This window comes from Zestosphaera sp. (assembly GCA_038843015.1).
Lineage (GTDB): Archaea > Thermoproteota > Thermoprotei_A > Sulfolobales > NBVN01 > Zestomicrobium.
Genome location: JAWBSH010000010.1, coordinates 1 through 45,208, shown reverse-complemented (window position 1 = coordinate 45,208; position 45,208 = coordinate 1). Strand labels below are relative to the sequence as shown.

Here is a 45,208-nt window from a genome sequence, read left to right as displayed (position 1 = left end):
TTAGCTTAGGGTGCTGTAATGAATGGTTGGTTAAGTCTACGTGTTCTTTTTGTCTCTATAATTTTCTTACTGAGTTTCCTTAATGTTTGCTATACGTCTGTCTATGTTTTTTACCCTGTTCAAGCTGTTTTTTATCCTCAGTCCCCGCCCGTGGTTTTTAGTGGTCTTAACGATTTCTTTGTTTGTGTTGACGTAATACGTTCTAGGAGGTCTTCACTAGTCTTCAGTGATTTCGAGTCTCTGCCTAGCGGGTGGGGGCGGCTGGGTGGTTCTTGGGCTATTGCTTCTGGCTATAAGGGTAATGGCCTCTTAGGAGTAGATGATAATGGAGGTCCAGGCGGCTCCTCAGTTTATTACTGGGATTCCTCAATATCTTCTTATGAGTGGTTGAGTGCTTCTGTTAAGGTTCGCAGGTACTCTGGTACTACGATGTGGATGGGGGTCTCGCTTCTCCAGCAACCTACTACCTCGTCTAGACTTTACGAGATAAGTGTTTACGTGACTGGCAATACAGGATATCTAGATATCTGGTATTATAATGGTAGGAGTTGGACAAGTCTATATAGGAGTGCTACGTCTTTCCCTGCTCCTACTGACCGCTGGTTTATTCTCTACATTAACTACAGTAGGAGCGCGGCAACGTCGACTAACTACATCTCGGCGGTAGTGTATAGTGTCGATGGTAGTGTTCTTGCTTCAGGGAGTGTTAGTGTGAGTGGTGGCAGATACTTCATCCCGTCTCGTGTTGGCGTGGATGTTGATGGTGGGCAGGCGGTATTCGATGATTTCGTAGTCTCTGTTTCAGACTCGCGTTACGTCTATGTTGAGGGAGCGCCTCAAGGCTTTACTCTAAGTTTATATGATGACTTAGGCAATAAAGTAGCTGAAGCTACGTCATCTGGTAGCACAACTAACCTAAACGTCTTGAGTGACGCAGTCGTTGGTAGGGGTTGGGGAGGAGTCTTCAGAATTTACGACGCTAGCGGCAACTTATGCCTAGCCAAGAACTTCGTTGACTCTATAGTAGGGAGTGATACTTATGCGTTGGTAGTTCACAGGATAATCACTACCTTCTATGATGAGGACACGCGAGCCGAGATTCAAATACTTTTCTCTACTTACCAGCTAAAACTACCTAAGACAGTTGTTCTCAGCGCGGTATCAGTTGATGACACGACCCCTTATTATGCAGGGATCATCCTATACCCTGGGCACTCCTTAATTCAGCCAGACCTGGAGCTAGTAATAGAAGTCTCTAACGGCACGAGCAGCGACTCTCTGTTAATTAGTGGTGCCTCACCGCCTGCAGGGCCTGTTGAGACTAGCTTAATTAAGATTGACTCGAGTACTAGTCTTAAGGTGAGTATTGAGGCTAGTAAAGAATCAACTAATAACTCCTCAAGACTATACCTAGAACTCGTTTATTGTGTCGATCCACAACTCAAGAGTGTCTGTGTTTACTATCCAGTCACTCTGGGGGTGTGAGGGTGGGTCGCGGTTCTACACATCTTATTACCTTGATTGTCGTGTTGTTTTTGTTTGCTTTAATACTGCTTAGCAGGTTTGTTTACTTCCCAGTAAGCTTATCACTAGTTAGTGGTTACTCGATGTATCCTTCTCTGAAGCCTGGTGACCTGCTCGTGAGTCTTCATAAAGACATAGCTAGTTACGGCTTGGGCGACATAGTAGTCTGGTGTAGTAGCCTTACTCACTGCACTGTTCATAGAGTAGTTGAGTTTAGAGGATACTACGTAGTAACTAAAGGTGATAACAACCCTTCTGAAGATCCTCCAATACCTGAGTCTTATGTTAGGTATAAGGTAGTCTTAGTAGTACCCTCTATTGCCTGGCTGTCTATATGTCTAGTGTTCGTGGGTCTATACCTTATTAGAGAGAAAGAGAAGATACTAGCGCTCATGAGAGATTTCGGGGACGTAGAACTAATAGTTTTCTCAGCCTTTATGGTGATTAACTTGGCTCTAATAGCTCTAGTGCCTATATATCACTTCACGACAGAAACGGTAATTGTCAAGCCATCTATAAGTTTGAGGAGTGTTGAGATACTTGATCCAGGGTCACTAATACTAGTGAGATACAGTCCTCAACACCTGAATATAGTTAACGTCTCTGGATGCTTGATCAAGGTAATTAATCAATTGATTGAGTGTAGAGCGTACGTGCTGTCCTCAGACAGTGTTGTGGTTATAGTGCCTCCCGAGACTTACGTGAGGGCTTACGAAGTCGGGGTAACCAGCTTCGAGACTCTAGTTAACTTAACACTAGATAAGGGTTTCTTGATAGGTAGCTACCCGCTACACATATCTTGGAGTAAGCTGAGAGTCTCAGTCAATGGGAGTTCTCTAGTATTGAGTAACCCCAATTACGTACCAATCAACATCACTTACGCTAAAGTAACTTACATGAGTTATGACGAGAAAGCAAGAATTCATAAAGTGATTCAAGTAGAGGAGCTCCAGAGTTTCGTAATAGGTCCTAAAAACACGCACACGCTACTCGTGGATAGTAGGGGGGAATACGCTTACGTGATGATCAAGTACGTGCTCCTAGGTGAGGAAGTTGTTGAGCAGAGAAGAATTGATTTTAGTTAAGAGGTTACGTAAGCTCGTTGTCTTAGCTTCTGCTTACTCCGTCTTTTTAGGACTCTTCACGATCTACTTAGCTATAACCCCAGTCTACGTGGTTGAGGGTGTTATTGAGGGGTATGTCGCCTTAACACATCATGAGCTAATGTTTTACGGCACTCCAGTTAGGTGTGACTCACTCTTCAGCGTGAGCTTCTTGTCTTTACTAGTACTCATGTTGAGCACGTACCTGATATTCGCGGGGGCGTTAACACTCTACTTATTCTTTAGTGGTAGAAACTTCAACGTGGGTGTCAGGTGGTTGTTTAGTGGGGCTCTCTCAATACTGGCTTTCTCAGGACTCTTCTTAGCACTCATTATTAAGGTATTATCAGCGGTCGTGACACAGCTAAGCATAAATTTAAATCAAGTGACTTCAGCAGGGGTTCTATACTTAGGCGCTTCCAAGGTCTCTGCGGTGTATCCTGCAGGATACTTGCTATCTCCCCTGACTGTACTTGTGATGACTCAAACTTACGTTATTTTAGCTGTAGCGACATACATACACATGATAGTGGTAGATGAGAATAAGCTGGCGAGGAGCTCGTTCTACAGGGAAATCAAGTACAGGGTAGTAGGTTCCTAAACAAGAACTTTGAGTGTTTCGGAAACCAAGAAGATCCTAAGATTTTTATTAGTTAATGTGTTGAGTTTAATTAGGTGATAGTAACTGACTTCATTAAGTGAGGGATTACTGCCTGCGATTCTGGGACTACTAAATGCTTTCTTAATCCTCGCTATAGTAGTCATCATACTTTACTTCTATAGGTGGTTAGTTATAGAGAAGAGAGCAAAGGCTCCTGCGCCCGCCCCGACGCCAGGAGTCAGGGAAGTGTTAACTGATAGAGAGGGACCAGAAGAGAGAGAAGCACTAACTACTCAGGAAGTTGCCGCAGCAGTTGCGGCGGTTAAGCACCATATTAAGTCTATGTTGGGGCGTAGCACGGGACTCCCCGAAGTTTTAAAGCCTTCCTCACTATGGGTCTTAAACTGGTTAAACGAAGTAACACAAACACTAGATTACAACCCCTACGTAAACTTAAGGACTCGTGAGCAGTAATTAGGTACTGCTATGGTCGTGAAGTGTTTGTAGCTCGAAACCTTTCTTTAGGTCTTTACTCTAGAATCCGCAGAAGCTTTTCTACTACTTCAGTAGCATTTCTGCCTAATATCCTTATCATAGCTTCTTTACCTACGTCTCCAGTATCGTATATGAGGTCTGGAACTCTCCCACCACACGTTCTTAGAGCTTCACCCACAATCCACTGAAGACTACTGCCCTCAACTCTCTTAGAGTATTCAGGTTCTTTCGTCCTATCAACTCCGACAACTAAATAACCCAACTCAGTAGCTCTCTTCACGTACTTCTCGTCATACCTTACGTTGATCGCTGCCCTAATCTCATGACTTCTCTTCAAGACCTCAATAACTAGTCTGGCTAGATGTGATGACGCGCCAAACTTAACAGGGCCTACAGCCTTAACGCTACTCCCGTACCTTACTACCCTACCCACGACCCCCGCGACGTCCTCAGTCCCTCTAACATAGTGTGCTGGTATACTCTCCACTAAATTCATGCCCACTTCAGGAACTGCCTCACGAATTCTCTCAGAATTTCTGAGTAGTTTTTCTAGTGCTTCCTCAACTCTTAGTAGGGTCAAGTATTTGTGTGCGGGTATCTCAAGCCACGCTACCGGGTTGACTGGGCAGTGCCCCCTACCTACCGTCACCCCGAAGTCTATAGCCTTAGTCACGAATTCTTTGGCTTTAGCTACTGCGTCAAGAACGCTCAGCCCCTTAGCTAGGTAAGCAGTTATAGCGGCAGAGAAGACGCATCCAGTCCCGTGAGTACACGCGCCGCTAATTCTCGGGCTACTTAAGATGTGGTACTTACCGCCCCAGTAGAGGACGTCTACAGCTTCAGCGCCTCCCAGGTGGCCACCCTTAACTACTACAGCTTCACAAGAGTATTCTTCGTGGATCTTCTTAGCTGCTAGCTTAGAGTCTTCTAAGTCTTTTATCTCTATTCCCGAGAGGACTTCTGCCTCGGCCTTGTTTGGAGTAACTACCTTAGCTTGAGGAAGCAACTCCTTCTTCAGAGCTTCAACAGCGTCTTCTCTAAGCAGTCTAGCACCACTCTTAGCTATCATGACAGGATCTACTACTAGAGGAAAAGAAAACTCCCTAACTGCTTTAGCTACAGAACGTATTATGTCGCTATTGCTTAACATGCCTGTCTTTCCAGCATCGATACCCATGTCTTCAGCCACAACCTTAACCTGCTCGTAGACTACTTCAGGAGGTATGTCATGTATTGCAGTAACCTCGTAAGTGTTTTGTGCTGTCACACTCGTGATCGCGGCCGTCCCGTGAACTCCTAAAGAAGCAAAAGTCTTTAAGTCTGCTTCAATCCCTGCACCACCGCCTGAATCGCTACCAGCTATCGTGATAGCAACTCTCCACGAACGATTACTCAAGACGCTCACCAGTAAAACTTAATTATTAAGGTTTTTATTCTTTAGTGATAATTGAGTACTGGTGAGTAAAACGGAGCCTCTAGAGTCAAGAATTTCTAAAGCTATATGGAGAGCTACTGCGGACGACTGGCTAAAACTAGTAAACACAGACGTCGTGGTAGTTGGTGCGGGTCCCTCAGGCCTTACAGCCGCTAAATACCTAGCGAGCTCAGGTCTCAAGACTGTAGTGTTGGAGAGGAGGTTAAGCTTTGGCGGAGGCATAGGGGGTGGCGGGATGTTACTGCACAAGATAGTAGTTGACGCGAGAGCTCTGCCCATACTGAGAGAATTTAATATTAGATACGATTACATGAGTGATTACGACCTCTACGTGCTAGACTCTTCCGAACTCATGGCAAAACTAGCAACCGGAGCTATAGATGCTGGAGCTAAGATAATACACGGCGTCACAGTCGAAGACTTAATAGTTCGTGAGGAACCATTCAGGGTTGAGGGTGTAGTGATACAGTGGAGTGCTGTGTCTCTAGCAGGACTACACGTAGACCCTCTCTTCATCTACTCTAAGACCGTAGTAGACGCTACAGGGCATGACGCTGAAGTCCTCAAAATAATTGAGAAGAAAAACCCCTCTGTAGGTATTAGGTTACCTGGTGAGAGGTCTGCTTACTCGGAATTAAGTGAACTGAAAGTCGTTGAAATGACTGGCAAGGTTGTTGAAGGTCTTTACGTGGCTGGAATGGCTGTCGCCACGCTAAAACACCTCCACAGGATGGGACCCATATTTAGTGGCATGCTACTCTCGGGTAAGAAAGTAGCTGAAGAAATACTGAAAACATTAAGTAAGTAGGGTTGTTGGCCGTGAAAAAACCCTCGGAAATTCTGTGGGAGGAAGTAAGAGAGATTTTTAATGCGATAATTAATCACCCCTTCATAAGAGAGTTAAGTAGTGGCTCGCTAGACGAGGAAGTATTCAAGTATTACGTAATTCAAGACGCGCTATACTTAGACGAATACTCACGAGTTCTTGCAACGCTTGCGGGGAAAGCGCCTAAGGAGGAGTGGGTTAAGGTATTTGCTGAAGACTCGATAGCTATACTAGAGTTTGAGAAAACACTCCATAACTACTACTTCAGGGTCTGGGGCATTACGTCCGAGGACCTCAGAAAGACACCGCTAACACCGACTAATGCAGGGTACGTGAATCATTTATGGAGAACCGTCTTGTTGAGTGAGTTTCCCGTGGGTGTGGCTTCAGTTACTCCTTGTTACTGGATATATTTTGAGGTAGGTCGTTACCTAGAGGAGTTAGGGTCTCCACACGAGCTCTATAGTAAGTGGATATCACTTTATTCTTCTAAAGAGTATGCTAAGTATGTTGAGAGAGTCTTAGAAATACTTGATGATGTCTTGAGTCCTGCGAATACAGACCTCTGGTCTAGATCTCTAAGAGCTTTCAAGCTGAGCTCAATATATGAGTACATGTTTTGGGACTCAGCATACCGGAAAGAACGCTTCATATTCAATTACAACACTTAAGTTCCCTAGCCTCAGCACAAAGCAACATAAGGCGCCTATCCATGCTTAAACTTTAGGGTGAGTACTTAATAAAGAAGCTAGCTCAAGATTATCTTGGTGTAATAAATTGAGTCGTTTGCTGCCTACTTGCTTGGTCGTAGCAAGTCTTATTCTACTAGCGACTTTAGTTAGAGTTGGTGCAACCAATAACGTAAGTGGGAGTCCAGACACTCTTTCTGACATAATCTCAGAACTCATGTCAAACCCGAAATTCTACACTTCATCATTCATTCAGTTCTTGATGGGGTTCTTAGTCGGTTACTTCTCATTTAAAGTGATAAAGTACGTGATAGCACTACTAATCACGCTAGTTATAGGGTCGTTCCTCTCCGTGTGGAGTCTCGGAGACTCACTGACTACACTGTTAAGCAGACTCTTCCCCGAGGTAGTTAATGCCATGCCATACATACTCACAGCTCTTCAGACGTTAGGTATAATAATCGTGGGTCCCATCGCCGCAGGCTTCATAATCGGGGCTCTCGTAGGGCTTGTGAGGAGGTAAGTTAATTCACGTAAGAAAATGAAGACTTTTTCTCCTTAATCAGGTGAGAACACCCATACTACCTCATTCTTCTACTTCTAGTAAATCACCTAATATAGTATTAATGCTCGGTATCTCTATAGGTATTCTGCTAGCGTACCTATAGAGTTCTACCCTACTTAAGGATGGATTCACTCTATATTCTCTCAAACTATCTGCTACGACGTCTCTTGGTATACCTACTTGCAGAGCGTACCACTCAACCCACTTCTCGGGGGCTTTCACGTACTCTTCTAGCGATTCTCTATAAATTCTGCTTAATGCGCGCCTCATCTCTTTAGGTACAGTATTAGAGGCCGCCAGCGTGCAGCAATACGTCACACCAAGTTCCTCACTCCTCAGAACCTCTCTATACCCTATTTCTTCCAGCCTCCTGTATATCGGGTGCCATACAACGACATATTTAGCCGCGCCAGTATAAGCCGCCTTAAGGATTTCTTCAGGACTTCTGAAATACTTAGTTAACGTGTCTGTAGGTATTATCCCCTCTCTCGTAGTTAGTGATCTCACTAGGTCCATAGTAGATAACTCACTAGAGTACGTTGTGTGAGCGTTGACAGAGTCTTTCACTAACACTTTAGAACCCCCGTAAGCACCCCCACCAATCATTTTAAAGTCCTTGAAAACTGCGTAGAAGTATAATTGAGTTATTGCGGGTGTCAAAGCCAACTCAAGATCTCCGAGCACTAAAGCCTTAGTAGCCTGTACAGAACTCGCGAAAACAGATATCTTTATAACCGCGTTGAGCTTCTCCTTAACTTTCTTAGCAAAAAGAGATAAGAAAGGGTACTCACTAGACCACACAATACCTACGTGAAGAGTCTTTAGCCTACCGACAGGTTCACCGCTGAAATCAAGTAGCTTAACTAGATACTGACTACCAACCCTAACTCTAGTCACTAAGCCCTCGCGCTCGAGCTCGCTAAGAACTTCTGATACTCTGCTCCGAGAAGTTCTTAAAGACTTATGTAAGTAGCTCTGCGGTACTAGCTCGCCAGCCCTCGCCCTGAGAGCTTCTAACACTTTTTCCCGAACTCTAGGTCTGGGAGGCATTTTCTCTAATAAACAGTACTAGTAAAAGCTTATATTCTGTTATCGAACAATTGTTCGGGGAAAACTAATGAAGTCTCGCAGACTGAAGACCCCTTACGTCATATTAAGTGTTGCTGTTGTGATGCTTTTCTACTTAGTACCTTACTTAAGACTTAGTAAGGTCGGTAGTCTAGAACTAGCCGTGTTCTGGTCTATCACTACCCTGGCCTGGCTAATAGTAACTAACTTGTTGCTCATGAGGGACCTCATATGAATGACTTACTACAGATATTTGCTCTACTGCTAATAGCTTACGTTTCTTTAGGTTCATTGATAGCTTACTTTTCTAGGCGCTACGGTGTAAAGTCTAGTAAAGACTACTTTGTATCTGGTTATAAGCTCGGGTGGTTCTTAGCGTCTATGACTTACGCCGCAACAACTTACAGTGCTTTCATGATGGTAGGGCTCGTAGGGCTAACGTATTCTAGCGGAGTTGGTGCTTTAGGCTTCGAGTTGGCGTACTTGTTAGTGACAGTAATTCTATTAGCGGTTTTAGGACCTGCTGTATGGGCTATGGCTAGAGAGAGGAAGTGGGTCAGTCCGTCTGAGATGCTCTCAGACCTCTATGAATCTAAGTTGGTGGGGTACGCCACCGTAACGATATACCTGGTCGCGATGATACCTTACGTCGCGGCGCAAATAGTGGGTGTAGCAGCAATGTTTGAGAGTCTTGGTGTTGGGTATGAGGCAGGTATTCTCGTGATGAGCTTTTTGACGCTTGCTTGGGTAGTGCTGGCGGGTATGTGGAGTGTCGCAACTACCGACGCTTACCAGGGCTTGTGGATGTTGAGCGCCGCTATACTCTTAGTGTCTTTGCTGTTGAGTCAGGTAATACCTTCATCAGGAGTTACGTTGAATCAAGTTTTGGAAGTCTTAAGTGAGAGAGGACTCTTAGGAATAACAGAGTTCTGGACTCCACAAACGTTTCTAGCTTACACGATACCGTGGATATTCTTCGCCGCTACTAATCCGCAAGTAGTTGTGAGGTTATATGTGCATAAAGACATGCATTCTTTTAAGAAGTCAGTACTGCTATTCTCGGTTTTTGGTTTCTTATATACTATCGCGGTCGTCTGTGTAGGACTCTTAACTAGAGGTCTGACAGAATTAGGTCTTTTCGAAGTTGTTAGTAGGTCGGATTTAGTGACTCCAACACTAGTCTCAAGACTTCATCCAGTGTTGGCTTCCTTCATATACATATCAATATTAGCTGCCGCCGTAAGTACTGCTAACTCGATAATACTCACAGTAGCTTCCTCGTTTGTTAGAGATTTGATAGAGAGGAGAGGCGTGAGTAGCGTGAACGTACTTAAGTTATCTAACACCATAGTAGCACTACTAACTATCGCCTCAGCTTACCTAGCTTACACGAGACTAGGCTTCGTAGTAGACCTCTCGGTCCTCACATCCGTCTTGCTACTACCTCTAGCTCCCGTAACCATAGCTGCCTGGCTAGCACCACACAAGAGTAAGTGTGGTGCGCCAAAAAAGGCGGCGTTGCTGTCTTTATTGGTAGGAACACTCACGGCTTTCATCTCCGCACTAACACTAGGACCTAGAAAAACATTCCTGACATCATATTACGGTCTACCGATATCCGCTATAATACTGATCATGACGTCAATCATAGTATTCGTAGGCTACACGATACCTGAATTAAAGACAAGACTAAAGTAGGATAATAATTATTTTCTTGTATCTATACAATCTTACGAAGCTCTACGCTTAACAAGATAGAATACGAGGAGAGCCACACCGATTATAATGAGGGTCAATCCTGCCAGGTTAATGCTTTGTTGTGGTTGGTCAGGCTGAGTAAGAGCACTCTCTAACTCTGAGAGAAAACTAGTGAGTGAGCTGACAGGTATTTCAATACCTGATCTAGTTTCTTCAAGATATACTACGACCACGTCAGTTACGTTACTTGATATAAGTCTATCCCAGAACTCAGTATCTGCTACTCCTCCTATCACTACAGCTACCGGAGATCCGTTGACAAGAACCATCGTATGCGGTACCGCATTAGCGGATTTTTCACTTAGTCCGTACCTAATCTCTATCATAATTAACTTAGATAAGAGATTCGCCCCTTTGTTATCCTCAATCCAGAAGAAGTAGTATTTATCTTTGTAATTACTGTCAAAGAAGTCGTGTAAGGCTTTGCAGAAGGGACAGGTTTTAGAACCGAATGTTATTAAGCTATATCTCGTTAGGCTGTTGTTCTCGGCAATAGCTACGTTCACTAAAATGAGGTAGCAAACTAAAAGCGCTGTTAGTGAGTATGCGAACTTCTTATTAGTGTGATTGAGGTTGTTCAGGACTGCTCCCCATGTCTATCGTAGTATTAAAGTTTATTAATTATGTTCCGTACTCCCAGGAAGTCAAGTACGTTATTTGCTCTTCTGTCAGCTTATCTATTTCTATGTTCATTGAAGCTAGTTTGATCTCAGCTATTCTCTCGTCAATACTTCTTGGTAATACGTAAACCCGCTTCTCTAACTTTTCTCTACTACTAATTATGTACTTAACTGCTAGTGCTTGGTTGGCGAAGCTCATGTCCATTACTTCACTCGGGTGCCCCTCTGCCGCTACTAGGTTGACTAACCTGCCCTCACCTATTAAGTAGAGTCTCCTTCCGTCAGGGAGTAAGTACTCTTCTAGGTTAGGCCTCACGACCCTCTTACTAACTGAGATCTTCTCTAGGTCTTCAACACTTACCTCAACGTTAAAGTGTCCTGCGTTAGCTAGTATAGCTCCGTCTTTCATAATCTTAAAGTGCTCTTCTCTAATCACTCTCTTATTTCCTGTAGCTGTGACGAAGACATCTCCTATCATGCTGGCTTTACTCATCGGCATGACTTCGAAGCCGTCCATAACAGCCTCTAAAGCTCTCACAGGATCTACTTCAGTCACTACTACTCTAGCTCCCATGCCACGCGCTCTCATAGCTATTCCCCTACCAACCCACCCGTACCCAGCAACAACGAAGACCTTACCTGCTAGGAGGATGTTCGTAGCTCTGAGTATCCCGTCAATCGTTGACTGTCCCGTACCGTACCTATTATCAAACATGAATTTAGTTAGTGAGTCGTTGACTGCTATCACGGGATATAAGAGCCTCCCGCTCTTCTCGAGCGACCTTAACCTATTAACGCCTGTAGTAGTCTCTTCAGTACCTCCCCAAACTCTAGAACCTATGTCTCTGCGTTCGCTATGTAGGTACGCGTGCAGGTCCGCGCCGTCGTCAATAACTATTTCAGGTTCTGAAGAAGCTACCCTAGATATACATTCGTAGTACTCGCTAGGTGTCTGACCTCTCCACGCAAACACGTGAACGCCTTCAGTAGCTAGAGCTGCGGCGACAGAATCTTGCGTGGAGAGGGGATTACTCCCAGCCAGCCAAACCTCAGCACCACCACCAACTAAAGTCTTAATTAAGACTGCAGTCTCCTTAGTTACGTGAAGGACAGCAGCTACCCTAACACCACTTAAGGGCTTTTCTCTCAAGAACTCGCTTCTAATCCTCATCAAGACAGGCATGTGTTTCTCAGCCCACTCAATCTCTCTTACCCCGACCTCACTCAACCCTAAATCCGCGACTCTAAACATAATCGCCAGCCTAACACACTAACTATATAAGAGCTTATAACTTAGGATAAAATCGGTGATGACAACCTCCGACACGGACCTCAGTGGCGAAGCCCTGCGAAACTGAGTCTCTAAGTTCTCAGGCTTTATTTGGGCATCTCACACAACTTTATTAGTGGTTAGAGTGATGTCTTTAAGGTTAAGAGAACGGCAAGTCAAGATATTAGCGTTAGCGTTGATCGTCGCGTTACCACTGACTTACGCTTACCTGACATACAGCTACGCTGCCGGGATATCCGATTACATATCTGATGAGTGCTGGTATGCGAGTGCTGCGAGAAATACTCTCACGAAGTATCTGGGATTAAGACCTCCCTCAACGTCTGCTGGCAAGGTTGTCGTGACTGTAGAGCTTGTTAAGTCATCGATAGAGAGCGAGTACTTGAAGACTGTCGCTGACGTTAAGAAGTACATAGTATCAGACCTTAACGGGAGCTTAGTGAAAGACGAGTCATACTACAAGTTTAAATCAGACGGCAAGTTTCTCTCAGCGTTATGTGCGGAGATTAGCCCGGAACTACTCAGTAACCTGAGTTCACACCCTAGCGTCAGGAGAGTCGCGGTAGGTTACTGCTACCCGAACGCTGAAGGCATTCTCGACTACATGAACTTCGAGCACCCCCCGCTAGTCAAGTACTTCATAGCTCTTACTATGATTTCAGTCGGTGACTCCCCCTCGCTATGGAGAATACCGTCAGTGATTGCGGGCGCTTTAGTTTTAGTAGTTATATTCCTCATATTTAGGGAAGTAATAAAAGACAGTACTTGGCTACTTTTAGGCTTCACAGCCGCGCTAATAACAGCTTTCGACAAGACTTTCAGGTCTTTGAGTATGGTCGCTATGCTAGACATCTTCGTTTCGCTATTCACTATCTTAACCTTATACTTCACTCTGAGAGGTAAGCTGAGTCTTGCGTCAGTCTCTATAGGGTTGGGTTTCGTAAGCAAGTTTAGCGGGGCTTTCCCAGCACTACCGGCAACCCTCTACTGGGTAAGGAGAGACAAGCCTGCTAAAGTCTTCTTACTAATTATTTACGTGCCTATAGTGATGTTAATAATTTTAGGCACTCCATACATCTTGAGAGACGGCTTCCTCCAGTGGTGGTCTTCCTCTGTTGAGGGGGCCTTCAGGTGGCACTTAAGCGTTAAGACTACTAACGGGCCTCCTCAGGCAATGCCTTGGGACTGGCTGATAGGCAGGAATCCCTTCCCACTCCATTACGTGTGGGACCCGAGTAAGGGAGAATTCGTGGCAGACTTAATAGCTTCCGGCAACCCAATCTTATACTTGCTTACAGCGGCTCTCTCAATACTGGTTATCCCAGTAATAAAAGACTTACCAGACAGAGGTGTTAGCTACTCGTTTACCTGGCTCACCTACCTAACTTACGTAGCATTATGGTTGCTGGGCGGCAAAACACAGTACAGCTTCTACTCTGTGCAGGTAGTCCCCCTATTCTACGTGACTCTCGTGATGCTTATATACTACCTGATAACGCCGCACACGAAAATCCTTGATGTCTTGAGGAAGTGGAGAGAAATAATAAACACTATCAGCATGTGGCTAGCTGGTGAAGTCTCTATAAGTCTCAAGCTAGTCGTTAGTAAGAAGGAGTAGTGTTTCCAGTAGTACTAATAAATCATCTCAGCATAAACTAGTTTTAATTTAAAAGCTTGAGTAAGTAATTACACAAGAGTGATATGATATGAGTAACAAGTACGTTTATGGTTTTGAAGAAGCTGACTGGAAAGACAAGAAGCTATTAGGAGGTAAGGGAGCCTCACTAGCGCAGATGATTCAGTTAGGTCTTCCAGTACCTCCAGGCTTCATAATAACTACTCAAGCTTGTAGAGAGTTCTACGTGTGTAGGCGTGAAGAGATTGAGGCAATAGTTAAAGAGCTTGAGAAAAACCCGCCGCCGCAAGTAAGAGACCAGTTAATCAAGAGAATATGGGACATAATAAGAGGTATGGAGTTACCTAACGGCTTAATGGCGCAAGTAAGAGAATACATGAAGAAGCTGGAGGAAAAGACAGGTAAAGTTTTCGGCTCTCCTGAGAACCCCCTGCTAGTGTCTGTCAGGTCTGGTGCTGCTGTCTCCATGCCCGGCATGATGGACACAGTCCTTAACTTAGGAATAAACGATGAGGTAGTTAAGGGACTTGCGAAACTAACAGAGAATGAGTGGTTTGCTTATGACGCGTATAGGAGATTCTTAGCGATGTTTGGCAGGATAGTTCTCGAGATTAATGAGGAGCTATTTAATGAAGTCTTCGACAAGTATGAGGAAGAATTTAAAGAGCAGGCTGAGAAGCTCTACGCGAGTGAGTTAGAAGCTGTTAAGGCTAAGTATCCCAAATATACTTTAAGACTTGACGCTCAGCCACCTGCAGACGTGGCTCCCAGACTATGGAAGCTCTCAGTAGAGTACTTGAAGAAAGTTGTTGAGGAGTATAAGGAAGTCATTAAGAGTAACTGGGGTGAGTTTCCTCAAGACCCGTGGAAGCAACTAGAACTCGCGATAAAAGCTGTTTTCAGGTCTTGGATGAACCCGAGAGCTATATTCTACAGGATGGCTAATAACATAACCCCAGACATAGCTGACTGCACCGCCGTCAACGTCGTGACTATGGTCTTCGGCAACATGGGCTGGGACTCAGGCACTGGTGTTTACTTCACTAGAGACGTTGCTACGGGCGAGAACAGACCTTACGGCGAGTTCCTGCCTAACGCTCAAGGAGAAGACGTAGTAGCGGGTATTAGGACCCCGCTAAGCTTAGAAGAGCTCAGAGAAAGGATGCCGGAGATATATGATGAGCTAATAAGAGCTGGCAAACTACTTGAGAAGCTGAATAAGGATGTGATGGACATAGAGTTCACTATAGAGAGAGGTAAGTTATACTTCCTCCAGAATAGAGTAGCTAAGATGACTCCCGTAGCTAGAGTTAAGACTGCTGTTGAGCTAGCTGAGGAAGGCGTAATAACCAAGGAAGAAGCGATAATGAAGGTCTCTCCAGACATAGTACTGAAGCTACTCTACCCGAGAGTAGACCCTAAGACTAAAGCAGATCCTATAGCTAAGGGATTACCTGCCTCACCAGGAGCTGTAAGCGGTGAGGTAGTGTTCGACCCTGACACAGCAGTCCTTAAAGCCAGGGAAGGCAAGAAGGTCATTTTAGTTAGGGTTGAGACAAAGCCTGACGACGTACACGGCTTTTACGCAGCCGTAGGAATACTGACTTCTAAGGGAGGCATGACCTCACATGCTGCGGTGGTCGCTAGAGGTATTGGCAAGCCAGCAGTAGTTGGTGCTGAAGCAATTAAGATAGACTACGAGAGAAAGGTGTTTGAGGTCAACGGTAAGATAGTTAAGGAAGGAGACTGGATAACGATAGATGGAAACACAGGCAACGTGTATGTAGGCAAGATACCGACTGTAGAACCTGAAATAATACCTGAGCTTGATAAGTTGCTTAAGTGGGCTGACACCATCAGAAAGCTAGGCGTTAGAGCTAACGCTGACGTGCCTGAAGACGCGTTCATAGCTAGGAAGTTCGGGGCTGAAGGCATAGGATTACTGAGAATCGAGAGAATGTTTAGAAAGCCAGAGAGACTTGAAGCTCTCAGAAACGTGATCCTCTCTGAGACTAGGGAAGCTAGAGAAGAACACCTGAAGAAATTAGTCGAGCTGATTAAGCCAGACTTTAAAGAAATGCTTAAGATAATGGACGGACTCCCAGTAGTGATAAGGTTAATTGACCCGCCATTACATGAGTTCCTGCCAGCACCGGAAGAAGTACTGAAAGAACTTTACGAGGTTAAGACAGCATACCTGGAGTTAAATAACTCTCAAGTAGCTAAGGACTTAACCCCGAACGTAATTAAAGAGCTTGAAGATAGAGCAAAGAAGCTTGAGGCATTATACAAGAGAGTATCTACTCTCAAAGAGCATAACCCGATGATGGGTCACAGAGGTGTTAGGGTGGGCGTAACGTTCCCTGAAATCTACTACTACTTGTCGAGAGCCATGCTTGAGGCTGCTGCAGAGTTAAAGAAAGAAGGGTATAAGCCAGTCCTAGAGATAATGATACCTCAGGTAGCGCACGTTAACGAGGTTAGGTTCGTTAAGCAGAGAGCTATAATACCAGCAATAAAAGACGTAGAGAAGGAGTACGGTGTCGACTTAAGCGACGTCAAGATAGGCACTATGATTGAAACAGTCAGAGCTTGTTTGACTGCTGGCGAGATAGCTAAGGAAGTAGACTTCTTCAGCTTCGGCACTAACGACTTAACGCAAGCTACGTTCAGCTTCAGCAGAGACGATGTCGAGAATAAGTTCATGCCACAATACCTAGAGTACGAAATACTGCCTGAGAACCCGTTCCAGACAATAGATGTGGTCGGGGTTGGGTCTCTAGTAGAGCTAGGGACTAGAGAAGGTAAGAAAGCTAATCCAAACCTTGAAGTAGGCATATGTGGCGAGCACGGTGGCGACCCAGAATCTATAATGTTCCTACATAAAGCCGGCTTAGACTACGTCAGCGCATCACCCTTCAGAATAGTTGTGGCTAGGCTGGCAGCAGCTCAAGCAGCTGTCTCAGAAAAGCTAGGCAAGACTAGCGCTTCAGACTAAAAACGTTAGGTCTGGCTATTTTGATGTGCTGGATTTGTTCAATTACTAACTAACATATTTTAGTGCCTGGATTCACGGGCTTCTCAACAGTCAAGATTACAGGTACTTCCTTCTCGCCACACCCTGCTGCCAGTAACATGCCCTGAGACTCAAACCCCATCATCTTTTTTGGTTTTAAGTTAGAAACTACTATGATGTACTTCCCTACCAGGTCTTCAGGTTTATACCACTCAGCGAGGCCCGCTATTAGCTGTCTTTTCCCTTTCTCACCTAAGTTAACTATCAACCTGATTAGCTTCTTAGAGCCCGGAATCTTCTCAGCACTCTCGACTAAGCCAACCCTCAAATCTAGCTTCTGGAAGTCTGAGAAATCCACATACTCGGGTGAACCCAATTTGAACCACCCAACATAAACCTACACCGCGAGTTTATAACCTAAGTGGCTTAAACTTAATCACGTAAGGAACTCCACCATCGATAGTCTCTGCAGACCTCCTCACAGTAGCGACAACTCGCATACCGATACTCATTTCTTCAGGCTTAACATCCACAACTTCTGACAACACTTTAGCGTCACCCAGCTTAATCAACGCTATTACTAGTGGTGTAAACTCTTCGAAGCCCTTCGCAGGCACTTGAATGACTGTATAGCTCAGTACCTCACCCTCGCGCGGCAACTTCTCCTCTCTTAGTTCTCTAGAGCCGCATACAGGACACCTAATCTTAGGAGGATATGTTATGTAGCCGCATACAGGACACCTACTCGCAATTAAGTTGAGTATAGTGTTCTTCAGCCTCCATACTCTCTGGAGAGTAGTCATAGCTCGTCACCTCCTCAAAATTATCGTGGTTACGTTAGATCCAGTACCCCCTATGTTCTGAGTTAAGCCTACTTCAGCAGGTACTGAGACCCCAGGAAAATCTCCTCTTAGTTGCATTACTACCTCAGCCAGCTGGTAAATTCCGGTAGCACCTACTGGATGCCCCCTCGACTTCAGACCTCCTGAGAGGTTTATGGAAGGCTTATCGCCAGGACTGAATCGCCCCTCGCTCCAGGCTTTAGGCGCCTTACCCCTCTCAGCAAATCCTATCGACTCTATGCTTAAGGCTGCTGTAATCGTGTACGCGTCATGTATCTCGGCGACCTCCACTTCTCTTAAGCTTATCTTAGCCATTCTTAAAGCGTTCTCTGCAGAAACTCTAGAAGCTAGTAGGCTGTCGAGTTCTAGCCTAGATGATAAGTCTACACTATCTATAGAGTTACTCACACCAGCTATGCTGATAGGCGTGTCTGTAACGCTCTTGACTTCCTCACTAACTAGAAACGCGGCTGACGCCCCGTCACTTAGTGGGCAGGAATCGTAGAGTCTTATCGGGTCTGCTATGATAGGAGACTTCAAAACGTCGTCTAGGGTTATCTCATTTCTTAACTGAGCGTACGGGTTCTTAGAACCGTTTTTATGCATGAGAATAGACCAATAAGCCATCTCCTCATACTTAATCTCGTATTTATTCATATAGTATCGCATTAGTAGAGCGTTCAACCCAGAGAAAGTAATGCCATAGAGTAACTCGTAGTCTGCGTCAGCCGCGTAAGCTAACCCTCTAATCACGTCATTTGAGGGTCTCTCATAGAGCTTCTCTACACCCACGACAAGCACTCTGCTGAAGAGGCCTGAAGCTACTAAAGAATATCCTGTCATCAAGGCTACGCCGCCAGACCCGCACGCGCCCTCAACCTTAAACCCGCACGCTCCTCTAAGGCCTATGTGATCGCCTATGAGTGACGCAAGATTCTCTTGCTCAACTAAAGAACTCAGCATATTACCTACCACGATTGCTTCAGGCTTTTCATTACCGGCCTCCTCAATAGCCTTAAGAGCTGCCTCACCGGCTAAGTCTCTTAAAGACTTATCTACGTGTTTGCCTACTCTAACCATCCCTACCCCGGCTACGTAGACCTTCCTCAACTTAAATCACCAACACACTTCATATGAAGTATTATAACGCCCTCAGAGATGGTGCCTCCTACGTAAACAACTTTCTCGTTAGCAGAACACTTCTCAGCAATTTTTATTAAAGCTACTGCCGTACCTAAGTTCACGTCATAACCTTGCTTCCTGAGCTCCTCAGCTATTGAAGAATCTGCCTTCTTTAACTTGAGAGAAGATAGCACTCTTTCAAGAAGTCTCGGATTGCGGATAAACCCATTCACTAAGCTTACGTGACCGTTTTTAACTCCTCTATACTTAGTTAGTTTGGAAAGTATCTTAGCCGCCGTAGTTACCGAGGCTTCCGTCACGAGCTCATTCAGAGCTTTCTCATCAACTATCTCTGTTTTAAGAAAACCTAGAAACTCTTTCCTTAACTCATACTTAGTTATCTGTATTCTGCCTCTGTTGTTGATGAGTATGCTTACTGCGCCGGCCGGCGGCTTACTACTCACTACCGTGAGGACTGATGGAGCGTTCTTCAAGCTATAGTAAAGACCCTCACTAACAGACTTGAAAGTAATTACTGAGGGGTTCTCTACGTTTAGTAAGTCAAGAACTATACTGAAGTCTATGTTATCGCTTGAATCACTAACAAAGACATACGTGCTATCCCTTGACGAGCTCAACTTACTTAAAGTCTCGTAAGACATAGTTATCTCGTCCTCGTCTCGACCAGGCTTAGGCAACTTAGTTTCTTCATCTATTGAAGAAGGTATATACCTCCTCCACTCTCTCAAAGCCGGCAAACACCAACACCCCTGAAAGAAGATGTTAAGACCTTCTTTTATTGTTTAAGTCTACATTAATCAATTGTCTAAATGAAAAAAGCTTTAGACTTATATTTTCTGCTTCTTAAAGACATTACATAGTAAGGGCTGTTAAGAGATGAGGGTGAATAAAGCGTTAATGATAACTTTATTGCTCGCTGCCGCGTCTTACGTCTTGCTGTTTGCTTTCATGTATACTAACGACATCGGTGAAGTCGTGACGCTCCTCACGAGGAGTGAGAGCTTCGGTTATGTTTCTTTAGCGTTACTTACTAGGATTTCCTCAGTCACTCTCCACGCGTTAACTTTCTTTGTATTATTGAGGGCGGTAGAGAGAGTTAAGCTGTCTGACGTCATTAAGGTGACTTACGTGTCGGTGTTCGCGGAATTGGTTGTTCCTGTGGGAGGTGTTACTGAAGTAGTTAAATTCGCTCTGCTAACTAAGAACTCGTCTGTGAGTGTCAGCAAGACGTTACTAGGCATAACTTCACACAGACTCGTGACTACCTTGACTATGTTAGCTTTCTTATCATTGTCTATAGTGGGTTTACACGTGCCTATCTCACGTGCACTAGTCTTGATACTACCAGCTACTGCCCTAATCTTAATTAACTTGTCTTTATTTTTGGTGCCTAGGAGCAAGTCTCTCGAGTCCTTAGTAAATAAGTTTTATAGAAGGATAGGTAAGAACCCTAATATAAAGATTCATGAGGAGTACCTCAGCGACTTCTCTAGTTTAGTTAAGCGTTACAATTTTGTTTTGGGGGCTACCATACTTTCGATGCTGGAGAGGGTAGCTAATGCTGCTCACGGCTACGCGCTTGCTCTCCTAGTAGGTCTCAAGCCAAGTTTCTGGCAACTCGTGATAGGATTTGATTCTATCTACATGATAATATGGCTCCTCCCAATAGTCACGCCAGGAAATATAGGTGTCTACGAGCTAACACAGACGGGTGTGTTAAGCTTAGTTGGGATTAGCAGAGGTATTGCAGCGTTACTCAGCGTCCTGACTAGAGTGTTTATCGTGTTGGGTGAGTACCCTCTATTCTTGGCGGCAGCAGTGAGCTTCGGGATAAGCATTAAGAGCATAACAGAGCTTGTTAAAGAGTGGAAGTAAGAGTTCTCAAGCCCTTAATAAAGACAAAACGATAATATCAGGGAGGTTTGAGAGGGTGACAGAAGATCTTAAAAGTAAGGTCATAGAGGCGTTAAAGACTGTGGAAGACCCTGAGTTAGGCATTGATGTGTGGAATCTAGGGCTTATCTACGACGTCTCAGTCAGTGAGGGTGGTGACGTCTCAATAAAGATGACGTTCACCGCTCCGGGATGTCCTGCCAGCACCTACATACTTTTCGATATATACAAGAAGTTGTCAGTTATTGAGGGTATTGGAGATGTTCGTGTTGACGTAGTCCTCGACCCTAGGTGGACCCCCCTAAAGATGACTCAGGAAGGTAGAAAGAAGTTTGAGCTGAAGTACGGGTACGACATCGTTGAGAAATACCTAGATTTAGTGAAGAGCGGTAAGATCAGGGGTTAACACAGTGCCCGTCAAGGAACACCGCAAGGAAGCAACGAATATAGAAGTTAACCTCGGACTAATCATAACTAGCGACTCAATCCTGAAAGGTCTTAAGGAAGACGAGATCACGCCGCTCGTGGATAGAGTGTGTGGCGAGTATGGTGTGACGTTAAAGAATCGGGTTTTGGTCTCTAATAGTGAAGATGAAATCAAGAAAGCATTTAATCATGTGATAAACACGTGTAATGTCGTCATAGTCACTGGGGGGACTGGATTAAGCCCTAGAGACGTGACGGTAGAAGCTCTTAAGAGTTACTGTAGCAAAGACGTGCCTGGATTTGGAGAACTCTTTAGGTACTTAACTTTCCTAAAGCACGGGTCTGCCGCTATAGCTTCAAGAAGTTTCGCCTGCGTTTCAGGAAATGTTCTAGTATTCGCGTTGCCTGGGTCGCCAGATGCCGTCGAGTTAGCTTTAAGAGAGCTCATAATGCCTGAAGTACGTCACCTACTCTACGAGCTCAAGAAGACGTGACTTGAGTTCTAGAGATTCTTCAGGACCTCTGTCATTTTTTTACTCGTGAAAAGTCTTGAATATATCTTAGAAATCTCTTCCTTGTCTTTTTCTATTACTGAGACTTGAGCAGACTTCTGGTCTACTCTCATTAAGAGGTACCCAGGCGTCCAGTAAGAAGGCTTCACCCGCTTATCTAGACATAAATTCTTGAGGATCTCCCTGACTATCGCAATATTGCTTTTCAGGAGCATCTCGTGCACGTCAATCTTGGGAGGCCTGAAAAATTCTAGAGTCCACCATCTTCTTTTTGTCTTTTGTTCCGTAACCTCGCTTGACATCAAGTCACTAAAGTATTTCCTGGCTTTCTCCACGTCACTCAAGACTTCTTCAGTTGCTTCAACGTCTTTAAATAATTCGTACTCACTACATCTGGCGTGAGTGAGTTTCACCGCCTCAACACTCGGGTACGTCAAGACTCTCGTGTTCTTGTTCAGCTTCCTTATAGTGAGGAACCTGATTAAAGGATTCTCAAGAACTTCACTCAAGTAACATTCAAGAACTAGCCTGTCAATGCGGGAACCACACTCACGAAACTCAGCTATAGCTACGGGAAACCAAATAAGTAGTCCTCCGCTTTTCTTAGGATATGCTTCAATGAAAGACACTACATCCACCCCTAAACATATGGGGGCGCCTAACTTAATAATTTTTTATTATTCTCCTTAAATACTCATGTAGCGGTGTAGAGAGTGCTTAAGAGTTTGGTGTTGCCTCCGAGGCAGTTCAAGATCGTTAAGTATTTAAGTGAAGTAAGTGTAGGAGTCGATATCAACGAAATGAGTAGTTCTCTAGGAGTTAAGGAGTCAGATTTAATGAGAGACTTAATAGAATTAGAGAGCAAGCAGTTAATAAAGCTGGAAAAAACTGTGAAGTACTCAGTTAGATTAAGTGAGTTAGGACTTAAGTATCTTGAGTCGGGGTTACCTGAAGAGAAGGTGTTGAAGTATTTGATGTCTAGTAATAAGAGGGTGTCTTTAGAAGAGTTAGCTTCAATAGGTTTAGATGGAGACGAGATAAGAGCGTCGTTAGGTCGCTTAAGGAAGTACGGGTTAATCAAGCTGGAGAGCGGTTCAGTAATCCTAGCTGAAGGAGAGTTAGGTAGTTTCTTAAGTGAGGTAAGCAGTGTTAAGGAGTTGCTGAAAAATCATGTGAGGCCCGTACTATATGATGAGGTGCCTGAGTGGGTAGCAAGCCTGAAACGCAGGAGGCTCGTTGAAGTAGATGATGTAAAGATTATTAAAATCTACCCGACGCAGGACCTACTCAACCTAGTGAGTGAAGGGAGAGTAGTTGAGGGAATTTTAATAACTAACTTAACTTCTGAAGACCTCGCTACTGGGGCGTGGAGAAAGGCTATATTTAAAGAATTCGATGTTGGGGTTGAGGTTCCGGCACGCACGCCCAGGTTAAGACACCCCTATACTCTCTTCATGAAGTATATTAAGGAAATACTGGTTGAGATGGGTTTCGAGGAAGTTAGGGGTCCTTACGTAGAGAGTTGTTTATGGAATTTTGACGCGTTATTCGTCCCTCAATACCATCCCTCAAGGAAAGAAACAGATGTATACTACGTGGAGAACGCGCGTGTTGAGGTTAAGGATATCGACGTGCTTCAGAGAACTAAGAAAGTACACGTGGGAGTCTGGAAGTATAATTGGAGAGAAGACATAGCTCGAATGACGGTCCTCAGAACACATACGACCCCAGTATCTCTGAGGACTATACACGAACGCGGTGCCGGCGAGTATAGGGTCTTTTCGTTTGATAGAGTGTTCAGGCCTGACACTCCAGACCCCACACACTTGATGGAGTTCCACCAGCTTGAAGGCATTATAGTAGGCAAGAAAGTAACTTTCAGTGAGTTGCTGGGGTTCTTTAAAGAACTTGCTAGACGCTTGGGTATGGAGGAAGTCAGGTTTAGGCCTGCTTACTTCCCGTTTACAGAGCCGAGTGTTGAGGGCTTCGTGAAACATCCTAAGTTAGGGTGGATTGAGGTATTTCCGGGAGGCATGTTCAGACCTGAAGTACTAGCTAGTGTGGCTTTACCCCCAGACTACAAGGTAGCTGCTTGGGGGATAGGGATAGACAGGCTCGCTATGATAGTTTTAGGGTTTGACGACATAAGAAACCTTTACTCGTGTGACTTAGACGTCATAGAATCAACGAAGATACCTGAGGTGATTTTAAGGCATGCCTAAAGTTGAAGTAAAGTTATGGGATGTTGAAAGGATCGCTGAAACCCCACTATCTCTAGAAGAGCTCGGAAAGATCCTAGAGATGCTGAAGGGCGATTTAGAAGAAGTGAGGGGCGATACTATAGTTTATGAGGCTAGTCACGACAGACCAGACATGTTTTCTGCCGAGGGTCTCGGCAGAGCTGTAGGAGTCTACAAAGGCTCTAGGAAGCCAGTCAAGTACGTAATCGAGGACTCGACGACCTACTTAGACGTTAGTAAAGCTCCTGAGTACAGACCGTACGCGTACTTAGCTATAGTAGAGAATTTAGAGCTAGATGAAGAGGCGGTCAGGCAGATATTTCAGTTGCAGGAGAAGCTCCACGCCACATACTGTGGTGACAGAGAGCTCGTGTCAGTAGGTCTCTACGACTTAGATAAGGTGAAGCCACCTATAAGATACGTTGAAGTAGAGAACGCTAGCTACAGACCCTTAGGCTATGACAGCATAATGAGCTTAGACGAGATACTGCGTAAGACTGAAAAAGGACTTAAATATGCTCACCTAGTACGTCATCGACGCTACCCCCTCCTAGTAGATTCTGAGGGTCAGGTACTTTCCTTTCCGCCAATACTTAACGCAGAAGACAATAAAGTCACTGAAGAAACGCGTAGAGTAGTTATAGACGTGACAGGAACGGAACCACACTTAATGATGAAGGTTTTGAACATCGTGACAACTTCTGTTAGTGAGAGGTCTAGAAATCCAGTCATTAAGAAAGTGAGTATTAAGGGTGCTTCACTCTTTCCTTACAGCCCGGTATTAGAAGAAAGCTTGGTGGAAGTTAAGAGAGACTACGTTACCTCATTACTAGGTATTGACCCTATCCAAGTCAAGGGACCACACCTACTAGAGTCTATGGGTTATGAGATCCAGAACTTAAGTAGTGAGAGTATAGTAGTTAGGGTTCCTCCCTACAGGATAGACGTGCTCTCATACGTTGACGTCATAGAAGACTTAGCAATATCTTATGGGTATAACGAGTTTAGTAGTGTGATTACCCCTCCACCACACTTCGGCGGAGTAAACTCGTTAGAGAGGTTCGCAGAGTATTTAAGAGAGGTTATGTTGGGTTTAGGTCTTCAGGAAGTACTGAATTTCATGTTGACAGACCCTGACATACTCAGCTTAGTTAGCGATGAAGACTTTGTGAGAGTGAAGAATCCTAAGATGAAGACATACTCAGCTGTAAGGAACTCTCTAATACCCGCTATACTCACGTCAGTGAAAACGAACAGCTCTAAAAGAAGAAAGCTAGAGATATTCGAGGTAGGTGATGTAGTCAGGCTTAGTGAAGGTGGGCAACCAACGTATACGAAAAAACTCGCTTATGGGTTAGCTGGTGACGGCTACACACTAACTGATGGGCTGGTAGTGCTTAAGTCGTTGATGAAGACACTCGGGATTAACTACGAGTTGAGAAGAACTTCAAGAAAGGCATTAATAAGTGGTAGGACCGCTGAGGTTTTTGTTAAGGGTGAGTCAGTAGGGATTGTCGGCGAGGTAAGTCCTGAGATATTGATTAGCTTAAACATACTCGTTCCTATCACCGTAGCTGAAGTAGATTTAGTGAAGTTGTTTTCTGCGCTGCCTTCATGAGCTGACAAGCTTCTTAGCATCCTCAATTACTTCACGAGCTACTTTAGGTCCGAAGCTCCTAAGATTAGCTAGCTCAGCCGGGTCAGCGGAAGCAAGCTCTTCAACAGTCTTAATTCCGTGGTCGTAAAGAATTCGAGCTCTTACTCTCCCAATCCCCCTAACACGAACTAAATCAAGTAATTCTTCTTTAATACCGTAACTAACTCTAACACTTAGCGTGTCAAGTCTCTTAGCATGTTCCTTCAAGCCAATTACGTCACATATTTTTGACGCAGCATAAGTTAGCCACTCGCCAGTCTCTATTAATATCCTTAAATCCCCTGACCCGATACCGTGCTTACTTAAAATCTCGTCTTCAGGAACTTCTTCTATCCACTCATTAAGTATTTTACCTATCTTGTAGGCTCGCAACCAGTCATAATACCCTACTTCTTCTAAGTCTTCAGGGGGTTCTGGGATTAAACTCATAGCAAGTAGTGAGCGCGCTTCTGCAGAATATACTCGGTAATTCGTTATCCTGACTCTGCCGAAATCCGGGGTTAGGGCTATCAGCGTCAGGTAATAGAGAGGCTTAGCTGTTATGATCTTCTTAAGGTTGTTGAGTATGATGACTGCTGAGAGCGGGTCTATATACATTCTTGAAACAGTAGCTCCTAGCTTAGTAGCTCTCAGCAGGGAGCCACTCTCTTCGATCATGCCTTCCTCACTCAATATCTTCAGCCCGTAATTAACAGCATTGATGCTGGCTCTCCTGCCCATCATGAAGCCCGCCAGAGTTTTCTCGAAAATACTTATGAGATCTTCGGGTGTTCTAGCATCTCCCGAAGCTATTAGAGCTAAAGTGCTGATTCTTACTGCTCTATCCTGCAGTAAAGCAGACTTGACAGGTTCTGGCTTGCCTAAAACGTAGCCCCACCCCTCTTCTTCCGAGGATACGTCAGCTACTATTGCCTCCCCATAAGGGTCATATTGAGGTCTGCCCGCCCTCCCGGCCATCTGCTTGAATTCAGCCACCGTGATTGGTTTGAGGAAGCCCTCAAATCTCCTAGTATAGACTACTACTCTCCTAGCAGGCAGGTTTATACCTGCTGCTAGGGTGGGAGTAGCTACGACTGCTCTGAGGATCCTGTTCCTAAACCCTTTCTCTATTATTTTCCTTGACGCTAGAGAGAGTCCTGCGTGATGGTATGCAATTCCTCGCAGAACCACCTTAGATAACGACTCGATTTCTGATTTCGGGGCTTCAGAAGACTCTAGCTCTCTCACTAAGTCTTTAGTTTCAGGTACTTCCTCTAGGTTTAGAGACGCTAGCTTAGAAGAGAGTTCCTCGGCTTTCTTCCTTGCCTGCACAAAAATAAGTAGTTGGTAATTTTCGTTTATAGCTCTCGTATAACAGTGTTGTGGGAGAGTCTGCTTCTTCTGGACTTCCTCTAAACGTCCATCAGAAAAAACTATGAGGTTTCTTCTAGACAGGTAGAAGCCTTCAATTAGTTTTACCGGGCGCCAATCACTAACGACTAGTTCTGAGTCTAGCCACTCACTAAGTATTTGCGGCTCACCAACAGTTGCCGAAAGCCCCACTATCTGTAAGTTATTAAGGAGTGACCTAACAGCCAACAACTCAACAATAGGTCCTCTATCTTCGTCGCCTACCATATGAAGCTCGTCTATTACTATGGTCTTCACTTCATTGAGCCAGGAAGGCTTAAGCCTAAACACTGAGTCCATTCTCTCGTAAGTAGCTACGATCCAGTCATACCTCTTAAGTTCCTCACCCGGGTTATCGTAATCACCTGTAGTTATGCCTACCCTCACACCAAGGCTACTCCAAAACTTAAACTCTTCGTATTTTTCTTCGGCCAAAGCCTTCAGAGGCGATACGTAGATCCCTTTACCTCCGCTAAGCCACGTATTAATGAGTGCTAACTCGCCGACAAGCGTCTTACCACTTGCTGTGGGAGCTACAACAACTAGAGAGCGCCCTTCAAACAAGCCTTTCTTAATAGCTTCTGCTTGAGGCGGCGTAAGTATGGTTATTCCTCTTCTTCTTAAAGCTTCTACTACTTCGTTAGGTAGCTTCAGCTCGTCAACGCGCAATTAACTCAACCTTACTCTAATACTTAAAAGACCTAAATAACTAAAAATGATACTGGAGGAAGCTGTACCCATTATAACGATGTAATGTGATGGGCTCTTGAGATGAAGAAGAACGCTATAGTTGTCGGGTATTGGAAGACTATCAAGTATAGTGTACACACGTTGCTAGGGGCAGCAGAAAAGCACGGACTACATAAAGATGTTGACTTCTATCTAGCATCGATAGATGATGTGCTGAACACCATCAACGAGTTAAGAGTTAAGTATTCAAAGATCATGTACATGCAGACACTGCTAACTACGGACCTTCCGTCGAGACATAAAAAGCTCGCCGAGATTAATAAGAAGCTACGTGAGCTAGGTATTGTAAGCATCGCTGGAGGCCCTCACGCAACCGGCGACCCTTTCGGCACAGTCATCTCACTAGGTTTCAAGTATGCTTTCTTAGGTGATGCGGAAGACTCACTCCCTCAATTAGTTGAGTTAGGGTTCAACTATAGAGACCCCTCAAGCACTACAGGAATATTCTACGTTGACTCAGGCAAGTTCGTGTTTAGAGGGAGGGGATTTACTAAGGAGCTAGACACGTACCCGCCGTTCTCGCCAAGACTTGGTTTATTCAACCCTATAGAAATAACTAGAGGGTGCCGCCACTCATGTAGTTTTTGTCAAGTCAGCTACATACACACAGCTAGAGCCAGGCATAGAAGCATAGAGAACATAGTATTCTGGTGTAAGTATTTACTGAGTAAAGGAATTAGAGACTTAAGGTTCATAACTCCTGACGCGCTCTCATATGAGGATCCAAGAACTAGTCAAGACTTCCTTGACCTCCTGACAGAGTTAAGTAAGTTAAGGAGTATAGGGGGCAAGATATACTTCGGCACCTTCCCCTCAGAAATGAGGCCTGAGAAAATAAATCGAGAATTATCTAGGTTTCTGAAGACTCACGTTGATAACAAGAGGGTTAATATAGGCGCGCAGTCAGGTTCTGACGAGCTGCTAAAAAAGATTAGGAGAGGACATACTTCAGAAGACGTGTTGAACGCTTTGGAGGCACTCAGTAGTGTTGGGTTAACTGCAGAAATAGACTACATTATCGGGTTACCTGACGAGACTTTAGAAGACCAGCAGATAACTATTGAGCATATGAGGAGAGTGGTCAGTATGGGTGGGAAGGTCCGAATACATTACTTTATACCCCTACCTGGGACTCCCTACGCGTTAAGAAATCCCTCAGTAATCCCTCTGCAAATCAGGCACGAGTTAATGAAGTTGGTTGGGAGTGGTAGGGCACGCGGAAATTGGCTGAATCAAGAAAAGACTGTGAGAGAATTGTTGAAGCTCAGAGATGAGGGGGTAATCCTCCTGACCTCAGATAGAGCTCGTAACGTTCTCTCAGACTCTTCGAGAAAGGCTTAATCCTTATTCCCCATCTTAATTTAGATATTGTTGAAGAGATAGAATAACTGGGTACTGGCTTCACGAAATTCTTGCGAATTGCTTCAAGAATGTCTTCTATACTGAGTTCGTCCACCTCAAAAATATTTCTTGATGACCCAATCCCCTCAACAGTGTGTGCGTCTGAGTTAGAGAGGAGCGGCTTACCTAAATTCCTTAAGTAAAGGAAAGAAACAAAGTTTGTTAACGGGTCTGATGAAGAATTAAATACTTCGTAAGCATCCCACAGAGAAGCATACTTAGACCTAATCCCTATGCCTAGCCTCAGAATATCGAATGGGTGAGCAGGTATTAGTAGGCAATGGTTTTTTACAGCTTCTTCCCACAACTTTAGAGGATCTTCAGAGACTTTAACAGGTGTTTGACACAAGACTAGCACGTCACCCCAGTAAGTCCTGATCTCAGCTCCCGGTATGACAATCAACTTCTTGAGGCTTCTTGTCTTAGGTATCGCTGACAGGGACCCTAAGAAAGTATTGTGATCGGTTATCGAGATGACGTTAAGACCTTTCTTGATAGAATATTTAACGATCTCTTCTGGTGATGCCTCCCCATCACTCACGTATGAGTGGATGTGCAGGTCTCCTTGAATTATCATCAATGATACCTTCTAGCACGTTCTTTAGGTAGTCTTCAGAGACTTCAGCACCTCGTAGTTCCTATACCAGGTTGTTAGGAAGTAGCAAGCCTTAGCCGCTTCTTCAGGAGACTTGAACGTGGGTATTCTAGCCCCAGACTCTATCTTCTTCAAGTTGTTTACAGTGTATTCTCCGCCTGGAGCTACAAAGACCGTCGGCTTCTTATACTCTCTCAGTAGTTTCTTTATACTCTCAAGAACTTCTAAAGGCTTAAATGCTGGTGACTGCATTATTCCTATGACTATTATTAAGTCTACGTTATCGTCTCTCATCACTGCCTCCATAGCTACCTCGTATCTTTCTGGCGGCGCGTCACCAAGTATGTCTACAGGGTTATTCAAGGATGCTGCCGGGGGTAACTTACTTCTCAAGTATCTCTTAGTCTCCTCAGATAATTCAGCAAGACGTAGACCCAGAAGTTCTACCGCATCAGTAGTCAGTACTCCAGCACCACCGCCATTTGTCACTATAGCTACTCTATCACCGTGTGGGGCAGGCAACCAACTGAGTGCCTTAGTAGCTAGTATGAATTCATCTAACTCATTAACTACTAAGGCACCGTTTTGTGTTAAGCCCGCTTCGTAGACCTTGTATGAGCCTGCTAGGGAGCCAGTATGTGACGATACAGCTCTAATGCCTCTCTCAGACTTACCTGCTTTTAATACTATGACTGGCTTCCCGGCCACGGTGGCCTTCCTCACTGCCTTAAGCAGGTTCTTGCCGTCTTCAACTCCCTCAATATACATCATTATGACTCTAGTTTCCGGGTCCTCAACCAGGTACTCTAGGAGCTCCCATTCCTTCACGTCAGCAGCGTTACCGTAACTAACGAACTTGCTCATGCCGATATTATATTCTGCTAGCCAGTCAAGTATTGCCGCACCTAACGCGCCTGACTGAGACAAGAAAGCAACACTACCTGGAGGCGGCATTTTCTGTCTATCAGGCGGGTTAAATATTGTGTTGAGTCTTGAGTGCGCGTCGTAGACACCTAAACAATTAGGTCCTATCACTCTAACTCCGTGTTCTCTAGCCACGTCAACTAGCATTTTTTCAAGCTTTTCGCCTTCCTCCCCCACTTCCTTAAAGCCAGCACTTATTACTATGGCTGCTTTGACCCCCCTACTCCCGCACTCATCAAGCACTTGAGGCACTATCTTAGCTGGTACGGCAACCACTATTAGGTCCGGAACTTCTGGGAGGTCTCTACACGATTTATAAGCCTTTAAGCCTAAGATTTCATCATACTTAGGATTTACAGGGTATATCACTCCCTTAAACTCACTAACTAAATTAACCATTATTGCTCTGCCTACAGTACCTTCAATGACAGAAGCTCCTAAAACAGCCACGCTTCTAGGCTTGAAAAAGTGTGTTAGGCTTGATACTCTCGTGTTCTCCAAGTACCTAGCACCTCACTAAATCTTCTTTTGACGAAAACTAAAATATTTTTATTTCTTAGAGATTACTTTTTGGTTGATGCGTTTTGAGGGATAGGAGGATACATACACACCCAATACTAGAGTTTAAGCGCGGCAAAGAAATAACTATATTCTTTGAGGGCAAGCCCATAAGAGCTTTTGAGGGTGAGTCTCTGGCTGCAGCGATTTACGCAGCTGGGATAGACTTATTTAGGTTATCACCTAGCTTAAAAAGGCCTAGAGCTGTCTTCTGCATGGTCGGCAAGTGTGGTTCCTGCATAGTCAGGGTCAACGGAATTCCGACACGGTCGTGTGTTACGCCAGCAGAAGAGAACATGAAGATAGAGAGGATTAGCAACCTCCCTGAAGCGAGCAAGTACGAGAAGAGGTTGGTTAATGAGGAACTTGACGTTGACGTGCTGATTGTCGGCGGAGGGCCTGCTGGAATGGCTTCAGCTGAAGTCTTGTGTGGCACGAACCTCAGCGTAGCGCTCGTAGACGACCAGATAAGACTCGGCGGTCAGCTAATAAAGCAGACTCACATATTCTTTGGTTCTAAGGAATTATTTGCTGGTAAAAGAGGTTTTGAGATAGCTGAAGAGTACGCTAATAAGCTGAGTAAATGCCCTAACATCAGAATACTGAGTAGGACTACCGTAATAGGGGTGTTTAAGGAGGGTATAGTAGCAATCAGCGATGAAGCCACGTATTTAATAAGACCTAAGTACGTCGTGATCGCGGCTGGCGCCTACGAAAACTACCTAGTGTTCGAGAATAATGACTTACCAGGAGTTATGGGGGCTGGAGGAGCACAGACCTTGATGAACGTGTGGGGAGTTAAGCCTGGCAACGAGATTTTAGTGGTGGGCTCTGGTAATGTCGGACTAATAATATCTTATCAGCTACTTCAAGCAGGTGCTGAAGTCAAGGCGGTTGTTGAGGCTTTGCCGAAGATCGGGGGCTGGTTTGTTCACGCAGCTAAGATAAGGAGGTACGGAATACCTATACTCACAAGCCACACTATACTAGGCGTTAAAGGCGCTGAGAGAGTTGAAGAGGCAATCATCGCTCGTGTTGACGAGAGCTGGAATGTCATACAAGGCACTGAGAAATCCTTTAAGGTAGACACGGTATTATTAGCTGTTGGATTAACTCCGAACACAGAATTAGTGAGGCAGTTTGGAGCAGCCATGAAATACATACCCGAACTCGGGGGTCTAGTACCTCTGAGGACTCAGTATATGGAGACTTCAGTAGAGAACGTCTTCATAGCAGGAGACTTAGCAGCAATCGAGGAAGCAACTACGGCGTTTATTGAGGGGTGGATTGCGGGCTATTCTATACTGGTCAAAGCTTACGGCGAGAAAGAAGAGTATGTTACTAAGAGAGAAAACCTCATAAGAATGCTTTACGAGTATAGGTCCGCGCCCGTCAGCGAGAAAGTTAGGAAAGGCTGGCAATCGTCTCTCATGCCTTGCGGGGTGTGATTGAATGAGTCGCTTCAAAGAAACAGGTGTAGTTGATTTAGATACGCTCACTAAGATGGGGTACGTTCCAGACGAGACTAGATTACATAAGGGTCCTGTAGCAATTTACGAGTGTGTTGAAGAGATACCGTGTAACGTGTGCGTGTTTTCCTGCCCGTTCAACGCCGTTTCCAAAAGCAAAATAACTGACTTACCCAAAATAGACTTCAGTAAATGTACTGGTTGCGGGGTGTGTGTTGGGCGGTGTCCTGGTCTGGCAATCTTCGTAGTAGATGTCTCAAGAGAAGGAGATGCTGGTTACGTCACACTACCTCACGAACTACTCCCTGCTCCCTCAAAAAGAGACGAGGTAGTGCTCCTAGACCGTGAGGGAAGAGAAGTCGGTAGAGGTGTTGTAACAAGAGTCTACAGAGATAAGATAACTAAGTCTTGGGTAGTCACAGTCTCAGCTCCTAAGGATTTAGCCATGGTCGTAAGAGCTATTAGGGTGATTAAGTGATGGTGAAACTCCTCTGCTTATGTGAAGAGATATCCTTAGAGGAAGTTCAGAAGGTAATAGAGGAGGAAGGTATTAGAGATATAGAGACACTTAAGAGGAGGCTTAGGCTGGGTATGGGTCCTTGCGGAGGTCGTTATTGTATAAACATGGTACTACGTATGTATCCTCAGCTCTTTGGCAATACGGCTAAAGAGAAAAGTGATACAGAATTGAGGGTTCCCCCATCAAGACCTCCCCTGAAGCCAGTGCCCCTATACGTATTTAAGGAGAGGTGAGTTAAGGAGTTGAAGTCTGTTAATGTAGCTATAGTAGGCGGTGGTTCAACAGGGCTTATGACTGCTTACTACTTAGCTAAAGAAGGCGTTAAAGATATTCATGTTTTTGAGGAAAAGTACCTAGGTTTTGGTAGTACGGGTAGGTGTGCAGGCGGTGTTAGGGCTTCGTTCGCGTCAGACGTCCACATAAAGCTAATGAAAGAATCTATACGTAGATGGTTATCCCTAAGAGAAGAGATTAGTGGTTTAGAATTCGTGCAAGACGGGTACTTATGGTTGCTAACCACGGAAGAGCTCGTAGAATTTCATAAGAAGTTGTCGGCTTATCAGAATAGCCTGGGCGTCCCGACACGCATGCTTGACAGAGACGAGATAAGAGACTTGATACCCATAGAACTAAATGACGTTCTAGCAGCACTTTATGACCCCATGGCGGGTAAAGCATCCCCACTAAAGTTCCTTTGGGCTGTGAGGAGGAAGTTAAGAGAGTTAGGTGTCACTATTCATGAGTACACTTCAGTTACTGACGTGAGAGTGTCTAGCGGTAGAGCGCGTTCTATAGTCGTTGATAGAATGAGGGAGATTCAAGTAAACGAGCATGTAGTAATAGCTGCTGGCGTGTGGAGCAAGGACTTATTAGGAAAGCTAGGTATTAAGATACCACTCAAGAAAGACCCACACCACTTGCTAGTCACTGAGAAGTATGTGCAGTTCATCAGACCTCTAGTCATACATAAAGAGACAGGCTCTTATATAGTACAGCATGAGACGGGGAGTCTCTTAGTCGGTGCAGAATTCCCTGTACCTGAAGAAGACATGAGCTTGAGGTACGGATACTTAAAGAAAGCAGTGACTATAATGTCTAGGTATTTCCCTCAAATACTAGGTACTAACCTGCTTAGAGTGTGGGTAGGTTACTACGAGGTCACGCCAGACCACCACCCCATAGTGGGAGCGGTTCCATTCATAGAAAACCTCGTTACTGCGACAGGATTTAGCGGGCATGGGTATATGATGGCCCCCATAGTAGGTGAGGAACTCAAGAATATAATCTTAGAAGGCAAGCCCAGGATACCTGAGACTAAAGAATTGAGACTAGAGAGATTCGAAGAAGGTAAGCTACTTAAAGAAAGCGCAATATTTGGTTAAAATCTACTATAAGTAGTAGCGTTCATAGCGTCTCTCACTCTAAGAACTCGGGTCTTTTCTCGTATATAGGTCCTATCAAGACTACATCTACGTAGTCGCCCTCATCATATCCTTCTATATTTTCATTAACGACTAGTATGGCGTTACCTCTTAGAAGGGTTGATATGATCCCTGACCCTGTTAGTCTCAGTGGCTCCATTGAGAGCTCACCACCCTCACGGTAAACAACTACCCTAAAGAAAGACTTAAACCCAATAACGTTAGTTACTCTCCTACGTACTTTAACTCTCGCAGTAGGTTCTGGTAGTAGCGTAGCTCCTGTGAGATGTCTGATGAGGGGCTTAACAAAAGCTTCAAGACCTACTAAAGCCGCTACAGGAAGACCTGAAAACATCAGTATAGGCTTTCCCTCAATTACGTATGCTCCAGTAGTCCTGCCAGGCCTTAAGTTAACACCGTGGAAAATCAGGTTAGCGCCGCTAATCCTAGAGAGAGCTTCAGGAACTAAGTCCTTGCCGCCGACGGAAGTTCCTCCAGTCGTTATAAGTATTTCAAAATCTCGCAAAATTCTCAAAACCGTGTTAAGTATCTCTTCCTCATCGTCAGGTACTACACCGATCAAGACAGGCTCGCAACCAAGTTCTTTTAGGTACGCGTATATTAGGGGCCCGGTAGAATTCGGTATTTTGTTACCTTCCTCAACTATTAGCTCATTACCTACGTTTATGATGCCTATTCTAGGTCTTTTAAAGACCTTAACTTCCTCAAACCCAGCCTCAATTAATGCCGCTATATGCCATGGTCTTATTATGATGCCTCTCCTAATTATTAAATCACCTGTCTTGATGTCTTCACCAGCCCTGCTAACATTCTTGTATTTCTGGACTGGCCTCAGGATATGAACAAGGTTTCCTCTCCTGACGGCTTCCTCAAAAGGAACTACAGAGTCTGAGCCTTCAGGTATTGGAGCGCCGGTGAAGACTATGGCGGCTTCTCCGGCATTGATTGAGAACTTAGGGACTTCTCCTGCTTCAATACTTCCAACAATTTTCAGTATTACTGGATTACTTGGTGAAGCACTTAACACGTCTAGCGACCTTACTGCGTAGCCGTCTAAGGCTGCTCTATCAACAGGCGGGTAATCTCTTAGGCTGTACAAGTCTTCAGCCGCAATCCTACCAGAAGACTCACTCACAGGTATCTTCTCTAACTCGAGAGCTACGTTGACTTGAGTCAGTAATTTTGATAGAGCATTTTCGTATTCTTCAAAACGTGTAAAACCTTCTAGTCTCCTTCTACTCATCGCATCATGTCCTCACAACTACTTAGCTAAAGTAGCTTTAATGTGTGGTTGAGGTGTTTTACTAAATCATTTAGGAGAGGGTCTAGCTCGCTACAGCCGCTCAGTGTAGGGTGTGTTAAGTCTACTCTTAAAGGCGTAAGAACCACGTAACCCTCACTAAGGTAGTAAGAGTCTGTGTCTTTCTCGGTGACTTTATTACCAACTAACCAGTAGTATCTCCTTCCTCTAGGGTCTACCCTGCTCTCAAATCTCTGAAAAAATCTTAATCTCTGAGTTCGAGGCATTACTACGCCCCTGAAACCAGATTTAGGAATATTCACTGATATAGTGTCTACCCCGTTAAACCAGCCTCTACTCGCGATGAAGTTTATGATAGCTTCTATTATCTTCCTGACTTTAAACGAGTATTGAGGCTCTATTAGTTCCTCATCGTTCTCTACGTCAGCTGAGAAAGCAATAGACGGAATTCCTAGCAAGCCTGCTTCTAGGGCAGCTCCTATAGTTCCTGAGTAGAGTATGTTTTGAGATGACGTGTTCTCTCCTATATTCACTCCCGAAACTACTAAAGACGGCTTATAATTGAGTATCTGTAGTGCGGCGTGAATCGCGTCTACAGGGGTCCCGTTTATTACGTAGACCTTAATGTCATGTATTAAGAGTTCTCTTAAGAAGAGAGGCTTATGCAACGTTAATGAGTGAGCACCGCCTGACTTAGGCACCTCAGGAACTACAGCTATTACCTCGCCGAAAGATGATAGCGCGTGATAAGTTAGAGGCAAAGCTTTAGTCACAAACCCGTCATCATTAACTAGCAAGACCTTCATGCAGACAACCCTCACTCAAACTATTTATTTCTTAACTGAGAAATTAAGTAAGTGTGGGGCTGTGATGACGTGGTTTGTGGCATAATAGGAGTGACTACAGACGAAATGCTCTCTCAAGAGCCTCTAGGCAAGCTGATTAAGGAAGCTTTAAAGAAGTTAGAGTATAGGGGTTATGACTCTGTAGGCTTAGCTGTTATGACTAATGAAGGCTTGCTTAAAGTTAGGAAGTCTAGGGGCATGATAGATCTTGTATCTCAAAAACTGAGTTTTGATACTATCTACGGAGTCAGCGGCGTAGGACATACTAGGTGGGCAACACACGGGAAACCTAGTGATGAGAACGCTCACCCTCATGTTGATTGCTCAGGTCGTATAGCTGTAGTACATAATGGAATCATAGAGAACTATAAGAAGCTTAAGGAGCTCTTAATTAGCGAGGGGCATAGCTTTACCTCAGATACAGACACTGAGGTAATCCCTCACCTAGTAGAGTCTTTTAAGAAGAGAGGCTACGAAACCTACGAGGCTTTCAAGAAGACTATTGAGTTGTTGGAGGGAGCTTACGCTCTGGCGATGATAGACGTAGAGGAACCCAAGAAAATATTTTTTGCTAGGAGAATGTCGCCCTTAATAGTAGGTTTGGGAAATAAAAGTAATTTTGTAGCAAGCGATGTTGTGGCGTTCATAGACTACACTAGGAGAATAATAGTGTTGAGGGATGGGGAGGTAGGTTACGTCACGCCAAGTAAGGTTGTGATAGAGAAGATGGTGAGTAGTGAAGACGTGGTTAAGTGGGTTCCTGTCAATGTAGAGTCTAGGGTTAGGACTGTCGAGTGGAGCCCCGAAATGGCTTCTAAAGAAGGCTATGACTTCTTCATGCTTAAAGAAATTCACGAACAACCTTATGCGTTGGCTTCTACGTTGAGTGGTGCAGGTGAAGCAACTAGCGAGGTAGCTAGAGTGATTGCCAAGTCAGAGAGAGTCTTACTACTTGGCGCGGGAACGTCTTACCACGCCACACTAATAGCAGCTCTCTTGCTCAGGAAGTACGCTAACTTATGGGCTGAAGCTATAGTAGCTTCAGAGAGTCGCTGGTGGCTCAACACACTAGGTAAAGGTGATGTAGTCATCGGGGTTAGTCAGTCAGGCGAGACTATAGATACCTTAAGAGGAATCAGGGAGGCTAGAGAGAAGGGTGCTTTAACGATCGCGGTAACTAACGTGGTGGAGTCTACTATAGCTAGAGAAGCTGATATGCCTATATACATAAGAGCAGGACCAGAGATAAGCGTGGCGGCAACAAAGACCTTCACATCACAGGTAGCACTTCTCTCATACTTAGCTCTCAAGACAGGCGAGTTAAGAGGGGTCTTAAAGCCTCAAATAGCTAATGACGCGTATAACGCATTACGTGAAACTCCTAATATAGTAGCTAAGATTTTGAGAGAGGAAGAGACGAAAGTATCAGTACTAGCCGATAAAATGAGTTTGAAGAGTAACGCATACTATCTTGGGAGAGGACTTGGGCTGCCCGTAGCCATGGAGGGAGCGCTTAAAATGAAGGAGATCGCATACGTGCATGCTGAGGCATACCCAGCTGGAGAGTCAAAACACGGTCCCATAGCTCTGATAGAGAAAGACTTTCCAGTGTTGTTCGTCATATTAAGTAAAGACGAGGAAGAACTAATAAAGAGTAATATTGAGGAAATGAAAGCACGAGATGCTTACACGATACTGGTTTCACCAAATAACGCGGAGGAGGCGTTATCTTTAGCTGATTTCCGGCTCGTAATGCCTGTTCAGCATGAGGTGGCTTCAGCAGTTTCATACATCATACCCTTACAATTATTAGCTTACTACACAGCCATCAAGAAAGGTCTAGACCCTGACAAACCCAGGAACCTAGCGAAAACTGTTACAGTATTTTGAGAGAAGACCGCGGCAGTAGCGCTATTCTTCAACAGAAACTAACTCCTCTCTTCTCACACAAGTCTTCTACTGGGCATTCAGCACACCGCGGTTTTCTAGCCTTACATGTAGTCCTTCCGTGAATTATTAACACGTAGTGAGTCGTCAGGAGCTTATCTGGCGGTACTTGACTCATTACCACAGACCTAATCTTCTCATACTTTTCAATCCTCTTATCTATCACTCCAAGCCTGTAGAGGATTCTCCTGATGTGCGTGTCTATAGGGAAGGTGGGCACGCCGCGCACGCTAGCCAAGAAGACATCTATGGTTTTCGGCCCTACACCACGTACGAGAGCTAGTTTTTCTTTTAACTTACTAGCGTCTAGAGAAGTTAATTCTTCTTCCCTCAAGACTAACACAAGGTTTTTAATAGCTCTAGCTTTAGACCTGTAAATGCCTGCTGGCTTTATCAGCGACTCCAAGACTCTCAAGTCAGTACTACTTATTTTTTCTGCAGTAACTCTACCACCATAATACTTAATCAGATTCTCAAGAGCTTTCCACGCGTTCTTATCTGTAGAGTTTTGTGAGAGTATTATTCCTATTAAGGATTCTAGAGGGCTTAAAGAAGCTTTCCTAGCTTTAGTTGGGATAAACGAGTCATCTTCTAACATGCTTGAATACTTAGCAATCAGCTTGTCTACTATTAGACTTAAGTTCTTCAGATGTAATCACCTGCTAGCCGACTGGTCACTTACTATAGGCTTTCTCCTAATCTTTAATACATAAATGAGGACTGCAGTTGTAGCTACCGCTACAGAAGTCGCGGGAACTACGTAAATTAAGATGTCATAGAGGCTCCAAACACGCTCCTTAATAACTATCTCGTTTAGTATTTCTGTGTTGGCTCTGTGAAGTTCTAGATTTACTGAGTCTTTAATTAAGTGTGTAGTGTTTACTGAACTCTGGTGAATCGTTTTGGTTATGTATGCTTTAAAAAGGATCCCGTACTTGCAGTCGTAATAGGCGTTGCCGCTACCTAAGCTCGTAGAAATCACTGCTTTAAAGCCGCTTATGTAAGCGCCGCCTATCGGGATGTTCGTGCAAGTACCTGAAGCCTCCCCGCTTAGTATAGGCAAAACAAACACAGAATTCATGAAATCGGTTGCAAGTCTCTTATTTATAGTAGTGTTATACTCGGGCAAGATATTCTTTGCTAGGAAGTCTGTGTAGTTGCTGAGGATCCAGTAAATAAGTCCTCCTATACCTACCCAATTAGAACTGCTGAGTGTTAAGTATATTTCTGACTCAGGGAATCTGAATCCCTGGACGAATACGTGAGTGTCGTTGACTACCTTAACTCTAATCATGTATTCCTGCTTTACACTATAACTCATTGGCATGCTACTAACGTTGACTACTTCGAGAGTTCTAGTTATATTGTAGACTAGTATTAAGTCGTTGTTGCTTATAGTTAATAACTTATCGAGAACTTGCGTCTGAGCATTTACCGCTGGAGTCGCTGACATGTAATGAATAATAATACATAAAAACATGAGGTAAGCAAGAACAGAGACAGAGCCTCTCCTGCTCAACTCAGCACCCACACCATAAAAACACTAGAGTATTAAAAACATAACTAAACCAGGTGTTGAGAGAGGTGGTTGCCTGTGCCCATTAGCTAGGCTATTTTAGTTATTTTGGTTGTGTTTATCTCTGGTTATTCCCGCCTGCAGCTCTAGGGAGCTACTGTGTTCTCAAGAGCTATCAGCTAAGAGCGGTTTACAGAGCCTCGTCCCTCGCCAACGACTCATCAGCTCACAGGCTCCAAAACACTCAAACACTATACTATGTAATTAATTCTCGGAATCCATAGAAACAACAAAAACAACCTACAGGCAGTCTAACGTTATCAAGCTCAACGATTATTCAAGACACTACATCAATGTACTCATAATTCATGACGGCTCTGAAGTGTCTATACGTAGTGACTAAGTGAGAACAAACAGGTCGGCTCGTCATACGAGGTACGAGTTTGATAATAACCACTCATTACCTATGTATACTTCTTTCAGTCCTGAGCTTCGAGCGATTCTTAGCGCTTTGAGAGCATGGTCGTAACTGGTGGTGGGTAGGTCTCTCATTAGGTGTGTTGGATGGAACGCTAGTAAGACGTAGGGCGTGTCAGGGTCTACACTAGCTATGTACGTAGCTATTCCCTCTACCTCATATAGGTCAACATATCCTGGAACTAAGAGAGTGCTTACTACTAAGAGTGGGGGCTCTCTCCTAGAACTTCTCAACTCGCTAATTAGTCGAACATTATGTTTTAGCCTCTCAACGGCTTTAACCCCGTTAACTCCTGTGAGCGCCTCGTAAATTACGGGACTCCAGGCTTTCCAATCTATCTTGACTATCCCGCCAGACTCGAGACTTAATTTAGCCATCTCACGCATGATAGCCGGGTTCTGAAGACCGTTAGTCTCCCAACATATCCTCTTGATTTGCTCTTCAGAGTTTCTGAGTATTTCTCTGGACGCCGCTATGGCATGAGGCGAGTGAGGTCCTGGATCGCCACCAAAGTAACAGACACAAGTCACTACAGGACTTAATGCTCTCTCAATAAGGTCCTTAACAGCGAAGAATCTCTTACTTTTCCCTCTAATACTTTCTGACACGAGTTCTTTGTGTTCGTAATTCTGGCAGAATAAACAATCTAGTGAGCAACCGCCGAAGAAGACTGCTAAGTTATAGTAGCCTACCTCAACACCTGGTGTTTTTGTGTATTCAGGGTACCCTCTGCTGGTGTTGGCTGGACATACAGGTGCTGCAACACAGTTTGTTGGGTGTGGGTCAAGATACCATAAACCTAGTGCTTTATCTAGACCTAGCCTGAACTTCATTAAGCCTCCTATGTTTGTCCACAAACCACAAAAACCTACATCGCCTTCCCTTAACTGACACTCGTTAACGCATATACTACACTGCCTGAAACCACCTTCTTCACTCACGACTGGAGGAAATACTGGAAGCCCCAAACTACTCCTAAACTTCACACGCCTAGATTTACTAAACTCCGGAACCTTACTTAAGCTCTTTAAACACTCTCCACAAATAGAGAGAGATGAGCTGATAGTGTTAGCTTCTCTTCCACACGCTAAGCACTTACCCATCTCTTGAACCACCAAACTCGCGTCAAGTAAAGCAAGTCTACAAAAATAATATCCTTTACTAAAGCATTAGATCAAATGCTTAAATACCTGGCATGAACTCTAATGTTGGTGTTAGCTGGTGCTGAAGGCTCAGAGGCAGTCAGTATATCACGTTAAGAAGGGTAGGGAGAGAATTGTTGTAGAGCATTATAGGACTCCTGACGGGAAGAGCTTTATAGTAGTACATAAAACACTTAAAGGTTCATATTCTGTCGGCGAGGAAGAAAAAGAGTGGAATTTGCTAGAGTTAAGTGATTTTAAGGAAGTTAAAGATACTGAAGTAGAGTATGAGACTCTGCCCCCCGAGGTTAGAAAAGCGATATCTGAAGTCTACAGGTAACTGACCTCCTCGGTGGGAGCCGGGCTCAGTCCTGCGCCCGGTTTCAAGCGCTTTACCCCCTACCCCACATAGTGCGGAGCTCGGGAATATGCTACCCACCAAAATATACATACTGAAAGATATAGAGCTTAAGAGCTTACGAACCCTACCACACCACCTCCACCATAAAGAGACGAGACTTTCAGTTGTAATTCAGTATGTTAACGCTCTAAAGAGCTTGCTCAGTCTAGAACAGACTCTGCTTTTAGTGAGGCTCTAGACTTCTGAGAAATTCTAGATTAACTTTTCAGTCGCTAGTCTTGTTGTTCTGAGGTTGAGTTTGCTCGAAAATTTTTGAGAGAAGAGTATCGCTTATCTCATACGTGACTTTAGCTACCTTCATCACGTAATCGTCTGAGGGAGTAGACTTAGGTAGTCCTATCTCTAAAGAAATTAATTGCTTCCTTATCTCTTTCTCGATCTTATTCTTTATTATTCCTTGACTTATCTCTTCAGCAAGCTTAACCGAGATAACGAATTTAGTAAACCTCCTTACAGCGTCACTAAATTCTGGGAAGGCCTGGTAAGCCTTCTTCAAGACTCTTATCACGTTCTCGAAAGACTCAAAGTCCAGGTGGTAAAGTATTAAAGCGTATCTTAAAACTCTCGTGATGTAGGACTCGTCAATATTACCCACAAGTGCTCGGATCTCTTCTCGTATAATCTCTGGAGGCGTGTCTCGAGAGAGTAGTAAGTAAGTGTCCTCATACGTTAGCTCCTTATTAAAAACCTTACTCATCAGTTCTCTAAACTCATTGTTTATTCCTAGTCCTCTAGTAGCTATTACGTAAAGGCTAATCATTTCTTTCTCGTATATATCTTCAGGTTTTGAAGCGCCTCTGAAAGGCTCTACATTAACACTCTCTAGATACTTCTTAACTAGCTGAATCGCCAGTTCTCTACTAGGATTATCGCTACTTATTAAATCACTTAATGCGTTGACATACGCCTTCACTCTCCTCCTTTTCGCATTCAACCAGACCACCTAACTGCTCTCATATCCATTGATTAGATATATTGACCTCAACTATATAATATTGTTGAGGTCACACTAACAGTACCCTAGCTAATGTGTTCCAAGAAAGAATTTGGTGCGTCGAAGTCTATGACAGCTAATCCGTCATCAAGTCTTAAGTGAATTAAACCCCTACCCACTATTAAGGTTCCTTTATGTAACTCTGTTAGTCTAGCTCTGTAAGAGATGAGGTAAGTCCTCACTCCTCGGATTAACTGGGGTCTTAAAATGCTTGCTTCGTATACGGCAGGTGTTTTATAAGAGCTACTATCTAACTTAATTACTACTTGATCTTCAAGAGTTACGTCATAAGGACCTAAAAACTCTTCCTCTGCACTGCAATCAAGAATCCTGAGAGTATATTTAACCCCCTTAAACTTCCCCTGAGTAAGCTTACGTTGTAGGAACCTCACGTGATAATTTCTTGGGACTAGCTCACCTACTGACGAGATTTCCTCTAAAGCATCACCTGGTGAGAGATGTTCCGTGATTTTAGACTTCATCAAATTTTTCAGGATCTCATAACTATTAACTGACTGCTCCACGCAAATCAGGTCTATATCTGAGTCTTGAGTGTAGTAACCACCGAGTAGGCTACCGCTTAAGCCGCACTCAATACCCTGACTAGATAGTAATTTTATTAGATTGAGTGCTACGTCATGTAGGTAGCTTAGACCTTCACATAACTCTCTAGTCATTGCTAGGGACCTTAAATAATCAGACACTGCATAGTGAGGAATTACGGGAACGATTTTTCCAAGTTCTGGAATAAACCTCATGTAATGTTTGTAGTATCTCGACATGATGACGTAAGCATCACTTAATCTCTTAATTTTCTTACCTTCAAATAATCTAAGAACCGCAACTATACCTTCGGGCGGGTGATAACAACCTTTTACAACCCATAAACTATTATCATGAAGTCTAATCATGTCGCCTTCAATAAGCTCCGGTTTCTGGCTCACGACTAAAGCCACCACCTACTAAGAAACTAGCTCATCTCTAAACTTAAGTAAGCAGAGCTTGCATCTTCTTAAATACTTCATCACTTAAAGATAGGGACCTTAGCACTGTCAGCCCTGTAAAAACTGCTTAGACTTAACTAAAACATTTACTTCCTTAGAGCTTTTTATTTTGTTGTTTAACCTGCTCTTATTTATCTTGTATATATTGAATCTGCCTCTCCTCCTCTTATAAAGTACTACATAACCTCTAATCTTGAGTTGTTTTAGTATGTGTGCTGCTACCTTACTATTCACGTTGAATTTTCTCGAGATCTTCCTGGCGTTCACAAAAGAAGAGCCGTAAGTCTTTAACCACTCAACTACATCATCCAGATGAGTCAAGAGTGTCACACCTTGTCTAAGTTTTACTTAAACAAAAGACTATAAAAGTTTTCATGCTTTAAGTCTCTCAATCCTGCTCTAATCTTACGCGTCTTACCTAAGTTATTAGGTATTAAACGTTATTAAAGTCTACCTCTTAGTATTATGTTTAGTGTAGGGAGTAACAATGAACGAGATAATCAGGCTGCTGATTTATGTCTTCCTAATAATGCCGAGTATTTTAGTAATGTTTATTCACAGCGTCATGTACTTTCTTGGCGAAGAGAATAGGAAGAAAGAAGTACGGGTGAGTAGTAGTCTCCTAAATTCTGGCGTCAGTGTGGTAGTGCCTGTGAAGAATGAGCCGGAACACCTAATACTTGAATTGATAGACAATCTAAGTAAGGGCTTAAGTACTCTGAACCGCGAGTATGAAGTCTTGATTATATGTGATGACCCTCCCGAAACAGGATTAGAACTTAAGAGAGTTTCTGAAGAATATGCCTCAAAACTAGGACTCAATAATTTCAAGTTCGTTGTGAGAACCGAAGGACCTAAAGGCAGGGCCGCCGCCCTAAATTATGGGGTTCTTAATTCTAGACATGACTTGATTCTTTTCTTAGATGCTGACTCAAGATTGCATGAAGACACCATACCTAAACTAATCTCGTGTATTGAGTTGGGGTATGATGCGTGTGTAGCTAGATGGTTAGGCTATACTTACAGAAAGACGAAGCTCGGTGTCTCCCTGACGTACAGTATGAAGTATGTGGTAGACACGCTATACAAGAGTAGGCACAACCTCGGTCTCATGGTTTTCCCTTTAGGTAGTGGAACTCTGTACAAGAAAGACGTGCTACTTAAGGTTGGTTTATGGGAGTTTAACGTAATACAAGACGACATGTATATAGG

The 45,208-nt window shown here is 44.1% G+C and carries 44 protein-coding genes; 24 read left to right on the top strand and 20 right to left on the bottom strand.

Annotation, left to right across the window (positions count from 1 at the left end; all coding sequences use genetic code 11):
- The first annotated feature begins 18 nt into the window (after positions 1–18).
- The 4 genes from QXL29_07170 (at position 19) to QXL29_07155 (ending at position 3,702) form a co-directional block, all read left to right on the top strand.
- The gene (locus tag QXL29_07170) at positions 19–1,485 is read left to right on the top strand and encodes a hypothetical protein (GenBank protein ID MEM2284373.1); all 1,467 of its coding nucleotides are present in this window, start codon (positions 19–21) and stop codon (positions 1,483–1,485) included.
- Between the two features lie 2 nt (positions 1,486–1,487).
- Complete coding sequence (locus QXL29_07165) at positions 1,488–2,609, top strand: signal peptidase I (GenBank protein MEM2284372.1); 1,122 nt, start codon at positions 1,488–1,490, stop codon at positions 2,607–2,609.
- Positions 2,581–3,228 (top strand): hypothetical protein, encoded by a 648-nt coding sequence (locus tag QXL29_07160; GenBank protein ID MEM2284371.1) that lies wholly within the window; start codon positions 2,581–2,583, stop codon positions 3,226–3,228. Before QXL29_07165 ends, QXL29_07160 begins: the two co-directional genes overlap by 29 nt.
- Before the next feature lie 246 nt (positions 3,229–3,474).
- Entirely contained in the window at positions 3,475–3,702 is a 228-nt protein-coding gene (locus QXL29_07155; protein ID MEM2284370.1) for a hypothetical protein, read from the top strand.
- A 55-nt stretch (positions 3,703–3,757) separates the two neighbouring features.
- Here the strand turns inward: QXL29_07155 and QXL29_07150 are convergent, their stop codons facing one another.
- Positions 3,758–5,128, bottom strand: coding sequence for a bifunctional hydroxymethylpyrimidine kinase/phosphomethylpyrimidine kinase (locus QXL29_07150; GenBank protein MEM2284369.1), 1,371 nt, complete (start codon positions 5,126–5,128; stop codon positions 3,758–3,760).
- A 52-nt stretch (positions 5,129–5,180) separates the two neighbouring features.
- Between QXL29_07150 and QXL29_07145 the strand changes: the two genes are divergently transcribed.
- The 3 genes from QXL29_07145 (at position 5,181) to QXL29_07135 (ending at position 7,196) form a co-directional block, all read left to right on the top strand.
- Positions 5,181–5,966 carry a sulfide-dependent adenosine diphosphate thiazole synthase gene (locus QXL29_07145; GenBank protein MEM2284368.1) on the top strand — a complete coding sequence of 262 codons (786 nt, stop codon included), beginning with the start codon at positions 5,181–5,183 and terminating at the stop codon, positions 5,964–5,966.
- 11 nt (positions 5,967–5,977) lie between these two features.
- A complete protein-coding gene (gene tenA, locus QXL29_07140; GenBank protein ID MEM2284367.1) occupies positions 5,978–6,655 on the top strand; it encodes a thiaminase II in 678 nt (225 codons plus the stop codon).
- A 106-nt stretch (positions 6,656–6,761) separates the two neighbouring features.
- Positions 6,762–7,196 carry a hypothetical protein gene (locus QXL29_07135; GenBank protein ID MEM2284366.1) on the top strand — a complete coding sequence of 145 codons (435 nt, stop codon included), beginning with the start codon at positions 6,762–6,764 and terminating at the stop codon, positions 7,194–7,196.
- Between the two features lie 63 nt (positions 7,197–7,259).
- Here QXL29_07135 and QXL29_07130 read toward each other — a convergent pair whose 3' ends face one another.
- On the bottom strand, positions 7,260–8,288 hold the full coding sequence (locus QXL29_07130) for a hypothetical protein (GenBank protein ID MEM2284365.1): 1,029 nt from the start codon (positions 8,286–8,288) through the stop codon (positions 7,260–7,262).
- A gap of 67 nt (positions 8,289–8,355) precedes the next feature.
- Here QXL29_07130 and QXL29_07125 point away from each other — a divergent pair, with 67 nt between their 5' ends.
- The gene (locus tag QXL29_07125) at positions 8,356–8,541 is read left to right on the top strand and encodes a hypothetical protein (GenBank protein ID MEM2284364.1); all 186 of its coding nucleotides are present in this window, start codon (positions 8,356–8,358) and stop codon (positions 8,539–8,541) included.
- Positions 8,538–10,004 (top strand): sodium:solute symporter family protein, encoded by a 1,467-nt coding sequence (locus tag QXL29_07120; GenBank protein ID MEM2284363.1) that lies wholly within the window; start codon positions 8,538–8,540, stop codon positions 10,002–10,004. The genes QXL29_07125 and QXL29_07120 overlap by 4 nt, the downstream gene beginning before the upstream one ends.
- Before the next feature lie 32 nt (positions 10,005–10,036).
- On the opposite strand, the gene QXL29_07115 is transcribed toward QXL29_07120, so the two are convergent.
- On the bottom strand, positions 10,037–10,333 hold the full coding sequence (locus QXL29_07115; protein MEM2284362.1) for a hypothetical protein: 297 nt from the start codon (positions 10,331–10,333) through the stop codon (positions 10,037–10,039).
- A gap of 352 nt (positions 10,334–10,685) precedes the next feature.
- Positions 10,686–11,939, bottom strand: a complete 1,254-nt coding sequence (gene ahcY / locus QXL29_07110) for an adenosylhomocysteinase (GenBank protein MEM2284361.1) — start codon at positions 11,937–11,939, stop codon at positions 10,686–10,688.
- 163 nt (positions 11,940–12,102) lie between these two features.
- On the opposite strand from ahcY, the gene QXL29_07105 reads away from it, so the two are divergent.
- Both QXL29_07105 and ppdK read left to right on the top strand, forming a co-directional pair.
- A complete protein-coding gene (locus tag QXL29_07105; GenBank protein MEM2284360.1) occupies positions 12,103–13,593 on the top strand; it encodes a glycosyltransferase family 39 protein in 1,491 nt (496 codons plus the stop codon).
- Positions 13,594–13,681: 88 nt separating this feature from the next.
- Entirely contained in the window at positions 13,682–16,609 is a 2,928-nt protein-coding gene (ppdK, locus tag QXL29_07100) for a pyruvate, phosphate dikinase (GenBank protein ID MEM2284359.1), read from the top strand.
- Between the two features lie 49 nt (positions 16,610–16,658).
- Here ppdK and metG read toward each other — a convergent pair whose 3' ends face one another.
- Genes metG through QXL29_07080 form a run of 4 tightly spaced genes read right to left on the bottom strand, consistent with a single transcriptional unit; the run spans position 16,659 to position 19,349 of the window.
- Positions 16,659–17,003, bottom strand: coding sequence for a methionine--tRNA ligase subunit beta (metG, locus tag QXL29_07095; protein ID MEM2284358.1), 345 nt, complete (start codon positions 17,001–17,003; stop codon positions 16,659–16,661).
- 34 nt (positions 17,004–17,037) lie between these two features.
- The gene (locus QXL29_07090) at positions 17,038–17,430 is read right to left on the bottom strand and encodes a Zn-ribbon domain-containing OB-fold protein (GenBank protein MEM2284357.1); all 393 of its coding nucleotides are present in this window, start codon (positions 17,428–17,430) and stop codon (positions 17,038–17,040) included.
- Positions 17,431–17,436: 6 nt separating this feature from the next.
- Complete coding sequence (locus tag QXL29_07085) at positions 17,437–18,579, bottom strand: acetyl-CoA acetyltransferase (GenBank protein MEM2284356.1); 1,143 nt, start codon at positions 18,577–18,579, stop codon at positions 17,437–17,439.
- Positions 18,576–19,349: a hypothetical protein gene (locus QXL29_07080; protein ID MEM2284355.1), complete on the bottom strand. Its 774-nt coding sequence runs from the start codon at positions 19,347–19,349 to the stop codon at positions 18,576–18,578. Before QXL29_07080 ends, QXL29_07085 begins: the two co-directional genes overlap by 4 nt.
- 139 nt (positions 19,350–19,488) lie before the next feature.
- On the opposite strand from QXL29_07080, the gene QXL29_07075 reads away from it, so the two are divergent.
- The 3 genes from QXL29_07075 to QXL29_07065 are packed head-to-tail and all read left to right on the top strand — an operon-like array spanning position 19,489 to position 21,425.
- Entirely contained in the window at positions 19,489–20,487 is a 999-nt protein-coding gene (locus tag QXL29_07075) for a lysylphosphatidylglycerol synthase transmembrane domain-containing protein (GenBank protein ID MEM2284354.1), read from the top strand.
- Entirely contained in the window at positions 20,468–20,911 is a 444-nt protein-coding gene (locus tag QXL29_07070) for a metal-sulfur cluster assembly factor (GenBank protein ID MEM2284353.1), read from the top strand. Before QXL29_07075 ends, QXL29_07070 begins: the two co-directional genes overlap by 20 nt.
- 4 nt (positions 20,912–20,915) lie before the next feature.
- The gene (locus QXL29_07065) at positions 20,916–21,425 is read left to right on the top strand and encodes a molybdenum cofactor biosynthesis protein B (protein ID MEM2284352.1); all 510 of its coding nucleotides are present in this window, start codon (positions 20,916–20,918) and stop codon (positions 21,423–21,425) included.
- A gap of 8 nt (positions 21,426–21,433) precedes the next feature.
- Here the strand turns inward: QXL29_07065 and QXL29_07060 are convergent, their stop codons facing one another.
- Positions 21,434–22,072, bottom strand: coding sequence for a hypothetical protein (locus QXL29_07060; protein ID MEM2284351.1), 639 nt, complete (start codon positions 22,070–22,072; stop codon positions 21,434–21,436).
- Positions 22,073–22,156: 84 nt separating this feature from the next.
- Between QXL29_07060 and QXL29_07055 the strand changes: the two genes are divergently transcribed.
- Together QXL29_07055 and pheT are read left to right on the top strand one after the other, a co-directional pair.
- On the top strand, positions 22,157–23,665 hold the full coding sequence (locus QXL29_07055) for a phenylalanine--tRNA ligase subunit alpha (protein ID MEM2284350.1): 1,509 nt from the start codon (positions 22,157–22,159) through the stop codon (positions 23,663–23,665).
- Entirely contained in the window at positions 23,658–25,301 is a 1,644-nt protein-coding gene (gene pheT, locus QXL29_07050) for a phenylalanine--tRNA ligase subunit beta (protein ID MEM2284349.1), read from the top strand. The genes QXL29_07055 and pheT overlap by 8 nt, the downstream gene beginning before the upstream one ends.
- Here the strand turns inward: pheT and QXL29_07045 are convergent.
- Positions 25,296–27,398 (bottom strand): DEAD/DEAH box helicase, encoded by a 2,103-nt coding sequence (locus tag QXL29_07045; protein MEM2284348.1) that lies wholly within the window; start codon positions 27,396–27,398, stop codon positions 25,296–25,298. The genes pheT and QXL29_07045 overlap by 6 nt on opposite strands.
- Positions 27,399–27,500: 102 nt before the next feature.
- Between QXL29_07045 and QXL29_07040 the strand changes: the two genes are divergently transcribed.
- A complete protein-coding gene (locus QXL29_07040; protein ID MEM2284347.1) occupies positions 27,501–28,820 on the top strand; it encodes a TIGR04013 family B12-binding domain/radical SAM domain-containing protein in 1,320 nt (439 codons plus the stop codon).
- Here QXL29_07040 and QXL29_07035 read toward each other — a convergent pair.
- Positions 28,744–29,457, bottom strand: coding sequence for a PHP domain-containing protein (locus QXL29_07035; protein MEM2284346.1), 714 nt, complete (start codon positions 29,455–29,457; stop codon positions 28,744–28,746). The two genes, QXL29_07040 and QXL29_07035, sit on opposite strands and share 77 nt — an antisense overlap.
- Positions 29,458–29,481: 24 nt before the next feature.
- The gene (locus tag QXL29_07030; protein MEM2284345.1) at positions 29,482–30,900 is read right to left on the bottom strand and encodes a CoA-binding protein; all 1,419 of its coding nucleotides are present in this window, start codon (positions 30,898–30,900) and stop codon (positions 29,482–29,484) included.
- Between the two features lie 83 nt (positions 30,901–30,983).
- On the opposite strand from QXL29_07030, the gene QXL29_07025 reads away from it, so the two are divergent.
- The 4 genes from QXL29_07025 to QXL29_07010 are packed head-to-tail and all read left to right on the top strand — an operon-like array spanning position 30,984 to position 34,328.
- On the top strand, positions 30,984–32,405 hold the full coding sequence (locus QXL29_07025; GenBank protein ID MEM2284344.1) for an FAD-dependent oxidoreductase: 1,422 nt from the start codon (positions 30,984–30,986) through the stop codon (positions 32,403–32,405).
- Positions 32,406–32,409: 4 nt separating this feature from the next.
- Complete coding sequence (locus tag QXL29_07020) at positions 32,410–32,904, top strand: 4Fe-4S binding protein (protein ID MEM2284343.1); 495 nt, start codon at positions 32,410–32,412, stop codon at positions 32,902–32,904.
- Positions 32,904–33,179 carry a (2Fe-2S)-binding protein gene (locus QXL29_07015; GenBank protein MEM2284342.1) on the top strand — a complete coding sequence of 92 codons (276 nt, stop codon included), beginning with the start codon at positions 32,904–32,906 and terminating at the stop codon, positions 33,177–33,179. The genes QXL29_07020 and QXL29_07015 overlap by 1 nt, the downstream gene beginning before the upstream one ends.
- Positions 33,180–33,188: 9 nt before the next feature.
- Complete coding sequence (locus QXL29_07010) at positions 33,189–34,328, top strand: FAD-binding oxidoreductase (protein MEM2284341.1); 1,140 nt, start codon at positions 33,189–33,191, stop codon at positions 34,326–34,328.
- A gap of 34 nt (positions 34,329–34,362) precedes the next feature.
- Here QXL29_07010 and QXL29_07005 read toward each other — a convergent pair whose 3' ends face one another.
- Both QXL29_07005 and surE read right to left on the bottom strand, forming a co-directional pair.
- The gene (locus QXL29_07005) at positions 34,363–35,631 is read right to left on the bottom strand and encodes a molybdopterin molybdotransferase MoeA (GenBank protein ID MEM2284340.1); all 1,269 of its coding nucleotides are present in this window, start codon (positions 35,629–35,631) and stop codon (positions 34,363–34,365) included.
- 26 nt (positions 35,632–35,657) lie between these two features.
- Complete coding sequence (surE, locus tag QXL29_07000; GenBank protein MEM2284339.1) at positions 35,658–36,470, bottom strand: 5'/3'-nucleotidase SurE; 813 nt, start codon at positions 36,468–36,470, stop codon at positions 35,658–35,660.
- Positions 36,471–36,506: 36 nt separating this feature from the next.
- Here surE and glmS point away from each other — a divergent pair, with 36 nt between their 5' ends.
- Positions 36,507–38,384 (top strand): glutamine--fructose-6-phosphate transaminase (isomerizing), encoded by a 1,878-nt coding sequence (glmS, locus tag QXL29_06995; GenBank protein ID MEM2284338.1) that lies wholly within the window; start codon positions 36,507–36,509, stop codon positions 38,382–38,384.
- 28 nt (positions 38,385–38,412) lie between these two features.
- Here glmS and QXL29_06990 read toward each other — a convergent pair whose 3' ends face one another.
- The 3 genes from QXL29_06990 to QXL29_06980 all read right to left on the bottom strand — a co-directional run bounded on the left by QXL29_06990 (position 38,413) and on the right by QXL29_06980 (position 41,538).
- Positions 38,413–39,039: an endonuclease III gene (locus QXL29_06990; protein ID MEM2284337.1), complete on the bottom strand. Its 627-nt coding sequence runs from the start codon at positions 39,037–39,039 to the stop codon at positions 38,413–38,415.
- A 57-nt stretch (positions 39,040–39,096) separates the two neighbouring features.
- A complete protein-coding gene (locus QXL29_06985; protein MEM2284336.1) occupies positions 39,097–39,972 on the bottom strand; it encodes a hypothetical protein in 876 nt (291 codons plus the stop codon).
- A 411-nt stretch (positions 39,973–40,383) separates the two neighbouring features.
- A complete protein-coding gene (locus QXL29_06980) occupies positions 40,384–41,538 on the bottom strand; it encodes a radical SAM protein (GenBank protein MEM2284335.1) in 1,155 nt (384 codons plus the stop codon).
- A gap of 118 nt (positions 41,539–41,656) precedes the next feature.
- On the opposite strand from QXL29_06980, the gene QXL29_06975 reads away from it, so the two are divergent.
- The gene (locus tag QXL29_06975; protein MEM2284334.1) at positions 41,657–41,917 is read left to right on the top strand and encodes a hypothetical protein; all 261 of its coding nucleotides are present in this window, start codon (positions 41,657–41,659) and stop codon (positions 41,915–41,917) included.
- A 286-nt stretch (positions 41,918–42,203) separates the two neighbouring features.
- Here the strand turns inward: QXL29_06975 and QXL29_06970 are convergent, their stop codons facing one another.
- The 3 genes from QXL29_06970 to QXL29_06960 all read right to left on the bottom strand — a co-directional run bounded on the left by QXL29_06970 (position 42,204) and on the right by QXL29_06960 (position 44,317).
- Entirely contained in the window at positions 42,204–42,932 is a 729-nt protein-coding gene (locus tag QXL29_06970) for a DUF2192 domain-containing protein (protein ID MEM2284333.1), read from the bottom strand.
- A gap of 86 nt (positions 42,933–43,018) precedes the next feature.
- Positions 43,019–43,948, bottom strand: a complete 930-nt coding sequence (locus tag QXL29_06965; GenBank protein MEM2284332.1) for a hypothetical protein — start codon at positions 43,946–43,948, stop codon at positions 43,019–43,021.
- Positions 43,949–44,044: 96 nt separating this feature from the next.
- Positions 44,045–44,317, bottom strand: coding sequence for a hypothetical protein (locus tag QXL29_06960; GenBank protein MEM2284331.1), 273 nt, complete (start codon positions 44,315–44,317; stop codon positions 44,045–44,047).
- A 166-nt stretch (positions 44,318–44,483) separates the two neighbouring features.
- Between QXL29_06960 and QXL29_06955 the strand changes: the two genes are divergently transcribed.
- The coding region (locus tag QXL29_06955) for a glycosyltransferase family 2 protein (protein ID MEM2284330.1) at positions 44,484–45,208 on the top strand (725 nt) is incomplete at its 3' end.

What these genes read in the sequence shown, in the direction of transcription:
- QXL29_07015 (MEM2284342.1), top strand. Translation starts at nt 32,904, where the DNA reads ATGGTGAAACTCCTCTGCTTATGTGAAGAGATATCCTTAGAGGAAGTT.
- QXL29_07170 (MEM2284373.1), top strand. Translation starts at nt 19, where the DNA reads ATGAATGGTTGGTTAAGTCTACGTGTTCTTTTTGTCTCTATAATTTTC.
- QXL29_07115 (MEM2284362.1), bottom strand. Translation starts at nt 10,333, where the DNA reads ATGGTTCTTGTCAACGGATCTCCGGTAGCTGTAGTGATAGGAGGAGTA.
- QXL29_07090 (MEM2284357.1), bottom strand. Translation starts at nt 17,430, where the DNA reads ATGACTACTCTCCAGAGAGTATGGAGGCTGAAGAACACTATACTCAAC.
- QXL29_07130 (MEM2284365.1), bottom strand. Translation starts at nt 8,288, where the DNA reads ATGCCTCCCAGACCTAGAGTTCGGGAAAAAGTGTTAGAAGCTCTCAGG.
- QXL29_07075 (MEM2284354.1), top strand. Translation starts at nt 19,489, where the DNA reads ATGAGGGTGAATAAAGCGTTAATGATAACTTTATTGCTCGCTGCCGCG.
- QXL29_07125 (MEM2284364.1), top strand. Translation starts at nt 8,356, where the DNA reads ATGAAGTCTCGCAGACTGAAGACCCCTTACGTCATATTAAGTGTTGCT.
- QXL29_07040 (MEM2284347.1), top strand. Translation starts at nt 27,501, where the DNA reads ATGAAGAAGAACGCTATAGTTGTCGGGTATTGGAAGACTATCAAGTAT.
- QXL29_06990 (MEM2284337.1), bottom strand. Translation starts at nt 39,039, where the DNA reads ATGTTAGAAGATGACTCGTTTATCCCAACTAAAGCTAGGAAAGCTTCT.
- QXL29_07105 (MEM2284360.1), top strand. Translation starts at nt 12,103, where the DNA reads ATGTCTTTAAGGTTAAGAGAACGGCAAGTCAAGATATTAGCGTTAGCG.
- QXL29_07020 (MEM2284343.1), top strand. Translation starts at nt 32,410, where the DNA reads ATGAGTCGCTTCAAAGAAACAGGTGTAGTTGATTTAGATACGCTCACT.
- QXL29_06980 (MEM2284335.1), bottom strand. Translation starts at nt 41,538, where the DNA reads ATGGGTAAGTGCTTAGCGTGTGGAAGAGAAGCTAACACTATCAGCTCA.
- pheT (MEM2284349.1), top strand. Translation starts at nt 23,658, where the DNA reads ATGCCTAAAGTTGAAGTAAAGTTATGGGATGTTGAAAGGATCGCTGAA.
- QXL29_07035 (MEM2284346.1), bottom strand. Translation starts at nt 29,457, where the DNA reads ATGATAATTCAAGGAGACCTGCACATCCACTCATACGTGAGTGATGGG.
- ppdK (MEM2284359.1), top strand. Translation starts at nt 13,682, where the DNA reads ATGAGTAACAAGTACGTTTATGGTTTTGAAGAAGCTGACTGGAAAGAC.
- QXL29_07120 (MEM2284363.1), top strand. Translation starts at nt 8,538, where the DNA reads ATGAATGACTTACTACAGATATTTGCTCTACTGCTAATAGCTTACGTT.
- QXL29_07005 (MEM2284340.1), bottom strand. Translation starts at nt 35,631, where the DNA reads ATGAGTAGAAGGAGACTAGAAGGTTTTACACGTTTTGAAGAATACGAA.